The sequence below is a fragment of the Paenibacillus alkaliterrae genome, assembly GCF_021532375.1.
Lineage (GTDB): Bacteria > Bacillota > Bacilli > Paenibacillales > Paenibacillaceae > Pristimantibacillus > Pristimantibacillus alkaliterrae.
Window position 1 is genome coordinate 1 of sequence record NZ_JAKGAP010000047.1, and the last position, 56,137, is coordinate 56,137.

At 48.5% G+C, this 56,137-nt stretch carries 60 protein-coding genes, 7 tRNA genes, 1 other RNA gene and 1 pseudogene; 9 read left to right on the forward strand and 60 right to left on the reverse strand.

The features are described 5' to 3' along the window. The 14 genes and pseudogenes from L1N85_RS18510 to L1N85_RS18570 all read right to left on the reverse strand — a co-directional run. Positions 1-443 (reverse strand): annotated as a pseudogene (locus tag L1N85_RS18510) (IS4 family transposase); the annotation flags it as partial. 251 nt (positions 444-694) lie between these two features. Continuing rightward, positions 695-1,795 (reverse strand): UDP-N-acetylmuramoyl-tripeptide--D-alanyl-D-alanine ligase, encoded by a 1,101-nt coding sequence (locus L1N85_RS18515; RefSeq protein ID WP_235240538.1) that lies wholly within the window; start codon positions 1,793-1,795, stop codon positions 695-697. A gap of 193 nt (positions 1,796-1,988) precedes the next feature. After that, positions 1,989-2,111, reverse strand: coding sequence for a hypothetical protein (locus L1N85_RS27270; RefSeq protein WP_268818356.1), 123 nt, complete (start codon positions 2,109-2,111; stop codon positions 1,989-1,991). 2 nt (positions 2,112-2,113) lie between these two features. Next, positions 2,114-2,308 carry a hypothetical protein gene (locus L1N85_RS18520; protein WP_235240539.1) on the reverse strand — a complete coding sequence of 65 codons (195 nt, stop codon included), beginning with the start codon at positions 2,306-2,308 and terminating at the stop codon, positions 2,114-2,116. 29 nt (positions 2,309-2,337) lie between these two features. After that, positions 2,338-3,138 carry a TOTE conflict system archaeo-eukaryotic primase domain-containing protein gene (locus L1N85_RS18525; protein WP_235240540.1) on the reverse strand — a complete coding sequence of 267 codons (801 nt, stop codon included), beginning with the start codon at positions 3,136-3,138 and terminating at the stop codon, positions 2,338-2,340. A 299-nt stretch (positions 3,139-3,437) separates the two neighbouring features. After that, positions 3,438-3,689, reverse strand: a complete 252-nt coding sequence (locus L1N85_RS18530; protein WP_235240541.1) for a hypothetical protein — start codon at positions 3,687-3,689, stop codon at positions 3,438-3,440. A gap of 41 nt (positions 3,690-3,730) precedes the next feature. Then, positions 3,731-3,967, reverse strand: coding sequence for an AbrB/MazE/SpoVT family DNA-binding domain-containing protein (locus tag L1N85_RS18535; RefSeq protein ID WP_235240542.1), 237 nt, complete (start codon positions 3,965-3,967; stop codon positions 3,731-3,733). A 295-nt stretch (positions 3,968-4,262) separates the two neighbouring features. Next, the gene (locus L1N85_RS18540; protein ID WP_328285243.1) at positions 4,263-4,595 is read right to left on the reverse strand and encodes a type II toxin-antitoxin system HicA family toxin; all 333 of its coding nucleotides are present in this window, start codon (positions 4,593-4,595) and stop codon (positions 4,263-4,265) included. Next, entirely contained in the window at positions 4,477-4,893 is a 417-nt protein-coding gene (locus L1N85_RS18545) for a hypothetical protein (protein ID WP_235240544.1), read from the reverse strand. Before L1N85_RS18545 ends, L1N85_RS18540 begins: the two co-directional genes overlap by 119 nt. 201 nt (positions 4,894-5,094) lie before the next feature. Beyond that, positions 5,095-6,234, reverse strand: a complete 1,140-nt coding sequence (locus tag L1N85_RS18550; protein ID WP_235240545.1) for a toxic anion resistance protein — start codon at positions 6,232-6,234, stop codon at positions 5,095-5,097. Positions 6,235-6,301: 67 nt separating this feature from the next. Continuing rightward, the gene (locus tag L1N85_RS18555) at positions 6,302-7,990 is read right to left on the reverse strand and encodes a vWA domain-containing protein (RefSeq protein ID WP_235240589.1); all 1,689 of its coding nucleotides are present in this window, start codon (positions 7,988-7,990) and stop codon (positions 6,302-6,304) included. A gap of 13 nt (positions 7,991-8,003) precedes the next feature. Continuing rightward, positions 8,004-8,756, reverse strand: coding sequence for a hypothetical protein (locus L1N85_RS18560; RefSeq protein WP_328285245.1), 753 nt, complete (start codon positions 8,754-8,756; stop codon positions 8,004-8,006). A 659-nt stretch (positions 8,757-9,415) separates the two neighbouring features. Then, positions 9,416-9,847, reverse strand: coding sequence for a type II toxin-antitoxin system VapC family toxin (locus tag L1N85_RS18565; protein ID WP_235240547.1), 432 nt, complete (start codon positions 9,845-9,847; stop codon positions 9,416-9,418). Continuing rightward, a complete protein-coding gene (locus L1N85_RS18570; protein ID WP_235240548.1) occupies positions 9,844-10,122 on the reverse strand; it encodes a hypothetical protein in 279 nt (92 codons plus the stop codon). The genes L1N85_RS18565 and L1N85_RS18570 overlap by 4 nt, the downstream gene beginning before the upstream one ends. Positions 10,123-10,368: 246 nt before the next feature. Here L1N85_RS18570 and L1N85_RS18575 point away from each other — a divergent pair, with 246 nt between their 5' ends. Next, positions 10,369-10,848, forward strand: coding sequence for a hypothetical protein (locus L1N85_RS18575; protein WP_235240549.1), 480 nt, complete (start codon positions 10,369-10,371; stop codon positions 10,846-10,848). Between the two features lie 150 nt (positions 10,849-10,998). Next, a complete protein-coding gene (locus tag L1N85_RS18580; RefSeq protein ID WP_235240550.1) occupies positions 10,999-11,460 on the forward strand; it encodes a hypothetical protein in 462 nt (153 codons plus the stop codon). A 529-nt stretch (positions 11,461-11,989) separates the two neighbouring features. On the opposite strand, the gene L1N85_RS18585 is transcribed toward L1N85_RS18580, so the two are convergent. The 6 genes from L1N85_RS18585 to L1N85_RS18610 form a co-directional block, all read right to left on the reverse strand. Continuing rightward, positions 11,990-12,445 carry a plasmid pRiA4b ORF-3 family protein gene (locus L1N85_RS18585; protein ID WP_235240551.1) on the reverse strand — a complete coding sequence of 152 codons (456 nt, stop codon included), beginning with the start codon at positions 12,443-12,445 and terminating at the stop codon, positions 11,990-11,992. Positions 12,446-12,453: 8 nt separating this feature from the next. Continuing rightward, a complete protein-coding gene (locus L1N85_RS18590) occupies positions 12,454-13,386 on the reverse strand; it encodes an SEC-C metal-binding domain-containing protein (RefSeq protein ID WP_235240590.1) in 933 nt (310 codons plus the stop codon). A gap of 258 nt (positions 13,387-13,644) precedes the next feature. Next, complete coding sequence (locus L1N85_RS18595) at positions 13,645-14,028, reverse strand: retropepsin-like aspartic protease (protein ID WP_235240552.1); 384 nt, start codon at positions 14,026-14,028, stop codon at positions 13,645-13,647. Next, the gene (locus L1N85_RS18600) at positions 14,025-14,282 is read right to left on the reverse strand and encodes a hypothetical protein (protein ID WP_235240553.1); all 258 of its coding nucleotides are present in this window, start codon (positions 14,280-14,282) and stop codon (positions 14,025-14,027) included. The genes L1N85_RS18595 and L1N85_RS18600 overlap by 4 nt, the downstream gene beginning before the upstream one ends. Positions 14,283-14,482: 200 nt before the next feature. Next, on the reverse strand, positions 14,483-14,767 hold the full coding sequence (locus tag L1N85_RS18605; protein ID WP_235240554.1) for a hypothetical protein: 285 nt from the start codon (positions 14,765-14,767) through the stop codon (positions 14,483-14,485). After that, the gene (locus tag L1N85_RS18610; RefSeq protein WP_235240555.1) at positions 14,764-15,261 is read right to left on the reverse strand and encodes a transposase; all 498 of its coding nucleotides are present in this window, start codon (positions 15,259-15,261) and stop codon (positions 14,764-14,766) included. The genes L1N85_RS18605 and L1N85_RS18610 overlap by 4 nt, the downstream gene beginning before the upstream one ends. A gap of 241 nt (positions 15,262-15,502) precedes the next feature. On the opposite strand from L1N85_RS18610, the gene L1N85_RS18615 reads away from it, so the two are divergent. The 3 genes from L1N85_RS18615 to L1N85_RS18625 are packed head-to-tail and all read left to right on the forward strand — an operon-like array spanning position 15,503 to position 17,601. Further along, entirely contained in the window at positions 15,503-15,700 is a 198-nt protein-coding gene (locus tag L1N85_RS18615) for a hypothetical protein (RefSeq protein ID WP_235240556.1), read from the forward strand. A gap of 6 nt (positions 15,701-15,706) precedes the next feature. Next, on the forward strand, positions 15,707-16,297 hold the full coding sequence (istA, locus tag L1N85_RS18620) for an IS21 family transposase (protein ID WP_235240557.1): 591 nt from the start codon (positions 15,707-15,709) through the stop codon (positions 16,295-16,297). Continuing rightward, positions 16,252-17,601, forward strand: a complete 1,350-nt coding sequence (locus tag L1N85_RS18625) for an ATP-binding protein (protein ID WP_235240558.1) — start codon at positions 16,252-16,254, stop codon at positions 17,599-17,601. The genes istA and L1N85_RS18625 overlap by 46 nt, the downstream gene beginning before the upstream one ends. Positions 17,602-17,912: 311 nt before the next feature. Here the strand turns inward: L1N85_RS18625 and ssrA are convergent. Further along, positions 17,913-18,277, reverse strand: a transfer-messenger RNA (tmRNA) gene (gene ssrA / locus L1N85_RS18630). Positions 18,278-18,533: 256 nt separating this feature from the next. Continuing rightward, positions 18,534-19,013 carry an SsrA-binding protein SmpB gene (gene smpB, locus L1N85_RS18635; protein ID WP_235240559.1) on the reverse strand — a complete coding sequence of 160 codons (480 nt, stop codon included), beginning with the start codon at positions 19,011-19,013 and terminating at the stop codon, positions 18,534-18,536. Positions 19,014-19,152: 139 nt separating this feature from the next. On the opposite strand from smpB, the gene L1N85_RS18640 reads away from it, so the two are divergent. Then, positions 19,153-19,893 carry a copper homeostasis protein CutC gene (locus L1N85_RS18640; protein WP_235240560.1) on the forward strand — a complete coding sequence of 247 codons (741 nt, stop codon included), beginning with the start codon at positions 19,153-19,155 and terminating at the stop codon, positions 19,891-19,893. A gap of 57 nt (positions 19,894-19,950) precedes the next feature. Here L1N85_RS18640 and L1N85_RS18645 read toward each other — a convergent pair whose 3' ends face one another. The 9 genes from L1N85_RS18645 to L1N85_RS18685 all read right to left on the reverse strand — a co-directional run bounded on the left by L1N85_RS18645 (position 19,951) and on the right by L1N85_RS18685 (position 31,102). After that, on the reverse strand, positions 19,951-20,151 hold the full coding sequence (locus L1N85_RS18645; protein ID WP_028609190.1) for a cold-shock protein: 201 nt from the start codon (positions 20,149-20,151) through the stop codon (positions 19,951-19,953). A gap of 307 nt (positions 20,152-20,458) precedes the next feature. Continuing rightward, positions 20,459-23,344: a ribonuclease R gene (gene rnr / locus L1N85_RS18650; protein WP_235240561.1), complete on the reverse strand. Its 2,886-nt coding sequence runs from the start codon at positions 23,342-23,344 to the stop codon at positions 20,459-20,461. A gap of 170 nt (positions 23,345-23,514) precedes the next feature. After that, positions 23,515-23,751 (reverse strand): preprotein translocase subunit SecG, encoded by a 237-nt coding sequence (gene secG, locus L1N85_RS18655; RefSeq protein WP_235240562.1) that lies wholly within the window; start codon positions 23,749-23,751, stop codon positions 23,515-23,517. A 185-nt stretch (positions 23,752-23,936) separates the two neighbouring features. Next, complete coding sequence (eno, locus tag L1N85_RS18660) at positions 23,937-25,229, reverse strand: phosphopyruvate hydratase (RefSeq protein ID WP_235240563.1); 1,293 nt, start codon at positions 25,227-25,229, stop codon at positions 23,937-23,939. 44 nt (positions 25,230-25,273) lie between these two features. Beyond that, positions 25,274-26,812: a 2,3-bisphosphoglycerate-independent phosphoglycerate mutase gene (gene gpmI / locus L1N85_RS18665; RefSeq protein ID WP_235240564.1), complete on the reverse strand. Its 1,539-nt coding sequence runs from the start codon at positions 26,810-26,812 to the stop codon at positions 25,274-25,276. A 1-nt stretch (position 26,813) separates the two neighbouring features. Next, the gene (tpiA, locus tag L1N85_RS18670; RefSeq protein ID WP_235240565.1) at positions 26,814-27,572 is read right to left on the reverse strand and encodes a triose-phosphate isomerase; all 759 of its coding nucleotides are present in this window, start codon (positions 27,570-27,572) and stop codon (positions 26,814-26,816) included. 15 nt (positions 27,573-27,587) lie between these two features. Beyond that, positions 27,588-28,772 carry a phosphoglycerate kinase gene (locus tag L1N85_RS18675; RefSeq protein ID WP_235240566.1) on the reverse strand — a complete coding sequence of 395 codons (1,185 nt, stop codon included), beginning with the start codon at positions 28,770-28,772 and terminating at the stop codon, positions 27,588-27,590. Positions 28,773-28,942: 170 nt separating this feature from the next. Beyond that, positions 28,943-29,947, reverse strand: coding sequence for a type I glyceraldehyde-3-phosphate dehydrogenase (gene gap / locus L1N85_RS18680; RefSeq protein ID WP_235240567.1), 1,005 nt, complete (start codon positions 29,945-29,947; stop codon positions 28,943-28,945). Positions 29,948-30,064: 117 nt separating this feature from the next. Further along, positions 30,065-31,102 (reverse strand): sugar-binding transcriptional regulator, encoded by a 1,038-nt coding sequence (locus L1N85_RS18685; RefSeq protein WP_235240568.1) that lies wholly within the window; start codon positions 31,100-31,102, stop codon positions 30,065-30,067. 235 nt (positions 31,103-31,337) lie between these two features. Between L1N85_RS18685 and L1N85_RS18690 the strand changes: the two genes are divergently transcribed. After that, positions 31,338-31,412: transfer RNA gene (locus tag L1N85_RS18690), tRNA-Arg, on the forward strand. A gap of 177 nt (positions 31,413-31,589) precedes the next feature. Next, positions 31,590-32,174: an ATP-dependent Clp endopeptidase proteolytic subunit ClpP gene (clpP, locus tag L1N85_RS18695; protein WP_235240591.1), complete on the forward strand. Its 585-nt coding sequence runs from the start codon at positions 31,590-31,592 to the stop codon at positions 32,172-32,174. Positions 32,175-32,274: 100 nt separating this feature from the next. On the opposite strand, the gene L1N85_RS18700 is transcribed toward clpP, so the two are convergent. From L1N85_RS18700 to L1N85_RS18810, 23 genes are all read right to left on the reverse strand, one after another. Further along, positions 32,275-32,544, reverse strand: coding sequence for an HPr family phosphocarrier protein (locus tag L1N85_RS18700; protein WP_028609180.1), 270 nt, complete (start codon positions 32,542-32,544; stop codon positions 32,275-32,277). A 107-nt stretch (positions 32,545-32,651) separates the two neighbouring features. Beyond that, on the reverse strand, positions 32,652-33,581 hold the full coding sequence (whiA, locus tag L1N85_RS18705; protein WP_235240569.1) for a DNA-binding protein WhiA: 930 nt from the start codon (positions 33,579-33,581) through the stop codon (positions 32,652-32,654). Between the two features lie 6 nt (positions 33,582-33,587). Then, a complete protein-coding gene (locus L1N85_RS18710) occupies positions 33,588-34,574 on the reverse strand; it encodes a gluconeogenesis factor YvcK family protein (protein ID WP_268818359.1) in 987 nt (328 codons plus the stop codon). A 12-nt stretch (positions 34,575-34,586) separates the two neighbouring features. Next, positions 34,587-35,474, reverse strand: a complete 888-nt coding sequence (gene rapZ, locus L1N85_RS18715) for an RNase adapter RapZ (protein ID WP_268818360.1) — start codon at positions 35,472-35,474, stop codon at positions 34,587-34,589. 83 nt (positions 35,475-35,557) lie between these two features. After that, positions 35,558-36,508 (reverse strand): ROK family glucokinase, encoded by a 951-nt coding sequence (locus L1N85_RS18720; RefSeq protein WP_235240570.1) that lies wholly within the window; start codon positions 36,506-36,508, stop codon positions 35,558-35,560. A 187-nt stretch (positions 36,509-36,695) separates the two neighbouring features. Next, the gene (gene trxB, locus L1N85_RS18725) at positions 36,696-37,643 is read right to left on the reverse strand and encodes a thioredoxin-disulfide reductase (RefSeq protein ID WP_235240571.1); all 948 of its coding nucleotides are present in this window, start codon (positions 37,641-37,643) and stop codon (positions 36,696-36,698) included. Between the two features lie 21 nt (positions 37,644-37,664). Continuing rightward, on the reverse strand, positions 37,665-39,416 hold the full coding sequence (locus tag L1N85_RS18730; protein ID WP_235240572.1) for a tetratricopeptide repeat protein: 1,752 nt from the start codon (positions 39,414-39,416) through the stop codon (positions 37,665-37,667). Positions 39,417-39,581: 165 nt separating this feature from the next. Further along, the gene (locus L1N85_RS18735) at positions 39,582-40,532 is read right to left on the reverse strand and encodes a ribose-phosphate diphosphokinase (RefSeq protein WP_235240573.1); all 951 of its coding nucleotides are present in this window, start codon (positions 40,530-40,532) and stop codon (positions 39,582-39,584) included. A 116-nt stretch (positions 40,533-40,648) separates the two neighbouring features. Continuing rightward, positions 40,649-41,455, reverse strand: coding sequence for a histidinol-phosphatase HisJ (gene hisJ, locus L1N85_RS18740; protein WP_235240574.1), 807 nt, complete (start codon positions 41,453-41,455; stop codon positions 40,649-40,651). Between the two features lie 70 nt (positions 41,456-41,525). Next, entirely contained in the window at positions 41,526-42,209 is a 684-nt protein-coding gene (hisIE, locus tag L1N85_RS18745) for a bifunctional phosphoribosyl-AMP cyclohydrolase/phosphoribosyl-ATP diphosphatase HisIE (protein ID WP_235240575.1), read from the reverse strand. Next, positions 42,206-42,964, reverse strand: coding sequence for an imidazole glycerol phosphate synthase subunit HisF (gene hisF / locus L1N85_RS18750; protein ID WP_235240576.1), 759 nt, complete (start codon positions 42,962-42,964; stop codon positions 42,206-42,208). Before hisF ends, hisIE begins: the two co-directional genes overlap by 4 nt. A gap of 77 nt (positions 42,965-43,041) precedes the next feature. Next, positions 43,042-43,650, reverse strand: coding sequence for an imidazole glycerol phosphate synthase subunit HisH (hisH, locus tag L1N85_RS18755; RefSeq protein WP_235240577.1), 609 nt, complete (start codon positions 43,648-43,650; stop codon positions 43,042-43,044). A 1-nt stretch (position 43,651) separates the two neighbouring features. Further along, the gene (gene hisB / locus L1N85_RS18760) at positions 43,652-44,251 is read right to left on the reverse strand and encodes an imidazoleglycerol-phosphate dehydratase HisB (RefSeq protein ID WP_328285244.1); all 600 of its coding nucleotides are present in this window, start codon (positions 44,249-44,251) and stop codon (positions 43,652-43,654) included. A gap of 35 nt (positions 44,252-44,286) precedes the next feature. Next, positions 44,287-45,561 carry a histidinol dehydrogenase gene (gene hisD, locus L1N85_RS18765; protein ID WP_268818363.1) on the reverse strand — a complete coding sequence of 425 codons (1,275 nt, stop codon included), beginning with the start codon at positions 45,559-45,561 and terminating at the stop codon, positions 44,287-44,289. A gap of 131 nt (positions 45,562-45,692) precedes the next feature. Further along, positions 45,693-46,337, reverse strand: coding sequence for an ATP phosphoribosyltransferase (hisG, locus tag L1N85_RS18770; RefSeq protein ID WP_235240579.1), 645 nt, complete (start codon positions 46,335-46,337; stop codon positions 45,693-45,695). Beyond that, positions 46,334-47,557, reverse strand: coding sequence for an ATP phosphoribosyltransferase regulatory subunit (locus tag L1N85_RS18775; protein ID WP_235240580.1), 1,224 nt, complete (start codon positions 47,555-47,557; stop codon positions 46,334-46,336). The genes hisG and L1N85_RS18775 overlap by 4 nt, the downstream gene beginning before the upstream one ends. A 191-nt stretch (positions 47,558-47,748) precedes the next feature. Next, entirely contained in the window at positions 47,749-48,282 is a 534-nt protein-coding gene (locus L1N85_RS18780) for an acyltransferase (RefSeq protein ID WP_235240581.1), read from the reverse strand. After that, a complete protein-coding gene (ppaX, locus tag L1N85_RS18785) occupies positions 48,269-48,940 on the reverse strand; it encodes a pyrophosphatase PpaX (RefSeq protein ID WP_235240582.1) in 672 nt (223 codons plus the stop codon). Before ppaX ends, L1N85_RS18780 begins: the two co-directional genes overlap by 14 nt. A 17-nt stretch (positions 48,941-48,957) precedes the next feature. Further along, positions 48,958-49,983 (reverse strand): prolipoprotein diacylglyceryl transferase, encoded by a 1,026-nt coding sequence (gene lgt / locus L1N85_RS18790; RefSeq protein ID WP_235240583.1) that lies wholly within the window; start codon positions 49,981-49,983, stop codon positions 48,958-48,960. Positions 49,984-50,004: 21 nt separating this feature from the next. Next, positions 50,005-50,943: an HPr(Ser) kinase/phosphatase gene (hprK, locus tag L1N85_RS18795; protein WP_235240584.1), complete on the reverse strand. Its 939-nt coding sequence runs from the start codon at positions 50,941-50,943 to the stop codon at positions 50,005-50,007. A 185-nt stretch (positions 50,944-51,128) separates the two neighbouring features. Continuing rightward, the gene (locus tag L1N85_RS18800) at positions 51,129-52,250 is read right to left on the reverse strand and encodes an ABC transporter ATP-binding protein (RefSeq protein ID WP_235240585.1); all 1,122 of its coding nucleotides are present in this window, start codon (positions 52,248-52,250) and stop codon (positions 51,129-51,131) included. Between the two features lie 89 nt (positions 52,251-52,339). After that, positions 52,340-53,482: a PucR family transcriptional regulator gene (locus L1N85_RS18805; protein ID WP_235240586.1), complete on the reverse strand. Its 1,143-nt coding sequence runs from the start codon at positions 53,480-53,482 to the stop codon at positions 52,340-52,342. A gap of 102 nt (positions 53,483-53,584) precedes the next feature. Beyond that, entirely contained in the window at positions 53,585-54,532 is a 948-nt protein-coding gene (locus L1N85_RS18810; RefSeq protein ID WP_235240587.1) for a glycosyltransferase family 4 protein, read from the reverse strand. Positions 54,533-54,641: 109 nt separating this feature from the next. On the opposite strand from L1N85_RS18810, the gene ssuE reads away from it, so the two are divergent. Beyond that, positions 54,642-55,199: an NADPH-dependent FMN reductase gene (gene ssuE, locus L1N85_RS18815; protein WP_235240588.1), complete on the forward strand. Its 558-nt coding sequence runs from the start codon at positions 54,642-54,644 to the stop codon at positions 55,197-55,199. A 132-nt stretch (positions 55,200-55,331) separates the two neighbouring features. On the opposite strand, the gene L1N85_RS18820 is transcribed toward ssuE, so the two are convergent. The 6 genes from L1N85_RS18820 to L1N85_RS18845 form a co-directional block, all read right to left on the reverse strand. Beyond that, a tRNA-Lys gene (locus L1N85_RS18820) sits at positions 55,332-55,407 on the reverse strand. 17 nt (positions 55,408-55,424) lie between these two features. Continuing rightward, positions 55,425-55,509 (reverse strand) — tRNA-Tyr (locus L1N85_RS18825). A 38-nt stretch (positions 55,510-55,547) separates the two neighbouring features. Further along, a tRNA-Phe gene (locus L1N85_RS18830) sits at positions 55,548-55,623 on the reverse strand. A 15-nt stretch (positions 55,624-55,638) separates the two neighbouring features. Beyond that, positions 55,639-55,715: transfer RNA gene (locus tag L1N85_RS18835), tRNA-Asp, on the reverse strand. Positions 55,716-55,736: 21 nt separating this feature from the next. Further along, positions 55,737-55,812, reverse strand: a tRNA-Val gene (locus L1N85_RS18840). A 24-nt stretch (positions 55,813-55,836) separates the two neighbouring features. Beyond that, a tRNA-Met gene (locus tag L1N85_RS18845) sits at positions 55,837-55,913 on the reverse strand. Positions 55,914-56,137 lie beyond the last annotated feature (224 nt).

Consider the following 56,137-nt stretch of genomic DNA (forward strand, 5'->3'; position numbering starts at 1 on the left):
GCGTTCAAATGCAGAAGGTTAAAGCCTTTTGTGTTCGGTTGACTTTGAAAATAGGTGTCCTTGTCCGCAGGGTCTGTTGCGATATTTAAATCCGAACCGTCAACGGCAAGTAATCGATACCCTCGGTATTCCTTGATATCCGTATACGACTCTGTAAATGCGTGAAACAAGAATTCCACAGCAGACGGCAGGATTTTATTCCTTTGCTGAACAAAAGCAGACGTCGTTGCCGTGTTTACGTCATAGCCCTGCGATTCCAAGAGTTCCTTATATAGGCTGTTGCCACCCATTGAGATCAGGAGTTGCATAACCGTTTCAAAAGGCAGCTTTTTCTTTCGGGTAAAATCTTTTTCAGGATTTTTGACATAGGGTGCTGTTGCAGATGACATTTCTCGTATGAGGGATGTCAGCGTTTCTTTTAGCGAATTCGCGTACTCATTCATTGGCGAAACCTCCTCGTTTTTTCAAGGGGCTACGCCACACAGTTTCATCTGCTTGTCAAGTCTTTTTTTCGTTTTTATACAAAAAAAGAGCGGGTTATCTTTTTGATAACCTGCTCTTTTTCTTGATATTTGGCTCTGCGCCTTATCTTAATGACATTGCCGCATGAGGCGCTCTTTCTTATCGTATTGGCGGAGGCGAACTACAGCCAACCGCTAAAGGGGGAGTGTCTTCGGACTAATCATCGCCTGCTCTATCTGTCATTTTGTTTTAAATACGTGACTATCGTGCTCATTCTTAAGCTGTTTGACCCTTTGATCAGAACAGTGGCGCCCGATTCTATCTTTTGAAGCAGCGCCTTTTGAAGTTGATGCTTATTGACGAAGCTCTTGATCCTGCCTGCGGGAAAACCGGATTTTCTAGCGCCGACCGCAATTTGCTTAGCAGCGCTTCCCAACGTATACAATCGGCTTACATCTTTACCGGCGGCATACTTTCCAACTTCCTGGTGGCCCTTGGTTGTAAACTTACCTAATTCCAACATGGAACCGAGTACGGCTATTTTGTTACTTGTACCAATGTTCGATAATACATCGAGAGCAGCCTTTGCCGCATCGGGATTCGAACTATAAGAATCATCGATTAACTTTACATTTCTTCTTAAACGATGAACACGCAATCGGCTCTTTGGTCTCGCATACGAATGGAGCCCGGCTTGCATTTGCTGCGGTGTAAATCCCAAACCATGAGAAACCGCAATGGCAAATAAGGCATTGTAAATATTATGTTCTCCGAACGCAGGAATATAAAAAGAACGCTCCATTTTGTCAAGCTTCACCTTAAAACTCATTCCATTATTTGCATATTTTACATGAAAGGCCCGATAATTCGCCTTATTCCATATGCCTACCCTAATGATTCTACCTGTGAATTCTTTTGTATGGAGTAATTCGGAATGAGGATCGTCTGCGTTCAACAATAAGGTGCCGGTCGGTTTCATGTAACGAATCAACTCTGATTTTGCCCTGGCCACCCCTTTAACGCGACCGCCAAAGTGACCCACATGAGCCCTTCCTACGTTCGTAATAACCCCAATGCTGGGTTGTAAATATAGACAATGCCTTTTTATGTTTCCATAAAACTGCATCCCGTACTCAACAACCACTGCCCGATGGGAAGGACGGAGTTGCCTGGCATGTCTTTTTGTGGCACTAGGTGCATTGTTATTATGAGGAGATTTGAATATTTTCCAACGTCTATTCAGTACTGCTGCAATCATTTCTTTGGAGGTCGTCTTACCTGCACTTCCGGTAACCGCTATGACAGGCCTGTGTTTCTTGGTTGTTTGTTCCAAAACGCTGCCCCCTCGAAAAAAGATAATGTCTTCCTCTGGTAAGATCCGCACGCTATTTTATGCTAGACGAACAAAGAAAGATTGGGGTGATTGCCTATTTCGGTAACAGTTCCATTCACCATGTATATCCTCACACATAATAGCCATTAACAATGTCCCGCCACCTCCGCGTACCAGACCCGTGCATCCCGACTCACCGCTCCACTAATTCCGGATACTGACCAGCCAAATTCGCGCGCTCCCCCGGATCCTTTGACAGATCAGACAGATGAATCCGATCCGGGCCCTCGCGATCGAAATCCAGCTTCCCATTCAATATTAACTTCCAATTCCCTTCCCGAACGGCCAGCTGACCTTGATACTCCCAGAACATTTGCTTATGCGGCGACGGTTCGCCTTCAAGCTGCTCCCATCGATCACCACATCTTGAAGCGCTCCTGCTGACGGGTCAACACCCGCAAAATCCAAGAAGGTTGGCACAATGTCCATCATCGCCGTCACTTCATCACTCACTCGTCCGCCTTCAAGTCCTTCCGGCCAGCTCAGTACTTTCGCGGGCCTCCTTGGAGAGGCAGAGCAATGAGATTTCCAAAGCCTCCTTTAGGCATTGTATCTTGATTAGGAAACAAGCGATCATAAGAATCAAGACCGATCTGATATCTTTGATTCATCGTAAGCGATAAAATAATCGTGCCAAGGCGCCTTGCCTGACTAGCGGCGATCGGTTCAACAAAAAATATCCAGATATGACCGCCATTCCCGGATCGTGATCGTTCCAAAGCAGCCGGAATATGGTTTCCGTCACACACATGCATAACCGCTGCCGCGTCTTCCTGCCAGTTTTTCTTATCGAAATCCATTGCAAGAAACCAACAGGTCTCATCCTGCAGCATTGGGTAAATTCCGATCGTTCTATCCGTACGCGCATCCAGATGTTTGGAAATGACTTCATCCGTTACGGGAAGGAAATTCTGATGTATGCAAGCCGAGCATTTCACTTTGGGTTTCTGACAGACGGCTGTCCACTCGTTGCCGCAAGACGGCGAATAGCCAGATTTGCCTTGTTTATTATTCCAACGGATAGGATATACATCTTCCCTGCCACGAAAGTAACTCCGGTATAGAGCAAGTTTTTCCTCTACGCTTGAAAATTGATGCACCTTTGAGGGCTGCTTATTTCCTTGTAATTTAACTCGCATTTGAATCGTTGAGATCTGTTGGAATGAACATGCTTCGCCTTTCGAATCTCTGTTCCCGATTTGGAGCTTGAGCTGTTTATTTTCTAGTCTCAGTCGGTCTATTTCGCGTAAAGCCGCCTCATACTTTTGATAAATATCGTCCATGTTACCTCACAACCTCGCCCTGAAAGTTATCAAGACTTCACTCTCCAAGCGAACGCCCATCCCGTCCCTCTGGATGATGTCTTCCTCGCTCAATTTCTTAAGCGCAGCATTATTGCAGGATGAGCAATTCGGGGCAACGATCCTCAATATATGCAACAGTGAAAAAACCGGGCATCCCTTTTACATTTTCCCTGATCCGAATGCTTTTTGCCCATTACCTTCCGTAACCAATCAGCGCGATTTACGAATTTTCTTATATTATTCCTATAAACTCATATTATAGGCACTTAAATATAAGTTTATGTATTCTTCAATTTAGGACCTCTTTGAATGCCACCTTCCTCTATTCTTTTCTCCGCATAAGACCAAAATGCACTGTTATTTTCTTTATTAGACTTATTTATATCATATAATACGATTGCCTCATACAAAGCAACTCTTGCATTAAAGCAGGTCTTTAAAGGAATTTCTCCTCCGTAATCTACATTCGCTTCAAAGATTATTTCACCTAAGAATGAAAAGAAAAAATGAGCCCTTGTATTAGGGCTCACAAATTTTGGTCTTATATCATCTTGCTTCTAAACAGGAATAATTAATTATACTCACTTTTTCTTTTAAGTGCTGAGTTCTTCTTTAGACCCTTATAACCCATATCGTAAAAGGCTTCAAGTACTTCAGGACGAACATTTTCGGGTAATTTCGATTTACGTACCTTCCGGAGCATAACGTCGCCTTCTTCATTTACGATGAATTCAATTTCATCTCCTTGAGTTATTTTCAATTGTTCTGCCAAAGCCTTCGGCAAACTTACGCCCAGACTATTACCCATTTTCCCTTTTTTACGTGAATAACGGTTTACTTTAGAATTATATCATCCTGCATCTTTATTTCACCATTCATATCATTGTCTCCTCCCATATTACAGTTATAACTTTATAACATATGTACATCTTAACAGACTTTTAATGGAAGTAAAGCAAAAACCCGACCTAGTACGGTCGGGTTTTTCATGGTATTGATGGAGGTGAGGGGATTTGAACCCCTGTCGGAAGATCACGCCACACAGGCTTCTACGGGTGTAGTCACAGTTTCGATGTCACCCGAGTATCACTCCGTAATAACCATTACTTCTTCGAATTGAAGTATTCCTTATCTACCTTCAGTTGCTGCTTCAATATCCGATTGAATAACCCTTTCCCAATTTCGCCTGTTCCTTTTGATACCGCAGTCCGCAATACCTCTCCGTCAGGCAGGGTCTTTTCATAGATTTTATCTCTGCCATTTTGCCTTACCATAACCCATCCATCACGTCTTAAGAAATTCTCTACATCACTCCAACTAGGCATGGAACATTTGTGAGACCGATTCAACATCGTCTTCCAACAAAACTCGTAAGACATAGGGTGCGTGCTTATGACGGTTAGGCGTACTGTAATAGCGGGAATAGTTATTCTCATAGTCGATTGCATATTCCACTAGGTGTCTTGCTAATTCAATCCTCAGCTCATCTATTGTCTCACCATCTGCAACAATGTCTTCAATTTGTTCGATAGACCCAGCATACCGTCCATCTTCATCTTGCTCATATTCAAATGTCAATTCATATACTGAGAGCAATTCCCTCATTTGTTGCTTAGAGAACGCCATAATGACATCTCTGTTGCGTTTTATAGCTTGCGGTTTTTCTCTCACAATGGTATCAATAAATCCACCAAAATTAGCTCTTACTTCGGTTGCATTAAGAACTGTTTGCATATTCACCCCTCCTCACCTCCATTGTACAGGGTTATGTACATAATGTACACTATGTAGTGTACTCATTCTTTGTGAGTACTATTCCTACAAAGCAAAAAAGACACCTGACACGGTGTCTTCTCTGATGAGATTGGTGGAGGCGAACAATGGCTGTGCAAAACTACAATTCTCTTTAGTGTAATGCTGAGGTTGTTTGGGATACTACAAACCCAACTTTTGACCTTTCTCTAGACGCTGAATCTGCTGTTCTCCGTTATCAGCCAGTTCTCTGAACTGATTAATGGTCTCACGCATTCTAGGGAGTGCCTCCTGCTTGTAAGTACTAATGGAATCTAAAGCCGACAGCACGTCAGTGAAGGCCTGTTTTAAAGTGTCTGCTGAAATACTCGTTTCAAGAGACTGCTTATGGATCGCCGCACCCTGATCTTTCAACATTCTTGAGGTACCGCTTATTAGACTTTCGGTGGTTTGATTTAGAAGTTCAATCTTTTTCAAGACAATCCTTTGATTATAGAGCGCACTTGCCACAGTAACTGAGATTTTCAGGGCTGAAACGGTAACATTCCTAGCTCTGTCTACTCCTCTGATCAGCTCTTTGTTATTCCTTATTACAACCTCGATTGCCATGATTCCCTGTTGATTAACGACCAACATTTGTTGCAAGTCCATCACACGCTGACGCAAAGGAAACAACACTTCTTCTGTAATGAACCGGATTTTATCTTCAGACTCATTACGTAATTTTGCCGCTTCAATCTGAGACTCAATTTCTTCATCCATTAACATACCTAGCTGGATTTCCTTTTGAAGTCTTTTCGTGAGCTCCCTGAGTGCATGCTGTTCAAACTCCAAAGTTGTATTATCATTCCTTAATACAGACTTGCCTTTATCCAAAGAAAGGATAATGTCCGAAATGACAGCGTCAGCTTTTTGGTACTTTGCAAAGTAACTGCGTAATGGATTAAAGAACTTGCCCAGAAAACCACTCTTGGCAAAATCCACTGCACTCGGATCTAAATCCTTCAACTGGAGATGCAGCTCCGTTAAACCTTTGGCTACTTGGCCGCCTTCATCGCCTGTTTTAGATAAATTCCCTACAGATACTTGCAAGAGGGAATTTTTATCCGAGGATGATCGCATAGAGCTCATGCCGAAACTATCAATAGATTGCAATACCTGTTTCCGCTTTTCTAAGGACTCGATATCTAACTCCAAGATCGTTGAGACATTGTTTAATGCCAGCTCTTTGAGTTGCGATACTTCCTCAGGCTCAGGTTTAACCTGCTCTTCTATAGCCGACTTAAGCTTCTCAGGACTTACTACTTCCATTGTAAATGACATGGTAACCACTCCTAAAAAGTTTTGTGAAGCAAAACTTGACTTCGGAAGCATTTGCTTAGAATATCATTTACATTTGAACGTTGAGTAAATTAGCGATCTTATACACAACATCGTCTGTATCTGCATTGATACTAGCTGCCTCATTAATATTTGAAATGCTTTGAAGTGCCTGGATATCGGCATTATAACCAATCGTGTATACTGGAATCTTATAGGTCTCAACTAACCCCCTGATATCCTTGAGCGAATGCCCTTCATTCGTTTCTCCATCACTTAATACAAATATTAAAGGTTTAATGTCAGGGTTATCAGCCAGCTCATCTTGAAGCATTTTCATTGCCACCACAATTCCATCAAATGTAGCTGTACCTCCGCCAGCTTGAAGGCTGTTGATAGCTCCAACAAACATAGACTGCTGATTCGTATCGTACTTCCCAATCGGAAGATTGATTGAAACGTTACTGGAGTAAGAAACAAAACCAATACTATTGTCCCTGCCCAAGTACTTTTGACCTGTTAACAACGACTCTTTCAATCGGTTTAGAGGTTCACCATTCATACTCCCCGATACGTCGGAAACAAATACCGCCGCAATCGGTTTATTCCCGTCTTTCTTTTCCTTCCACAACTTCTGTGCAGAGGACAAGAGACTGCCATCGACTACATCAAGCTCTGAATTGTAATCATTAAGACCATTGAACCCCTTTTCCTCCGCTAAACTCTGATATTTTTCTTGTTCAACAAACACAGCAAACTTCCCGATAATATCCAGCTTTTCTTGAGGTAAATCACCCAAAGCGTAAAGCGGGCTGTCATGCCTTACACCAAAAGGAGTGAACACGTAGCCGCTCTTCAGATCAGCCACATTTACATAGGTTTGGTACTCTAAGATAAAGGCATCAAGCATCCCCGACTTCGCTGCATCACGCATTTGTAAAGTTGTGGACGCAATAAAAGGTACATTGGCTTGGAATCTCTCAAACCCTTGAACCGCTTTTTCCCCAAGCAAATCAGAGCTGTCGAATGTCCTCAGGGCAGCCACTAGAAAGTTTAAACCCGTAGAACTAGCGAAAGGATCCGTGTAACCCATAGCCAACTCATTATTCACTATAGCGTCTGTAACCGTCTTGACGTTTATAGAGCCGTACTTCTCTACCAACTCATCGTATTTTGTCTTTGTTGATACAATACCAGCTACATTACCGACAAGACGCTTAGATACAAGCTGAGTGTCGATACCATGAGCTTTTACCATTTCTCCCCAGAACTCATTAGAAGGAGTGAAAGCATCCGGTACATACTTGCCAGACCTTATATAATCTGTGGCTGTGCCCGAGGCAATATTACGGATCTTGACAGATACAGGCTTCCCATTCACTACCATATTAGCATTATTGAAGTCTGTCGCAACTTCATTCAACCAGCCATCAATACCAGTCCCTGATTTCTCTGTGGAAGAGAAAATTTCTACGAAGCTGTCCGTTGTGTTTGCTACCGATATTGGAAACTTAGAGATATCGGGCAATGAATCCCCGACAGCTACAGGATCAAGGTCTATCTGACCCTTTATTTGCTCGGCAGCAGTGACAGAAATATTTTTGTAGATTTTATCCAATTTTTTGGCCGCATCTTCCGAAGTTACCTCTGTCTGGGTTTTTCCTAAATTAGATGTTAGGCTGATCCCTAAATACACAAGAACAAAAACGGCCACTGCAATAGTTCCCAACACCACAAACGCCTTACCTTTTCTAGCTATAGTCATCGCCCCCTCATTGCTTATAAAATTTTGTCTGTTTGATCAATGCATCTATTTCCTTCATGCAGGGCATCTCTTCGACATCTCTATAATTCGTACTGCCTAATAGAGATATCTCCAATAGCAATTTGTCTAGCTTCAGCAGTATTTCTTCGTTTGCACCAATATACCCTGTCAAGTAGTCTAAGTATTCTTTGTATAAATCTGTTTTTTCTTGTACCAGTTTATTAGAAAACTGCGTTGATCTTTGCTGACTAGCGAACATGGAGAATTCTGAAGCATCAAAAACACTAAGCTTATTAAGGATCCCCCTGATATTGAGGTAAAGAAGTTTTTCGACCTCATAAATGACAGAAGTAAACTTCTTGTAGCTTAACTCCGTTTGATCAAATCTCTGACTAAGAACTTCCAACAAAGTGTCCTTCTTCTTTACTATCCGACCTAATTGATCTAAGGCAAGAGAAATATCCTTCTTAAACGCCTTTACATTTCTGTAATGTTGAAGTGCAGCCATATAATCCTCGTGCGTTTTAATGTCTTTCACAAGCGTTACAACAGGAGGTTTTAAAAGTAATCCATAACTCCCGTAAAGCAGCACAAGGAGACTCATACACAATAGTGTTACGCCAGAAGCTGTCTCTAGAACACTTTCGCCTCCTATTTCCACACCCAATAACCCTGGTGACAGTATTATAATATTCAAGAGCACAACTCCAGAAACAAGTCCCAACAGCTTGATGAATTTCCAGCTATTCAACCTACACACCTCCTTCATTAGTACGATCACATACCACTGCGAAATGGTACATTCCATCTGAGTAAGTGACTTCAAAACAAGCCTACTCGATAGCTCAATTGAAGGTATAGTACTTAATACGCCCGTTATTCCAGATAGATGCATGTTATCTCTGTTATAGGCATGCTGATTTATAATTCGCATATAAGACTCCTCCGTCTCATACGAAACACGGCAGGCATTTCGCTGAACGTTACCGACTTTGACGCATTTGCCGCTACTGTCGCTAAATAGAGCTATTCGAGATGAAGCAGCATGTGGTTTGACCACAAAAAACGAGCCTGCCTCCTGTAAAAGGAGAACTGGCTCGTTTCATCATCAACAAATTCGCAATTAGCATAAATCCACAATCTCAATGCGGTGATAGATTTACATGTTGGAGGCGAGGGGATTTAAACCCCTGTCCCTAACTTCTCTTATCGGTTTATCACTTTTCATTAAATCCCGCGAAGCCTTATCCTATAAGGCTTCGTGGAATCTCATTGATTATCTTGTCCCATTTTATATTACCGCGATTCACCCTGTATTATTGCGTTGGTCTACATTGTGTCTACAAAAATCGGACAGGAGTTTGGAGTAATAACGACTCCTTGTTAGCTTGTATTAACACATGCTACCTATTGAGCAGCTTATAATGACTCTTTAATCGGATTAAAATATGGAATCTGGTACCTCGCTAATACTTCAACAAAATCCTTATCATTATTGCTGATTAGTGTTGCATTTAGGCTTACTGCTGTTGCAGCAATCAATGCATCAGGTAATTTAATCTTTCGGCCAAATGCTTGATGGAAATACGACCTTATCTCTCCGGCATTAGCTCCAATCCGACGAGTCACTTCAACCACATCATCAGAATCATGTATAAAACGACTAATAGCGTTATTTAACTCAGGATTCCCATACACACTTGGAGAAGAAAACAGCTCCGCTTCTGTAATAACCGACAGCACCAGACTATTACGAGGGTCACGTAGTGTTTTCCTCATAAATTCAGTGACCGTTTGGTTACCTTCTAGATAGTATATACAAACGTTCGTATCGAACAGAAACTTACTCAAAGCTGAGTACCCTCCCGATCCTCTTCATCTTCGCGGCTGGCTATAGCGTGCAACTCTTTAGCGGCATCAGGATATTTCTTCAATATACCCGAAGTTTCCTCCAGCGTCTTGAGTAGACGTTCTCTCTTCTGCATTCTTTCCAATTCATCTTGTTTTTGCAAACGAATCACCGCGCCATTCTCATCTTCTTCTATATTCATATTCACAAAATCATGAGAGCTCACTAGCTTTTGAAATTCCGGAACAAACAACGAATAATCTTGAATATCCTTCATAATTATCACCTCGTAGTTCATCTTCTTACTCCCTTCATTATATAACAAACCGTCCATACAATGCATCGTTATTACAGCTACTCTTTTCTCCGTCCCTCTCGTAAGGCTTTACTCATCGCACTAACAGTATCTTTGTGAGTTTTATCAAAAATATGGGTTCGCTGTTTCATTTCTTTCAGTCGCAGATTCTTTCGGTGTCGGCTCATTTGGGTTTGCTCGGGGATTTGGATAGCTTGAGCGCCGCCGGTGATGGCACACCGATCGTCACCGCTGCCTATCCCCGCAGCAAACCATCTTGTAATTGTCGTGCCCTCGGCAATCGCGGATTGCAACCATCCTCGTCTTTACTCCCAGCCCGATTGCAACTCAGGCTGGGACAGCGCCAGAGAGAAGTACTATAACGGCTACCACCTGTACATGATCTCCGCGGCGGACAGCAAACACGATTTGCCCTTGTATCCGAGACTTCAGCCTGCCTCTCGGCATGATGCGGTTAGTCTCGTGATGAGCACGGTCGAATTCAAGCAAAGATTCACTTTGGGCACGGTAGACAAAATGCTCCTCGATGCTGCGCATGATGCGGAAGCGATTTATCTGCTTCTTGATCACCAGAACATCCAGCCATTCATCGATCTCAACAACGGAGCAAGAAGAATACGACGACGGACAGTGACATTCAGATTTCTCCAACCGGCATTCCCATCTGTCCAAAAGGTCGTGAAATGAAACCCAACGGATTCGACAAATCCCAGCATCGTCGCAAGTGTAATGCTCTCCGACCTGCGGTTGCTCCACTGCCAAGTATGGACGAACCTACCATACACACAGCAGGGATAACCCGCGTTTGTTTACAAAGACCGTTCGCGGTTCTGAGCAGTGGAAGTTGATCTACAAACGCCGTTCGTCCATCGAGCGTTCCAACAAACGAGAGAAAGTGGATTAAAAGCTCGAGTCCGGCCGGCACCGTTCGACGATGATGTGGTACATGCGCATCTATGGCATTATGATTTGCCAGCACATGGATGCGTGGTACGTGAGCCAGAAAGAGGATTGGGACAAGCTGAAATCCACCATTTGCCCTTCAGCCGCCTAAATTTTAAAAACCGCAACAAACAAACCTTCGTGCTTACTCTTAAAAACAACATTGAAGTACGGAGACTTCGGAGAGAGTCGACGATTGCTTTGAGCATCGGTCAGGAGAAGTGGCTTGATTTATCTCCCGATCAAAGTGGTTGGCACTGGAATTCGCTTCAATTCGCAAGAAAGTATTTACTAAAGATTTTGGTGATTTTATTGGCAGAAGCAGAATCACTGCAAAGCTTATACCGGAATCTCTAGTCGAAGAAGAATACCTCGAACGTGTTGGCTCAAAGCCTACCGATCCGAAACTACATTATAATTTAAAGCTCTAAAGTTGCTTGAAAGGAGCTCTAAAGTAACTCTAAAGCAACTTTAAAGCAGCTCTAAAACAGTTCTAAAACAGTTCTACGCCAAGGAACATTAACAGGTGTCTTTGGCTTTTTTATGTTGCCATAGGCAGGACTGCCTCTTGAAATCTCGCAAGATCCTATCTATCCATTGCCCCTCCACAACGTATCCCATCAGAGTTTCCTCGGATTCATGCCTACGATCGCCGCAAATCCAATAACGACGCCTTTTTCTAACCGCTACGTAATCCGAGAATGCAAAAAAGACACCTGACACGGTGTCTCCTCTGATAAGGTTTGGTGGAGGCGAACCGTGGATTAGCAAATCCACAATCCGCCGCAGCGTGATGCTTAGGTTGTTTGGGGAGGTGGCATAACAAAGTCCTTTTCCTTTAATTTACCAACCGGATACGCCTAACCTCTCATGAAGGGAAGTCCAGCTAAGGTTCGTATTCGTCATCCTCATCGGAAAAACCACCGTATTGATCAGGCGCCTTCCCTTTCGAATCCAGAATAACAGGGAGTTTCGTCCCTCTAAGATCCCCATCTTCCAAATATTGAACGACGAACCTCCACTCATCACCATAGTCGAATAACAGCAGCATCTTTTGCTTAGGTGTATGGAACACCTTGCTAACTTTAGCCTTCTTCACACCCGGGAAGTTCATCTTGTCGCCGATATCGGCAAACAGCTCGTATCCTTCCTCCGACCGGGCCCAGTTTTTCAGGTTGTCATAGAATCCGAACAAATGATCCATATCAAAATCAAACGCAGACAACGCAGCCTCCGCCAGATCATACAAGCTCGCGTTCTCTTGGACGGCAATTTTGCGGTAGGGCTTTCCACGAACAGCTCCATTCCAATCCGTCAAGGTTATCTTGAAAATTTTTGCCATATATACGTTCAAACACCAACCGATCCGCAGCACTTTTTGTACTTCTTGCTGCTACCGCATGAACATGGATCATTCCGCCCCGGGAGTGATGCTGAGCTTGCCGTAACAGATTGCTGTTTCTCCAGCATCGCTCGTTTACCCTCACGCTTCATGTCATCATAATGATTCGAGATGGTACGCCTTACCGCAGGATAAGCAGTCTCAAACGCCGCAACAAGCTCTTCGAGTTCCTTATTCGTTGTATAATTCTCCACAACAGAATAACTCCGCTTGTGGGTGGAATAGCCAACAACAAATTTGCTGGTTGGTTTACCGGGCTCCAATTGTACAAAGGTCAAGAGACCTTGCCGACAGTCGCAGGATGGCTTCATGCAGTACTGTTCATCCACCAGAATTTTATTCCCCCCGTGAGTGAAGACCAGTTGATCGACCGATTCCCCGAACACTTCGACATAGCCCATTGTTGGGGTCTTTTCCAGATCTATCGAAGGCATGGACATAGGTTCATATGATCGGGAATGTAATGCGGAAGTCGTAAGCAACGACCCCTTAGTCTCCTGTAATGAATCAGCCGGAAGCCTGACACTTTTTAATTCTCTCACATGATTGCTATGCTCCAAGATATAAGGCTTCCACTCTTCCGGTATACCCTGTTTAAACTCCTTATTCAGCTTTGACTGATAGACAGCCTTATGTTTCGCTTTAATCTCCTCAACCTTGAAATCGGGAATACTGAGTGAGATATAGCCAATGTTTTCGGTAGTACCGCTCGGCGTTACTCGATCAATATGGAGTATGACTGATTTGCATTTACACTCAGGATTGGTACAATAATATTCAATTGCTACGTAAGTGTCATGTGACCAAGAAAATCGAAAAGAATGGAAACCTGTATTTTTGTCATATTTCGATTCATTAATAATCGAGTAGTATGGATACATACTCACGGGAAAACAACTCCAGTCGAACGAATAGGGTTTATTCCGTTATTTTCTGTATTATAACGCTATGGATACACGGAGTACAAATCGCATGATCCTGCTGCCAAGTAAATATATGGGTTAGTATGTGATACTGCTAATGGAGGAACAGTTGAATAAGAGCAAAACGACAGTTTTTCAAGCGCAACCATATCGAACCCCTGTCCACAAAATCGCTAAAACCCTAATCAGAACCGTTGCTTGGGGAGGTAGCGTAACTCAATCCCTTGCTGCCACCGTCAATTCTTTGGAATCAATCACTAATCCGGCAGATTGGATGAAGTCAAAACCAAGAATGCCATCAATCTCCATGCCGTAGTCCATTTCTCCAATCTCCACTTCAAAGCTTTTCAGCGAAATCTCTCCCGCATTCACAAAATCAAATTTCTTGGAGTATACGACCTCTACTCCGCCCACACCTCTAATTTTGTTAAGAAAATCGCCCGGCTCAATCTTAACCCCAATGGCATCCACTACATCAGCATTGAAAATCGATCCCGCCGAGCCTGTATCGAGCAGTACATTCCTCAACTGAAGCTCTTCACCGCGGTAACAAATGATAACTTCAATAAAAGGCAATCCGTACCTCACATCAATATTCATCTGGGTCCACGTACCCCCGCCCACTTTTCTCGAAGCTTCAGTGTTTCACGGGATGTGTGAAAAAAGCCATACTCCCGGTAAGGCTGCTCCCGATGCAATTCATAGTAACGTTTCATGGCAACAGCGGAATCGTCAAAACGATCAATGAGAGCCACCTCGTCAATGAACCAGTACCCTTCCTCCGAACGAGACTTTAACGCTTCACAGACGACCCACTCATTAGGAAACTGTTCACGAACCTCTTCCCATCGCATCCTCATCACCTCCAAAAGTCCATTTACAATTACCTTCATTATAACATAAAAGCCTAACCATAGAATGCATTGGCTAAGCTTAGAAACATGATAAACCCCTGTCCACATTAACCATTGTGGTTTTGTATGGACAAGGGTTCGATTTCCCGAGGCGTGGCTGTGCCTATTTAGCCCCCTAGCAGACTTGGACAGTACACCCCTTACTTGGTTACAATAATATTGAGGCGGAGGGGTGGCAAGCTCATGAAATCCGGCTGATGAATGACGTCCAGCATCTGTTGTTCTTCTTCCTCGCTGAGCTTATGTGCGGGCACAGGTCGCTTGGCATGCGGACGCCCATCTTCACGGACGCCATGCTGGCGCCAACGTTGTAGGGTTCGCTGGGTCAGTCCAAGTTCCTTACAGGCAAGCTTCTCTCTTGCACCGGCTTCAACGGCTTCTTGAATCAGTGATACGGCTAGCTGACGATCTGAGGCACTGATCATTCGTCCCCTTGGTCCCCCCAGATCGCTTGGGCCTTTTTTCGTAACACCAGTAGTGCGGCCGTTTCCGCTAATGCTGATTCTTTCCGTTGAAGTTCTCGGCTCAAGGCTTTTACCTCTTGCTCTTTCGTTCGAAGATCCTTTTGCAGTTTGCTCGCTTGCGCGGCTATCCCGCCATTTGCTTGCATGCAAGCATCGCGCCAGGCCTTCACCTGCTCGACGAACAGCCCTCTGGCACGACAGTATTCCGACAACTCAATCTCACTTAACGCAGCTGTTTCCACCACTATGGCAAACTTATCTCGCGTACTCCATCGCTCTGCGGGTTGTGCGCCATCAGGCATGATCATTCCTTGCGCTTTGGCTGCCTTCTTCCACTTGTATAGTGTCGCTTCCGATAGTCCGCTTTCTCTGGCTATCTGACTGACGAGCTCATTATTTGGCGGCATCATTCGTTGCAAGATGCTCTGCTTCAATTCCTTGTTCACTTGGTTCATTGTCCTCCACCTCGGCCTCTTTTTCCTCACTATACTTTCTTTTGAGGGATACGACAACTATTCTGACACAGGGGGCTATCAAAGGGTACGTTTATGCGTATTCCGGAAATCATTGGTCATCCATTCCGAAAAAGATTAGCCACACTTCCCCCCCCTTAAGGCGAATCCATTCATCATGGCTAGGTGTAGCCTCCAGATTGTCGAATGTCTATACGACACCGACAGAAAGGAGTTTACACAAATGTCGAAACGAAGGAGGATTGCCTTGCCTAAAATTCTGGATGTACTGCGTCTTCAGGCAGAAAGCGGTTTAAGCGAACGAGCCAAAGCCGCCAATCTCACATGGCCGTTACCGCCAGAACTGAACGATACCGCTCTGGAGGCAATGCTGTTCCCCAAAACAAGGAGGCGGCCGAAAAAATGGAACGAGCCGGACTAGGAGTATATGTACCGGGAGTCCAAAAAGAAAAGCGTCACCTTGCAACTGCTCTGGTCGGAATACAAATCACAGCATCCGAACGGCTATCAGTACAGCCAATTTTGCGAGCGATACCGTCAATGGAAGAAGACGCTACAACTTTCCATGCATCAGGAACATCGCGCCGGAGAAAAACTGTTCATCGACTACGCAGGCCCAACTTTGCCCGTGGTCGATCCCGAGACCGGAGAAATCCGTGATGCGCAATTGTTTGTCTCCACCATTGGCGCCAGCAATTATACGTACGTCGAAGCCGCTTGGAATCAGAACCTGCAGTCGTTCATCCAAACTCACGTGAGAGCTTTCCAGTTCTTCGGCGGCGTCCCGGAACTGCTTGTGCCAAATAACCTGAAAGCAGGTGTACACAAGGCTGACCGATACGAGTCGGTTCTGAATCGCACGTACTACGAAATGGCGGCTCACTACGGCTGCGCGATCCTAACAGCCAGACCTAGGAAAGAAAAGACAAGCCCAAAGTGGAAAACCCCGTTCTCCTCGTGGAACGCTGGATTATGGCGGCACTGCGAAACCGGACTTTCTTTCATCTCCATGAGCTGAACGAAGCGATCTGGGATCTACCGAAGCGCCTGAACGACAAGCCGTTTCAAAAGATGGAAGGCTCCCGTTCCTCGCTGTTTCAGTCCGTGGACAAACCGGCGCTAAAGCCGCTTCCTACCGTACCGTATACGTTTGCACGCTGGCATATTGCCCGCGTTAACATCGACTACCATATCGCGATCGATCATGTCCTTTACAGCGTTCCATATACGCTCGTCAAGCGAGTTTATTACCGAAAAGGCGATTCCACTATTCAATTTGCCGGCGAAGCTCGCAAGGCTCTTGAATACGATAAAGGCAGCAGACATTACGAGTTGGAATCGGTGCCCGACTGTGGGATCACTGATCTCGACGATACAGTATTTCAGCAATATAAAGAAATTACCGGGTACAGCGGCAATTTACATAATCTTTTAACGAACCGCGGGCTAGCAGTTAATAAGGACGGACAACTGATTATGAGAGCAGCAGGAGTCCTCTTGTTTGCAAAAATGCCCACCATTTGTTTGCCACAAGCCTGCATTCGATTTATTAGATACGAAGGCATAAAAGCAAAAACCGGAACAAGAGCTAATGTAATTAAGGAATATACGATCGAAGGCCCATTAATTAAGCAAATTGAACGTACAAAAGAAATTATCCAAAGCCAGCTAAGAGATTTTACAGCATTAGGGCAAATGGGGATTTTTGATACAGTGCCTGAATATCCCGAATTCGCATGGATAGAGGCTGTGGTCAACGCCGTTACTCATCGTGCCTATAACCTTGGAGGCTTGGAGATTATGATCCGCATGTACGATGACCGGCTTGAATTTGAAAGTCCTGGGCGACTCCCTGGCATGGTTCGTTTGAGTAATATTAAAGACCTGCGATATTCAAGAAATCCAAGAATTGCGGTAATGCTCTCAGAGTTTAAATACGTCCGCCGATGGGGCGAAGGAATTGATCGCATATACGACGAAATGCAATTGTTCCATCTTGATCCCCCGGAGCTTATGGAGACAGAACAAACCTTCGTGCTTACTCTTAAAAACAACATTGAAGTACGGAGACTTCGGAGAGAGTCGACGATTGCTTTGAGCATCGGTCAGGAGAAGTGGCTTGATTTATCTCCCGATCAAAGGTTGGCACTGGAATTCGCTTCAATTCGCAAGAAAGTATTTACTAAAGATTTTGGTGATTTTATTGGCAGAAGCAGAGTCACAGCAAAGCTTATACTGGAATCTCTAGTCGAAGAAGAATACCTCGAACGTGTTGGCTCAAAGCCTACCGATCCGAAACTGCATTATATTTTAAAGCTCTAAAGTTGCTTGAAAGGAGCTCTAAAGTAACTCTAAAGCAACTTTAAAGCAACTTTAAAGCAGCTCTAAAACAGTTCTACGCCAAGGAACATTAATAGGTGTCTTTGGCTTTTTTATGTTCCATAGGCAGGACTGCCTCTTGAAATCTCGCAAGATCCTATCTATCCATTACCCCACCGCAACGTACACCATCCGAGATTCCTCGGATTCATGCCCACGAACGCGGCAAATCCAATAACGACGTCACTTTCTAACCCCCATGTAACCCGAGAACGCAAAAAAGACACCTGACACGGTGTCTCTTCTGATAGTATTGGTGGAGGCGAGGGGATTTGAACCCCTGTCCGAAGATCACGCCACACAGGCTTCTACGGGTGTAGTCACAGTTTTGATGTCACCCGAGTATCGCCCCGTAACCGGCTATACGTTGGGTCAGCCTGATTGTCTTCTTCAGCTCACCGCAGGCGGAGATGAGACAGCGTATTCCACTACTTGTTAGCCCCTATTCCAGTCACATGGACGATGCTGGGTAGAAGCACGCACACAGTTTCTTAGGCTGCGAAAGCGTAGTTTGTTTGTTGTTTGCCGTTTAATAGGCTTTAGCGTTGATGAAGCAGACGACTCCCTGCTACCCGCAACCCGCGCTCGTCCAATCCCCGTCGAATCCATAAACGCCCCCATTCTCGCATAAACAATTAGCTGCTGATCGAGAGATCGGCACTAACGTTTAGCATCAAATGAAGCTTTAGGATTAAGGAGCAGCTTCTAACAGATTCGAAATCTGAAAGGCTGTTCCGATTGTTTGGCACGTTCGCATATTTCAGTGTACTGCTTGTGCTGCCTTCGCTACTGCTTTAGTATACCACGAACGGACAGCCTTTGTGCATATTTGTTATTGGCAGTAATGGATGTTCTCACCCATGGAAAAAATCAGGCTAGCGAGCCACCTTCTGCTTCTCCCTCAGCGCACGCTGGATATCCCGCTGAGCATCGCGTTTAGCAGCCGTATCGCGCTTATCGTACTGCTTCTTGCCTTTACCAAGCCCGATAAGCAGCTTAGCATAACCGTTACGCACATAAATCTTCAGAGGCACAATGGCATATCCTTCTTGCTTGGATAACCCTAGCAGCTTATGAATCTGTTCCTTATGGAGCAGCAGCTTCCGTGCTCTCGTCGGATCGGTCGGATTATGAATATTGCCTTGCTCGAACGGACTGATGTGCATGTTATGGATAAAAATCTCGCCGTTGCGAATAGTCGCGAACGCATCGCTTATATTCGCTTTTCCATTTCTCAGCGATTTGATTTCCGTACCAAGCAGCACCATCCCCGCTTCAAACGTATCCTCGATGAAGTAGTCATGGGAAGCCTTCTTGTTCTGAGCGAGCTGCTTGCCGTCACTTTTCTTACCCATGCTGGTCACCTCGTCTTTATTACGCTAAAATGTTTATTATATGCGGTTCAGAAATTCATTGTAACAACTTTAAGTACAGAAATCAAGGATACCGTTCCGTCGTGCACCCAATCCATTAATATCAAAAAGGAGAATGCCCGTGTTGCTTGAAGTCATTGCTACTACTGAGGATGAAGCGTTTACAGCGGCTGCTCATGGAGCGGATCGTATTGAGCTTATTTCTGCATTCGAACAAGGCGGTTTAACACCAGACCGTATGGTCGCCGTTGCCGTTATAGAACGACTTAAACAGACAGAGCAATCCGATACTCAACCCTTTGCCAAAAAAATTCCCGTACACGCCATGGTACGCCCGCACAGCAGATCCTTCATTTACGACAAAAAGGATATTAGCGAGATGATCGCTCAAATCAGACAGCTTCGCCAGCTCGGTGTGCATGCGCTCGTCATGGGAGCGCTGAAAGCTGATCATAAAATCGATACAGAATCATTGCAGCGACTGCTGGATGCAGCGGGAGAGCTTCCAGTCACGTTTCACCGCGCGTTCGATGAGGTAGATGATCAAGAAGAGGCAGTTATCACCCTGAGTCAATATCCCCAAATCAAATGGATCCTCACCTCTGGAGGGAATACGAACGTTCTTCAAGCGGTTCAACGAATAAAAAGACTCGTTAAATTAAGCGAATCATTCGAACTGACTATTATGCCTGGCAGCGGATTAACGATTGCCTCATTGCCGGAGTTCATTGAGGCAACTAAAGCGCAAGCCGTCCATCTCGGTACCGGAGTAAGAATAGACGGTCGGATTGACGGCCAAATCGACGGGTCTTTGGTAAGACGGGCACGGGACATTTTAGATTGCAGACCTTATGTAAAATAAAAAAAACCGCCCATAACCTAAAAGGTTAAGGGCGGTTTTATCAACGTTCGTAAGCTATTACAGCTTTACAACGTTTTCTGCTTGTGGTCCACGGTTGCCTTGAACAACGTTGAATTCAACGCGTTGGCCTTCTTCAAGAGTTTTGAAACCTTCGCCAGTGATTGCGGAGAAGTGTACGAATACATCGTTGCCGCCTTCAACTTCGATGAAGCCAAAACCTTTTTCTGCGTTAAACCATTTAACTGTACCTTGTTGCATGTGTAAAAACCTCCAAAAAAATAATATTAATATGCGCCTGGTTTGTCTTTAAACAAAAAATTCACACATTGGAAAGGGTTTCATGACTATAATGACACCCTTTTCAATATGTGAATTCAGGTTCATATTATCGATTGCCTTGAGTGTACTATACCCAGAAATAAAAAGCAAGTGACAAGTTTAAATATATTTTCCCAGCTCGTCCAGAACACGGCGGCTCCCGCAATAACGTTCATTTGAAAGCCGCCGTACTGGCTAGTTACTTGCGATTTTTGCGGATGAATGCTGCCGTGGCGTCCTCTCCGCCTCAGCTGCCTTTCCGTTTCCTCTTCTTCTTGCCTTGTCCCTCTCCGCCGTCATCCGGGCTCGGCGCCTTGCTCTTCCGCTCACCCGCGAACACGCCGCCCGGCGACGTATTCTTCCGCTTCGCGCCGCCACTGCCGCCGCTCCGCCGGTTCCCGCCGCCTTCGCCTGCGCGGCTTTCACTGCCAGCCCCGCCGCTCCCGCGGATGGGCAGGCCCCACATATCCGTGCGCGGCCCGCTTCCGCCGCCGCGCATATCGCCTTGGCCCGGCGGCATGTCCGCCTCCTGCCACGGCCCGCGCTCCGCCGGCGCATTTCCGCCGCCGCCGTCGATCGCCCCTGCGCCGGCTCCGGCTCCGCCTGCTCCGCCCAAGCCCCCGCGACCGCGCCGCTTTCCGCCGCGGTCGCTCACAGGCGCATCGACGCGCCACGGGTTCCCCTGCTCGACGACGCCGAAATCGACTCGTCCCGCGCTTCCGCGCTCGCCGCCGGCTCTGCCCCTGCCGCGTCCGCCTGCTCCCGCCGCACTGCCGCGTCCCGCGCTTCCGCGTCCGCCTGCTCCCGCCGCACTGCCGCGTCCCGCGCTTCCGCGCTCGCTGCCGCCAGCTCCGCCTTTGCCGCGTCCGCCTGCACCTGCTCCGCCGCCAGCTCCGCGTTCATCACCGCCGCGCTTCTTGCCGCCGCGCGCGCCGCCGCCGAAACCTTGGTCGACTAAGCCCTTATAGCTGCTTCGAGGCTTCATATCGACCATCTCGAAGTCGATCGTATGCTCCGTCATGCTCACCCGGGATACGCGCACTTTCACCTCGTCGCCAATGCGATAAACCTTCGAGGTGCGTTCTCCAACCAAGATCATGTGCTGCTCGTGGAAATGGTAATAATCATCCGACAAATCGCTCAGACGGATTAAGCCCTCTACCGAATTATCGAGTTCGATAAACATGCCGAAGCTCGTCACACTGCTTATGATCCCTTCGAATTCCTCGCCGACCTTATCCAGCATGAATTCGCATTTCTTCAGCTGTTCCGTATCGCGCTCCGCATCAACCGCAACTCTCTCACGCTCCGAAGAATGCTGCGCAATATCAGACATTCTGGACGTTAAATATTCGTGCCGGGCATCCGTCAGTTGTCCGCCCCCTTCAAGAACCTCGCGAATGACGCGATGAATGACCAAGTCGGGATAACGCCGAATCGGCGACGTGAAATGAGAATAAAATTCGGCTGCAAGGCCGAAATGTCCAAGACTCTCCGCATCGTATTTCGCCTGCTTCATCGAACGAAGCATGACCGTCGAAATGACCGTCGCTTCCTTCGTGCCGCGAATTTCCTCCAGCAGCGTTTGCAGGGCGCGAGGATGCACCGAATTGCCTTTTCCTTTCACGACATAGCCGAAGTTAGCTGCGAACTGTATAAAGTTCATCAGCTTTTCTTGATTGGGATCCTCATGAATCCGGTATAGAAACGGCACGCGCAGCCAGTGGAAATGCTCGGCCACCGTTTCGTTCGCGACAAGCATAAACTCCTCGATGATTTGCTCCGCAACCGAACGTTCGCGCTTGATAATATCGACTGCTTTACCTGCCTCATCGACGATGACCTTCGACTCCTGGAAGTCGAAATCGATCGCGCCGCGCTTCATCCGCTTCGAGCGCAGCCGCATGGCGAGGTCTTCCATCAACTCGAACATACCGAGAAGGTCAGCATAACGCTCCTTCAGCCCGGTTTGCGGCTCCTCTTCGTCAGCGGTCAATATCTTCCGTACGTTCGTATACGTCATACGTTCTTTCGTACGGATTACGCTCGTAAACACATCATGTCGAACGCGCTTTAAAGTTTGTGCATCAAACTCCATTTCACACGAAAGCGTTAAGCGGTCAACCTGCGGATTCAACGAGCAAATCCCGTTCGACAAGCGATGCGGCAGCATCGGAATGACGCGGTCGACCAAATAAACGCTGCAGCCGCGGCGGAATGCTTCCTGATCCAGATCGGACTTTTCCTTCACGTAATAACCGACGTCCGCAATATGGACGCCCAGCAAGTAATTGCCGTTCTCGAGCCGCTTCACGTGGACCGCATCATCTAAGTCCTTCGCATCCTCGCCGTCGATCGTAACGATAACCTCGCCGCGCAGGTCGCGCCGGCCCTGCTGTACGATTTCCTCATCGGTAATCGAATCAGGAGCCGCTTCAGCCTCAGCCATAACCTCGTCCGGAAAGCCCTCTGGAAGCTGATGCTTGCGAATGATCGACAGGATGTCGACGCCCGGATCGTTCTTATGTCCTAAAATTTCGACAATTTCGCCTTCGGCCGCCGAGCGCCCTTCCGGATACGATACGATGCGCACGACAACCTTTTGCCCCGAAACTGCACCTTGATAGCCGCCCTTTGGTATGAAAATATCCCGATTAATCCGTTTGTCGTCCGGCATGACGAAAGCATAAGACTCATGATCCTCGAAGGTTCCGACGATCTGAGTGACGGCGCGCTCGACGATTCGGAATACCTCGCCTTCCATACGGCCGCCATGCTCGCTCTTTGACGTAATGCGGACGAGAATGATGTCGCCATTCATCGCGCTCTTTAGGTCATTCGCATGCAAATAAACGTCCGGGTGATCCTTTTCTTCGGGAATCAGGAACCCAAAGCCCTTCGCATGCGACTGCAATCTGCCGCGCACCAAATTCATTCGCTCCGGAACCCCGTAATGCTCGCTTGCCGTACGGATGATTTTGCCCTCGTCCTCCAGCTTGTTTAGCAATCTAAGAAATTGCTTAAACTCCTCCGCACCCTCAATTCCAAAATGCTTCTCAAGCTCTTGGTAAGTCATCGGCTTATATGCCGTCTCCCGCATAAAATCAAGCAGCTGCTGCTCGTAATTTATCATTATCGCTTTTTCTCCTCATGCACTTGCCACAGCATTCCAGCTTCGCTTGCAGCAGGTTGATAGATTATCATATACCATGTAGTATACACGAAATGAAAGCTGCCCATCCGCAATATTGCCGAAAATACAAAAAAAGCGAGGATTATCCCCGCTTTCCGCATGTTAATTGATTATTGTTTGACGAAGTAAGAAACAACCAACGCCAAAATGAAAAAACCTACTGCCAGAACAACCGTCAGACGCTGTAAGAACAAATCCAAACCGCGCGCTTTCTGTTTGCCGAACAAGTGCTCCGCCCCGCCCGTGATTGCTCCGGACAAGCCAGCGCTCTTACCTTTTTGCAACAATACTACAGCAATAAGGCCGACAGAGAATAGTACAAGCAAGATCTTCAAAAAGATTTCCATTTATTCCACCTCCAGCATAGGAGCTCCGTAAAAACACGTAAACCGATTGTATCATAGCTGGGTACAGATTACAATAGGACAACCTTTGAATTCCCTTCCATTAACAATACCGTCCAAAAAAAGAAGAGCATGCCCCGCTAAAGGACATGCCCTTCCCGATAAGCCGCAAGCAGAAACTATACGTCTTATTTGAAGTTTTTCAAGTTGTAAAATGCTTTTTTGCCGCCGTATTGAGCAGTCGAGCCAAGCTGATCCTCAATGCGGAGCAATTGGTTGTATTTTGCAACGCGGTCCGTACGGGACGGTGCGCCTGTTTTGATTTGGCCGGCGTTCGTAGCTACTGCGATGTCAGCGATCGTGCTGTCTTCGCTTTCACCGGAACGGTGGGAGATAACCGCTGTGTAACCAGCGCGTTTTGCCATTTCGATCGCGTCGAACGTTTCAGTAAGCGTACCGATTTGGTTAACTTTAACAAGAATGGAGTTGCCTACGCCCTTCTCGATGCCGTCGTATAAACGCTCTGTGTTCGTTACGAACAGATCGTCGCCGACAAGCTGTACTTTGCTTCCAAGCTTGTCAGTAAGCAATTTCCAGCCATCCCAGTCATCTTCGGAGCAGCCGTCTTCGATCGATACGATTGGGTATTTATCCACCCACGAAGCGAGAAGATCAACGAACTCAGCCGACGTGAACGATTTGCCTTCGCCTGCAAGCACGTATTTGCCGTCTTTGAAAAACTCAGTCGAAGCAACGTCCATACCGAGGAATACATCAACGCCCGGCTTGTAGCCTGCGCGCTCGATAGCGGAGATGATTGTTGTAATCGCTTCTTCGTTGGAACCAAGGTTAGGAGCGAAGCCGCCTTCGTCGCCTACTGCTGTGTTAAGACCTTTGTCATGCAATACAGCTTTCAGGTTGTGGAAGATTTCAGCGCCGATACGAAGCGCTTCTTTGAAGCTTTCAGCACCAACCGGAAGAACCATGAATTCTTGCACGTCGATGTTGTTGTCAGCGTGCTCGCCGCCGTTGATGATGTTCATCATTGGAACCGGAAGCGTCTTAGCGTTGAATCCGCCAAGGTAAGTGTAAAGCGGAACATCAAGCGCGTCAGCAGCTGCGCGGGCTACAGCCATCGATACAGCCAGGATCGCGTTAGCGCCAAGCTTCGCTTTGTTTGGCGTACCGTCAAGCTCGATCATTTTACGGTCGATAGCTACTTGATCAAGAGCATCCAAGCCGATAATTTCAGGAGCAATTTCCGTGTTTACATTTTCAACGGCTTTCAGAACGCCTTTGCCAAGGTAACGGGATTTGTCGCCGTCACGAAGCTCAACAGCCTCGTATGCGCCGGTGGAAGCGCCGGATGGCACGATTGCGCGGCCTTTGCCGCCGGACTCCAGGGAAACCTCTACTTCTACGGTTGGATTCCCGCGGGAATCCAGCACTTCGCGTGCGTATACATCAACGATAATTGACATGAGAGAAAACACTCCTTTATGGGTTTAGTTGTTTTACGTTCTGCTTACTTGTTGATAAGTGTCGTGCCTGTCATTTCCTTCGGCTTAGCCAGCTCCATCAAATCCAGGAACGTTGGCGCGATATCGGCAAGGATGCCGCCTTCGCGAAGCGTCTCGCCCGCTTTCGTAATGATGAGAGGAACCGGATTTGTCGTATGTGCGGTAAAAGGACGGCCATTCTCGTCGAATACCATATCCGCGTTGCCGTGGTCAGCCGTGATGATGCAAACGCCGCCTTTGGCAAGCACCGCTTCCACGACTTTGCCCAGACAATCATCTGTCGCTTCGACTGCCTTGATCGTTGGCTCCAGCATGCCGGAGTGACCTACCATATCAGGGTTAGCGAAGTTCAGTATGATGGCGTCATGCTTGTCCGATTCAATCTCGCGGACTGTAGATTCCGCAAGCTCGTACGCGCTCATCTCAGGCTGCAGATCGTACGTTGCGACCTTCGGCGAGTTGATCAGCACGCGAGTTTCACCAGGAAGCTCTTCATCGCGTCCGCCGCTGAAGAAAAACGTCACATGCGGATATTTTTCCGTTTCAGCTGTACGTAATTGCGTCTTGTTGTTTTGCGTAAGTACTTCGCCAAGCGTATTATCCAGGTTCTTTGGTGAATACGCGACGAACCCGCCAACCGTTTCACTGAATAACGTCAAGCAGACGAAATGCAGGTTAACCGGATGGTTTCCGCCGCGATCGAAGCCGCGGAAGTCTTCGTTCGTGAACACTTGCGATAATTGAATCGCGCGATCGGGACGGAAGTTGAAGAAAATAACCGCATCCCCGGATTCGACGAGACCTACCGGTTTGTTCTCTCCCTCAACGATAACCGTTGGCATAACGAATTCATCATAAACCGATTTCTCGTAGGATTCAACTACCGCTTGAATCGGATCGAAATATTGCGGGCCTTCGCCGTAAACCATAGCGCGGTAGGATTTCTCCGTACGCTCCCAGCGCTTGTCGCGGTCCATTGCATAGTAACGGCCTTGGACTGTTGCGATGCGGCCTACGCCAACCTCTTCGATTCTCGCTTGCAGCTGCTCCAGGTAGCCCTTAGCGCTGTCCGGGGACACGTCGCGTCCGTCGAGAAAGGCATGAATGTAAACTTCCTCAAGCTCTTCCTTCTTTGCCAGTTCAAGCAAGGCGAACAAATGAGCAATGTGGCTGTGTACGCCGCCGTCGGAGAGCAAGCCGTACAGGTGAAGCTTTTTGCTATTCGCTTTTACATGTTTGATCGCGCCGAGAATCGTCTCGTTATCGAAAAATTCGCCATCGCGAATCGATTTGCTGATCCGCGTCAAATCCTGGTACACGATACGCCCTGCGCCGATGTTCAAATGACCAACCTCGGAGTTGCCCATTTGGCCTTCAGGCAAACCAACCGCTTCGCCCGCTGCCGTCAATGTCGTATGCGGGTAAGTCGACCAGAACCGGTCGTAGTTTGGTTTATTGGCTTGTGCTACGGCATTGCCCGTTACATCATCGCGCAAGCCGAAGCCGTCAAGAATAATAAGTGCTACCGGTTTCGGTGAAGCCATCTTACTTGGCCCCCTCGACCAGTGCGATATACGATGCAGGCTCTAAGCTCGCGCCGCCGACAAGAGCGCCGTCGATGTCCGCTTGACCCATATATTCAGCCACATTGTTTGGCTTAACGCTGCCGCCGTATTGAATGCGAACCGCCTCAGCCGTTGCTTGATCGTAAAGACCGGCAACAACGCCGCGAATAAATCCGATAACGTCTTGTGCATCTTCGGAAGTCGAAGATTTGCCTGTTCCGATCGCCCAGATTGGCTCGTATGCGATAACGACTTCAGCTGCTTGCGCTGCAGAAAGGCCTTGGAAGGCCGCTTCCGTTTGCACTTTGCATACGTCCTTCGTTTGTCCCGCTTCGCGCTCTTCCAGCTTCTCGCCTACACAGACGATTGGCAGCAAGCCGTTTTTGAACGATGCGTGAACCTTCTTGTTTACGATCTCATCGGATTCCGCAAAGTAAGCGCGACGCTCGGAGTGACCGATGATCACGTATTTCACGCCAAGATCCTTCAGCATAACGCCGCTGATTTCGCCCGTAAATGCGCCGTTATCCTCGAAGTGAACGTTTTGAGCGCCGATCGCGATCGAAGTTCCTTTTGCCGCTTCAACCAGTGCAGGAAGCGTCGTGTAAGGCGCGCAGATTACGCTCTCTACGCCGTCCACCTCGGCTTTCCCTTTTATTTCGGAGAAAAAAGTTACCGCTTCGGAAACGGTTTTGAACATTTTCCAGTTGCCAGCAATAATCGGTGTTCTTGTGCTCATGTGTATTCCCTCCTATTATTTTTCGTTAAGTGCTACTACGCCTGGAAGTACTTTGCCTTCCATGAATTCCAGGGAAGCGCCGCCGCCAGTCGAAATGAAATCCATTTTGTCAGCTAAGCCAAATTTCTCGGCTGCTGCAGCCGAATCGCCGCCGCCGATAACGGTGTAACCAGCCGTTTCTGCAGTCGCGCGGGCAACTGCCAGCGTACCGTGGGAGAATGGCTCGATTTCGAATACGCCCATCGGTCCGTTCCAAACGACCAATTTCGAGTTTTTGATAACATCCGCATACAGCTCGCGCGTTTTCGGTCCGATGTCGATGCCTTCCCATTCAGCAGGAATGCCGTCAACGTCAACGATTTGCGTGTTTGCATTTGCGCTGAAATCGTCCGTTACGACGATATCAACCGGGATCAAGAAGTTTTTACCCAATTTTTTTGCTTTCTCGATGAACTCAAGCGCCAGATCAAGCTTGCTGTTATCTACCAGCGATTTGCCGATTTCATGGCCTTGCGCTTTGAAGAACGTATAAGACAAGCCGCCGCCGATAATGATGTTGTCCGCAATTTCAAGCATTTTGTCGATAACCGCAATTTTGTCTTTTACTTTCGATCCGCCGACAATCGCTGTGAAAGGACGCTCAGGGTTGTTAAGCGCTTTGCCTAGTACTTCAAGCTCTCTTTCCATTAGCAGACCCGATACAGCCGGCAGCAGGTGCGCAATGCCTTCAGTCGAAGCGTGAGCGCGGTGCGCTGCGCCGAAAGCGTCGTTGACGAACAAGTCAGCCAGCTTCGCGAATTGTTTCGCCAGCTCCGGGTCGTTTTTCTCTTCGCCTTCGTAGAAGCGTACGTTTTCAAGCAAGAGGACATCGCCGTTGTTCAAAGCCGCTGCCTGCGCTTCTACTGCTGCGCCGATCGCTTCGTTAGCCTTAGTCACTTGTTTGCCCAGAAGCTCGGAGAGACGCACTGCGGATGCCGTGTGGCGAAGCTCTTCTACGACTTGACCGTTCGGACGGCCAAGATGGCTCGCAAGAATGACTTTAGCGCCTTTTTCGATCAAGAAATTAATCGTAGGCAGCGTCTCGCGAATCCGTTTGTCATCCGTAATTTTACCGTCTTCAAGCGGCACGTTGAAATCAACGCGGACAAATACCCGTTTACCAGCTAATTCTGCTACGTCACGCACACTTTTTTTATTCATTGATGAAAACCTCCCGGATAATGGTTGTGGAAAGGTATAGATTAGGACAGCAAAAAAAGAAGGTCGTTCCTTCAAAGAAGGAACGACCTTTGGTCAGCGGCCTCTAAGAGCCGCAAACCAAGAACCTTAGCTCCGCACGCACAGAGCCGCGGTCCGTCCGCCTTCTTTGCTTACAGACCTTTGCTTGCGATGTAAGCAGCAAGATCAACTACGCGGTTCGAGTAGCCCCACTCGTTGTCGTACCAGGAAATCACTTTAACCATATTTCCTTCAACAACCATTGTCGACAGACCGTCGATTGTGGAGGAAGCTGGGTCGCTATTGTAGTCGCTCGATACAAGCGGCAATTCATTGTAGTTCAAGATGCCTTTCAAAGGACCTTCGGAAGCATCTTTGAATGCAGCGTTAACTTCTTCAACGGTTACGTTAACTTTCAGTTCAGCTACAAGGTCAGTTACGGAAACGTTAGGTGTTGGAACACGCATAGCCATACCGTTCAATTTGCCTTTTAGCTCAGGAAGTACAAGTGCAACAGCTTTCGCTGCGCCAGTGGATGAAGGAATGATGTTCTCAGCAGCTGCACGAGCACGACGCAAGTCTTTGTGAGGAACGTCAAGTACGGATTGGTCGTTTGTGTACGAGTGAGTTGTTGTCATCATACCTTTAACGATACCGAATTTGTCGTTCAATACTTTTGCGAAAGGAGCAAGGCAGTTCGTTGTGCAAGAAGCGTTGGAAATAATGGTATGTGCCGCAGGGTCGTACTTGTCTTCGTTAACGCCGATAACAACAGTGATATCTTCGTTCGTTGCAGGTGCGGAGATGATAACTTTTTTAGCGCCGCCCTTCAAGTGAAGCTCAGCTTTTTCTTTCGCTGTGAAAATACCAGTCGATTCAACTACGATTTCTACGCCGACGGATCCCCATGGAAGATCTGCAGGGTTGCGCTCTGCGAATACTTTGATTTCGCGGCCGTTTACGATAAGCGCGCCTTCTTTAGCTTCAACAGTGCCATCAAGCTGACCGTGAGTCGTATCGTATTTCAAAAGATGTGCAAGCGTTGCCGTATCTGTAAGATCATTTACGGCTACGATTTCTACGTTCGGATTACCCAGTGCTGCGCGGAATACATTACGGCCGATGCGACCAAAACCATTAATACCAACTTTAACCATTTGTTGTTTCCTCCTAAGCGTTTTTGAAAGATTGCTATATATATTTCAAGATGTCTTGCAAGTAAGGCCTAAGCCGCTGGCAATTCATCATGATTCCTCATACTCCAAGCTTGCCGCTTACTGCTTTTCTTGCCCGATCAGGGCTAGTATTTCCAGCGCCGCAGCTTCATCCGTTACCAATACATCGTTGTGTCCGAAGCGCATGACGGCCGCTATTGCCTCGCCCTTGCTTTTGCCGCCGGCAACGCCAATGACAACTTCAGTGTTCACAATATCCTCGAGCCGTAACCCCACTGTCTGCATTTTGTGCACGACTGTGCCTTTGCGGTCAAAATAAAAACCGAATGACTCCGCTAATGCGCCTTCCGCTTGCATCGCATCGATAATCTCGCCGTCTAACCGCCTGCGCCTTGCCATGACTATAGCGTCTCCGATTCCGTGTATAACGATGCGGGCACTGCGAATGACAGCCACAATTTCCCGGATGTTCGGCTCCTGCATAATAGAAGCGAAGGCTTCCTCGCCCAAATGGTCAGGCACATGTAACAGCCGATACTGCGCTCCCGTTCGCTTCGCCATCGTGGAAGCAATCGTATTTGCCTGATAATCCAAGCTTTCTCCCAGGCCGCCTCTGGCCGGCACAAACCAGTTCGTCTTGAGCGGCGTATTCGAAACCAATTGACTCGATACTTGAGCGGTTGTCGTACCGCCCGTTACTGCCACGACGTCGTTTGGACGCATGACCTTGTTCAGCACCTGGCAGCCCGCCCGGCCAAGCTCGCGCTTCGTCTGCGCCGACGTCTCGGAATCACCTGCAACGATAACGACCTGCGATAAGCCAAAATGGCTGCGAATCGTTTCCTCCAGCTCAGATAAACCAAACATCGTTTTGTAAAAGGGTTCAAGCTGTTCCAATAAAAGCTTGCCTGAATCGCTAATTCGCATGCCCCCCGAATGAATCTCGAGCAGTCCTTGCGATTTCAGAAAATCGGTTTCCGCCCGAAGCATGCGCTCCGTCATCGATAATGCCGACGCCAACGTTCGGCGCCCGATCAAATCCGAAAGCATTACCTGATGAAGGATCGAATACCGCTTCTTCATGACGTCGAGCAGATCCGGCACAAGCTGCTGCTGCAGTTCAACGATCTGACTCATTTCTTATCCTTCACTCCACCCGGCCTCTTGCGTATTCGATCCATACCTGCTGGACGATTTCTGTCCCGAGGTATCATTTCGAGTCCCACCAATAGTTTATCGGAAATGCCGGATTGTAGCAATAGCCGTTTTTCATTTGAAAACGGTTTCCGTCACATTTTTCACAAATTTTATTTTTCAAGTTTACTTGCATTAAAACCCGTAATGTCATATAATAATTTTTGCTACTGTTTTTGCGCCCGTGGTCCAATGGATATGACGTAGGCCTCCGGAGCCTGAGATCTAGGTTCGATTCCTAGCGGGCGCGCCATTATACTTACCCAACACCTATAATGATACAGACAAACCGTTCCTATACGCTGGAGCGGTTTTTATTTTTGGCATCTACAGACCTGTTTGACTATCTTTGACTTTTGAGTTTTCATCCGTTATTATGGGATTACGATTTAACCATTCATAGTTGTTGAGGAGGGGGCTTGCGTTGGATATGAATTTCGTTCCTATGGTTATTGAGCAAAACAATCGGGGTGAGCGTGCGTATGACATTTACTCTCGCCTATTGAAAGACCGTATTATTTTTCTCGGATCCGGTGTAAATGACGTGGTGGCCAACTCCATCATCGCTCAAATGCTATTCCTGGCTGCCGATGATCCTGAGAAGGACATTTCGCTCTATATCAACAGCCCGGGCGGTTCGATCACAGCAGGTATGGCTATCTACGATACGATGCAATATATTAAACCGGACGTGTCCACCATTTGCGTAGGCATGGCCGCTTCTATGGGTGCCTTCCTGCTTACCGCAGGCGCCAAAGGCAAACGATATGCGCTTCCGAACAGCGAAGTGATGATTCACCAGCCGCTGGGCGGAGCTGAAGGCCAGGCCAGCGACATTGAAATTCGGGCTCGCCGCATCCTCAAGATGCGCGACAAGCTAAACGGCATCCTGGCAGACCGCAGCGGTCAGCCGCTCGATCGTATCGAGAAGGATACCGATCGCGATTACTTCATGAGCGCCGAGGAAGCAAGAGAATATGGACTTGTGGACAAAGTCATCGAGAAGCTTATCTAATCGGCCACATTCAACAAAAAAAAGACTGCCTTCAAAGTCATCGACGATGACCAAGAGGCAGCCTTTTTTTGTTGTTAACTCCCCTTCTCATTTACAGCCTTTATTGATTTTCCAGCTCTTCTTTGCTGACTAAGGCGACTAAAGCGTTTACAGCCTGCTCTGCGTCCGAACCTTCTGCACTAATGGATACTTCAGTGCCGGAGCTGATCGCCAAGCTCATAATTCCCATAATGGATTTGGCATTTACTTTCTTGTCGTCTTTCTCAACAAATACTTCGGAGGAAAATTTGTTCGCTTCTTGTACGAATAATGCTGCAGGTCTTGCATGAAGTCCCGTCTTTAGACGAACGACAACCGGAAGCCTTGTCATGGAAACCATACCCCCTATATTTTACTAAATCATTATCATGCCATGTGAAAAAAAAGCCATTTTAAATTATTATATCATTATACCAGCTGATACACTAGGTTAAAAGGTCAGAGTCCGCGGATTTTTTCCGCGAGTTCGTCAATTTTGCGCAATCGATGATTTACGCCTGACTTACTAACCTTACCGCCAAGCATCTCGCCGACCTCCGTCAAGTTCATATCCGGATGCTGCAGTCTGATTTCCGCAACCTCTTTCAATTTGTCCGGCAAGCTCTCCAGACCCACTTCTCTTTGCAGCAGCTTGATATTCTCAATCTGACGAACAGCTGCACCGATCGTTTTGTTCAAGTTAGCCGTTTCGCAGTTGACGATCCGGTTGACCGAATTGCGCATATCGCGCATAATTCTGACATCCTCAAACTTGAATAACGCCTGATGCGCGCCGATAATATTCAGAAGCTCGATGATTTTCTCGCCCTCTTTGATGTAGAAGATAAAACCCTTTTTCCGTTCAATGCATCTGGCATTTAATTCAAATTTATTCGCAAGATCAACCAGCGCTTCGCAATGCTCCTGATACATCGACGATATTTCCAAGTGGTACGAGGAGCCTTCCGGATTGTTGACAGACCCGCCAGCCAGGAAAGCGCCGCGCAAATACGAGCGTTTGCAGCATGGCTTGCGAATAATTTCCTTATCGATGCCGAGGTTGAACATAAACCCCTCTGATACGATCTTGAGCTCACTTAATATTTCCTGTACGCCTGCCGGTATACGTACGATATACACATTATTTTTTTTGAGTCTCATTTTTTTGCGTACGAGCAGCTCTATATGCACCTTGTAATGCTTTTTGAGCAGGGAATAAATTCTTCTGGCAATGGCCGCATTTTCCGTTGAGATGTCCAAAACGACTTTGCGGCTGGATACGCTAACCGAGCCATTCATTCGTATAAGCGCCGACAGCTCCGCTCTCTCGCAGCAGCTATCCGCTTCAATTAATGTCAGCTCTTTTTTCGTTTGCGCCGCAAAAGACATCGTAAATCACCTCTTTCGTAACATCCAGTTCTCAACCAGTTTATATATATGATGGCTTAAACGTTCGGCATCATGCCGCAAAAAAGTTCGGAACAGCACAAGACGGTCAGCAATTACATTATAGCCCTTTTCGGTTACCGCATCCAAATCAAGATGAACGGCCTTCGCGCCCTTTTCCGCATATTTGCTTTCAATTTGCGGAGGGATTTCTCCATCGTTCACAATGACGTAATCGAATAAATGATGACCGATATGCGCATGAATCGCATCCAAATGATCGCCCACCGAGTAATTATCCGTTTCTCCTGGCTGCGTCATCACATTGCATACGAACAGCTTTACGGCTTCGGACTCCACTATAGCGGTCGCCAGCTTCGGTACGAGCAGATTAGGAATGATACTCGTATATAAGCTTCCCGGACCGATTAATATCGCGTCCGCTTGCTCAATGGCTTCGACCGCTTCCTCCAATGGTTCTACGTCTGTCGGCTCTAAAAACACCCTTTTTATCCTCTGACCAGCCTTCGGTATCATCGATTCTCCCGTTACGACAGAGCCATCCGCCATTTCAGCCTTCAGCACGATGGCCTGGCCTGCCGCAGGAAGCACCCGTCCCCGCACAGCAAGCACGCGGCTTAACTCGCGAATTCCCGTTACGAAATCGCCCGATATATCCGTCATGGCTGCCAGCATGAGATTGCCGAGGCTATGGCCTGCAAGCCCAGGCACACTCTTAAAACGATATTGAAGCACTTCAGTCAGCAGCGGTTCCGCATCTGCCAGCGCCATCAGAACGTTGCGAATATCTCCGGGAGGCGGTATTTGCAGCTCATTGCGGAGAATGCCCGAGCTTCCTCCATCATCGGCTACCGTTACGATAGCGGTAATATCGAGCGGCTTCTCCTTCAGACCCCGCAGCATGACGGATAAACCCGTACCCCCGCCGATCACGACGATTTTCGGCCGCCTCAATATTTTATTTCTATTCTGCATCGCTTCACCCCGTCAATGCTTGTCACGATCGGAATCACGATGGCTGACACGAACACGCTCCGTATCGCTGCTTCCGAGCATGCGTCCCAAATATTCGGCAATGGCTACGGAGCGATGCTTGCCGCCTGTACAGCCAATACCGATAACAACCTGACTTTTCCCTTCCTTACCGTAAAGGGGTATTAGGAAATGCAGCATATCTAACAGCTTGGTTAGAAACTGTTGCGTCTCAGGCCATTTCATGACATAGTCATATACATCAGGGTTTTGCCCGGTGTTAGGACGCAAATGCTCAACATAATGCGGATTAGGCAAGAAGCGAACGTCATAGATAAGGTCGGCATCAATCGGAATGCCGTATTTGAAGCCGAAGGATGTTACGTTAATAGAGAGACTATTCTGCTCTTGATTCGTAAAATGCGTAATAATCCGTTCCTTCAAATGAGCGGGCTTCAAAATGCTTGTATCGATAACCTGCGACGCTGAGCCTTTGAGATCCTCCAACAGGCGTCTTTCATTGCGAATGCCTTCAAGCGGCATGCCATCCGGGGCAAGCGGATGACGACGACGGCTTTCCTTATAACGCTGAACCAGCACCTCGTCGGTGGCATCCAGAAATAAAATTTCACAGCTGATCGTGTAGTGGTCTTTGATGTAGGTTAACGACTCCGATAACGCCGTGAAAAATTCTCTGCCACGTAAATCTATAACGAGCGCGACTTTTCCAATCTTACCTTTCGATTGCTCGATTAGCTCGGCAAATTTCGGTATAAGAACAGGTGGCAAGTTATCCACGCAGAAGAAGCCGAGATCCTCAAGGCTTTGGACAGCAATGGTCTTGCCCGCGCCCGACATCCCGGTAATAATGACAAGCTTCGCTACAGTTGCCGCCGTTTCCAAGAGAAAACCTCCTTCAGGTCTTGCGAATGCAAAACCAGCTTCATAAGCATCATTTTAACGTTTGCGAATGCGAAATTACTTTGTCAGCCTCTCAAAATAAGACCAGCCGCGCCTACTACGCCAGCGTTATTGCCTAGCGTTGCCGCAACGATCTTCACGTTTTCTTTCGCTTGATCCTGTGTATACTTCTCGAATACTTCGCGAATTTGGTCGAACAAGAAATCGCCTGCTTTCGACACGCCGCCGCCGATGATGAAGTATTGCGGATTAAGAATAATCGCGAGCATAGCCATCGACTTGCCTAAATAATAAGCGGCGCGGTTAACGATGCGAGTCGCTACCTCATCGCCAGCCTTAGCGGCATCGAGCACATCCTTCGCCATAATGTTCTCCACCTGCGAAAGCGAGGTTCGGTCGCCGCGTTCTACCGCATCCTTGGCCATGCGAATAATTCCGGTCGCTGAAGATACCGTCTCCAGGCAGCCCATTTTGCCGCAGCCGCATTGAATGGCTTCCAGATCCGGCACAATTGCCATATGGCCAAGCTCCCCTGCCATCCCTGCAAAACCCTCAACAATTTTTTCATCTATAATAATTCCGCCGCCTACGCCTGTTCCAAGCGTGTAGCATACACAGTGGGCGACGCCTTTGCCCGCACCGCCCCAAGCTTCGCCTAACGCTGCAACGTTTGCGTCATTGTTGACCTTGACCGTCTTGTTCAGCGCTTGCTCCAAATACGCTTTCAAATTTACGTTTTCAATTTTCAGGTTAGGAGCAAACTTTACGATACCGTTCGGAATATCCAGGAATCCGGCAATGCCAACGCCGATGCCGTCAACCTTCTCCCAATCGTAATCGGATTCCTCTACGATTTGCTGCGCGTACTTTGCGATATTTTGAAGGATAGTGTCCGTTCCTTTACTCGCTTCCGTCGGTCCTTCATACGTTTTGAGCAATTGCCCGTCCGCATTGCAAATGCCAACCTTAATAGCCGTTCCGCCGACATCGACTCCAACGTAAATCTTTTCAGACATCACTAGTCCACCTCATCAATATGTTAATCTTCTCTGTAACACTATAAGCTTTCCTTTACCCTGCGGTCAAGATAGCGAGATTCGGGCAAATCGGGCATTCCAAGCTATTTAAAAGGCTATACCTTCAAGCCATAAAGCTTTGCCGGTATAGCCCCTTCTGTATCGTTATGATGCGGTCCGCCAATTATTAAAGCGATTTGCTCCAGTCATGCGTAACGGCGCCTTCCAGAAATCTTTCACAATCAAGCGCGGCCATGCAGCCGCTGCCGGCTGCCGTAATGGCTTGGCGATATTTGCTGTCCTGCACGTCGCCGCATGCGAATACGCCCGGTACATTCGTTTCGGAGGTGCCCGGTTTAACGATTATGTAGCCGTGTTCATCCGTATCGATTTGTCCGCCAAGAAATTTCGTATTCGGCGTATGCCCGATGGCTATGAAGATGCCGTCGGTTTCGATGACATCCTCCTCGCCCGTCGCATTATCGCGAACCTTAAGTCCAGTAACGCCCATGCCGCTTGCTACTACCTCAACCGGCGTACGATTCAGGCTCCAGCTAATTTTCTCGTTCTCGCGGGCGCGGTCCTGCATGATTTTTGAAGCGCGAAGCTCGTCGCGACGGTTAACAAGCTCTACTTTGGTCGCAAATCGAGTCAGGAAGCTAGCTTCCTCCATAGCGGAGTCGCCGCCGCCTACCACGATAATTTTTTTGCCGCGGAAGAAGAAGCCGTCACAGGTAGCGCAAGTACTTACGCCGCGCCCTACGTTTTCTTTCTCTCCAGGTATGCCGAGATACTTAGCCGATGCGCCGGTGGAAATAATCAAACTTTCGCCAACCAATTCACCATGGCCCTCCACTTGAAGCTTGAACGGGCGTTCGGACATATTCACGCTATTTACCCAGCCTGTAATAAACTTCGCGCCGAAGCGCTCGGCTTGCTTGCGCATATTTTCCATGAGCTCCGGACCCATGATGCCTTCTGGAAAACCGGGGAAGTTCTCCACCTCGGTCGTTGTCGTCAGCTGTCCGCCCGGCTCGGGACCTTCAATAATAAGCGGGCTCATGTTGGCGCGGGCTAAATAGATAGCCGCAGTAAGACCGGCTGGGCCGGTACCGATAATAATCGATTTGTACATGCAGTTCACCTCGTAAATAGTTTAATCATCTTGAATTTCCTCCGCGGAGAAGACGGAGCTTATGGACTTCATCTTCTCTTTAATGCCGCAAACCTCATCGATTGTCTTTACGTTTTTGCTGACGGTAGAGATCGATGTGCCGTAACGTACCGACACCTCATGATAGGAAATCGCCCGCCGATGCATCTTAGCTGTCAAATATTCAAGCGCGGCTGCCCAGCTCTCCGGCTTCGTAAGCTTCGGAACGTCCGGATACACACGCGACAGAAACTCTACCCAAAGCGTCATTAAATCATGCTGCTGAACAAGATCGTACTGCTTGCTCATGCATCCCAGCGCAGCCTCCACTACTGCCTGCCATTTATCTTCCCATACCGGCAGCCGCGACGGCACGCGATTCGGCTCGATAATCGCAGCCTTTCCTTCCAGTACGGCATGCAGCGGCTCTTGAACTCCAATGGTCCGCAGAACGAAAATCGCTATCCGTTTTAAATAATCATCCTCGTCCTGTTCAAGCAGAAACGTTCGTAATACGTCCTTCACTTCGTTATCGGCGATCATGCCAAGTGCCTGAATAACCTGCAGCTTCGTGTGCTGGTCGCCATGGCGAAGCGCCCAGAAAAAGGACGATCGAACGAGCGGATCGCGCTTCAAATGATCCGGGATGCCGTCCGATGATTTTTCCCACAGCTTGAATTGCTCCTCAAACGGCAAATGGTAGTGATAACTAATCGAAGCCGACTGCTCGCCGTTTCGAACGAGCTCGAGCTGCTCCATATAATAGTGCGGAATGCCGGATACCGGATCGAGCTTGATCGTCTGCTTCCATAATCGCTCCGCTTCCTGCAATCTTCCGATATTGCAAGCCGCGACCGCTGCGTAGTGATATAAGCAAGGATCCTGATGAAGCTCGGTATCCTTCAGCAGACGAATGAAGTGCTTATAAGCAGCTCCATGTTCTCCTAAGATGCCCATTGTTGTCGCTAATTTAAACACATGCTCTTGATGGAACGGCGCCGTCTTGCGCAGCAGTTCGAGCAGCGGCTTTAAGCTTTGCTGGTCGTTCGCATGCTGATAGAAGATCGCAAGGTTGCAAAGCGCATGCAGGTTGCCCGGTTCGAGCTCCAGCACCTCTTGAATCGTCTCCATCGCTTTCTCGAACATGCCCATGTAGTAATAGGCCAGCGCCAAGTTGTTGCGGGCTGCCAGAAATTCAGGCTGACTTTCTATAATTTGCTCCAGAATGCGGACGGCCTCTGTAAACTTGCCTTCCTCGAGCAGCGTCCGGGCCTGATCATGCTCGACCATGCCCTCGCGGGACTTAATATTGGTTAGGCGCGTAGGTCTCTCTAATTCAAAATGCAGCAGATCCATCATTTCTTCGGCTTCATCAAGAAATTGGCCCTCCGCATCCTCCTCCAAATATTGAATAAGCGAGCCCTCGGCCGCTTCGTATTGCTCCATATTGGCAAAATTGTTCGCCATGTAAAAATGACATTCCGTCATCGTCGGATCGAGCTCGCCGACGACCCAGCCCAAAATCCGATTCGATTCCTCGTAATTGCCCATTTCAGAAAGAATGCCGGCCATGTTGCAATGGTTTACCGGATTGTCCGGTTCGTATTCGACGGCGCGACGAAAATATTTAAGTGCCTTGTCATAATGGAATCGATCCAGCGACCGAACCGCACGCTCGAAAAAAAACGTGGCGTCCCATTGAACCGGTATGACTTTCGTCTGTTGATCTACGGCAACACGTTTCTTTCCCTTCATCCGCAAGGCACCTCCCGTTACTTCCGATTTTCTACGATTATACCATAGCAGCGCCCATCCTAACACGAAAGAATATGTGGGAAAATCGCGAACGGCATATGCACCGCCCGCGATTTCCCGCAGCATAACTATTCAATTCCAAGCCATGCGGCAGCCGGCAGACGATTAAACACCGCTGCTTTTGAACAAGGTGCTGATGGAGCCGCCTTCCAAAATGATGCGGGTTGCTTCCGCAAGCAGCGGCGCGACTGAAAGCACTTTAAAGCGTTCCGGCGTTGAGTCCGGCAAGCTGATCGAATCGGTAACGATGACTTCTTTAATATTTGGATGATCCAAACGCTCAATGGCCGAGCCGGAGAACAGCGGGTGCGTCGCGCATACGTAAACATCCTCTGCGCCGCGTTCCTTCAGGCTTTCCACAACATTGACGATCGTCGAGCCCGTGTCAATCAAATCCTCGATAATAATGGGAGTTTGACCTTCAACGTCGCCGATGACATGGGTAATAACCGATTCATTATGCGCAGGACGTTTCTTGATCATGATCGCGAACGAAGTATCCAAGTAGTTCGCAAGCTTCTCTGCAGTAGAAGCGCGGCCTGCATCCGGGGATACGACAACCGGATTTTTAATGTTTTTCGATTTCAGGTAATCGCTGATAAGATCAAGCGCCGTCATATGATCGACCGGAATGTTGAAGAAACCTTGAATAGCCGGAGCATGCAGGTCGATTGTAATGACGCGGTTCGCGCCGACAGTCGTGAGCACATCCGCCAGCATTTTCGCTGAGATCGGCTCACGCGGTGCCGCTTTGCGCTCCTGACGCGCATAACCGTAATAAGGCATGATAATGTTGACCGTTCTAGCGGAAGCACGCTTCGCCGCATCGATCATGATGAGCAATTCGACAAAATGCTCGTTAATCGGATGAGAGAAGGATTGTACGAGAAACACGTCGCAATTCCGAATCGTTTCCTCGTAATGCACGTAAATCTCACCGCTTTTGAAACGGGACATCTTGATCGCACCTAGCGTCAGACCAAGCTCTGCACTAATTTTCTGAGCCAATACCGGATTAGACGAACCCGAAAAAATACGCACCTTGTCGCTTAACATGATACCCTCCTGAGCGTTAAACCAATTAATTTAACTGAACCTGTGTTCTCGTCCTTGTCACATTTTTCGACAAAGCTTGTTTGATCATCTATATTATACATTGATTTTACAATAATTCAAAAATCAATTAGCATTAATTTTCGACAATTAAATGTCGCCAGCTGCGTATATCCGACTTCTCTCAGCAGCGCACGCGCTTGCTCTAAATATTGACCGAGTCTTTCGGGCTGATGCGCGTCCGAACCGACCGTGAGCGGAATGCCCAGCTTATGCGCATATTCCAGCATCCGGCGGCTCGGGAACATCTCCGCGGCAGGCGTCCGGAGGCCTGAAGCATTAAGCTCGATCGCGAGGCCATGCCGCTTAACCGCCTCCAGCGCCGCATTTTCCAAATGCGTCACATTGCCCTCCGGCTGAAAGCCGAACCGCTTAATCACGTCGATATGTCCGATGTAATCGTAGAATCCCGTTGCAGCGGCTTTGCAAACCGCATCGTAATACTGCTCGTATACGGCCATACGGTCACGGCTTTCCCAGCCATGCGTTTGCCTGAAGTCCGTAATGTCCCACTCCCCCAGAAAATGCACCGAGCCAATGACATAATCCCACGGGTATGCTTTCACGATAGCTTCGATCTGCTCCTCGCAGCCTTCGATATAATCGCCCTCAAGCCCGATACGGACATCAATTTGCCCTTTATACTTTTCCTTGAGGTTTAAACACTCCTCCACGTAACGGGGAAGCTCCTCCATCGGCATGGCCATTTCCGGATAATAAACGGCAGGATCGACATGCAGGAGAGGCATATGATCGGAGAGTCCGATCTGCACGAGGCCGATCTCTATGCCCTTTCGTACATATTCCTCCAGCTCGCCGACAGCGTGGCCGCAGCGGGCATGATGGGTATGATAGTCGATAAACATATGCGTACCGGCCTTCCTCGAAAATTTTATAGCGCGGCCCTAGAGCGGCTTTGGCCGCGAACATGCGCCTCTATCTCATTTTGTTCGTCGTCGGTTTGCCGTGGCGGCTTTCGATCTCGCCGATTACATCGTCAAGCGGAAGCCCGCGCTCGCGGAGCAGCACCATCAAATGGAATATCAGATCGCCGGTCTCGCTGCGCAGCTCGTCATTATCTTTATTTTTGGCTGCAATGATGACCTCTGACGCCTCTTCGCCGACCTTTTTCAAAATTTTATCGACGCCTTTATCGAATAAATAGGTCGTATAAGAGCCCTCCGGACGTTCCGCGTAACGCTCTGCAATTACGCTTTCCAGCTGGCCAAGCGTTTCGAAGCGGTCTGCTTTCATTTGATCCTCGTCTGCAGCCCGGTCGATCACCTCGATCGGATTAAAGAAGCAGCTGTACCGCCCCGTATGGCAAGCCGGCCCCTTCTGCTCCACCTTAACGAGCAGCGTGTCGCCGTCGCAGTCATACGCCATCGAAACGATGCGCTGCGTATGGCCGCTGGTAGCCCCTTTGTTCCAAAGTTCGTTGCGCGAACGGCTCCAAAACCAGGTCACACCGTTTTTTACCGATAATTGAAGCGATTCTTTGTTCATATAAGCCATCATAAGCACTTCTTTGCTTTGCGCATCTTGTACGATGGCCGGGACGAGTCCGGCGTCATCCCATTTTATTTTTGACAAAAGCTCGCTTGGATTGGTTTCCGTCAACGCACCTCTACTCCCTTCAGCCGCAAATCATCCTTCACTTCACGGATCGTCATTTCTTTATAATGAAATATAGTAGCCGCCAGCGCCGCATCCGCATGTGCATATTTGAATACATCATTAAAATGCTCGATTCGTCCCGCTCCGCCGGAAGCGATAACCGGGATGCCCAGCGAATCGGATACCGCTTGCGTCAGCTTAATGTCGAAGCCGTCCTTCGTGCCGTCCGCGTCCATGCTTGTCAGCAATATTTCGCCGGCTCCGAGTCGTTCAACCTCGCGCGCCCATTCGAGCGCACGGATACCCGTCGTCTGGCGTCCGCCATGCGTGTATACCTCCCACTCGCCCCACTCCGTATTGAACTTCGCATCGATCGCAACGACAATACACTGCGAGCCGAATTTGCGCGAGCCTTCTTGTACGAGCGACGGATTTTTCACCGCGGCCGTGTTAATGCCGATTTTGTCCGCGCCTGCCCGCAGCAGCCGCTTCATGTCGTCGACATGGGATATGCCGCCGCCAACCGTGAACGGTATCGTAATTTCGCCTGCCGTCCGCTTGACGACCTCAATCATCGTAGCGCGTCCCTCGACCGAGGCGGATATGTCCAAAAATACGAGTTCATCCGCGCCCTCCCGGTCATAGGTGGCCGCAAGCTCGACAGGATCGCCCGCATCGCGCAGGTTAACAAAATTAACGCCCTTCACCACGCGGCCGTCCTTCACGTCGAGACACGGAATGATACGTTTCGCCAGCATGTCGCCCTCTCCTTTTTTGCTCGTTTTACGGAGCTTGATCCATATTTATGAGGCCTCCGGCTCACGTCCGAGGCGTATTATTTTGCGGTTAGCGCAAGAAAATTGCCAAGCAGCTGCATGCCGAGCTCACCGCTTTTTTCCGGATGGAACTGCATGCCGTACAAGTTGCCGCGGCCGACGATCGCCGTCACCTGCTGTTGATAGTCCGTTGTGGCAAGCAGATCGCTTTCAAGCTCAGGCTTAACGTGGAACGAGTGAACGAAATACACATGGCCTTCCGTCAGACCGCTGAATAACGGCGATTTTTCCTGTAGAAACGATAGCTTGTTCCAGCCCATATGCGGCACTTTGTAGTCGCCTTGGAATCGGCTTGCTTTCCCCGGCAATAAATTTAGTCCCTCATTCAGGCCGTACTCCTCGCTTTCACTGAAAAGCAGCTGCATGCCGAGGCAAATGCCAAGCATCGGCTTGCCGGAGGCGGCATAAAACTTAGCCACTTCGTCCAGCTTCGTTTCGCGCAAATTTTGCATCGCATCGCCGAACGCGCCGACTCCCGGTAAAATCGCGCCGTCCGCTTCTACGATCGTTTGCGGATCAGCGGTAATAACCGCTTCATAGCCAAGCCGTTCGACGGCCTTGCTCACGCTGTGCAGATTGCCCATGCCGTAATCGATGATCGCGATCATATTACAGCACTCCTTTCGTTGAAGGCACTCCTTGTACGCGAGGATCAATGCTCGTTGCTTCATCAAGCGCGCGTCCCAGCGCCTTGAACACCGCTTCGATCATGTGATGCGTGTTTTTGCCGTAATGAACGATAACATGAAGCGTAATGCGCGACTCCAGCGCCAGCTTCCATAGAAACTCATGTACAAGCTCCGTGGAGAAGCTGCCAACCTGAGCAGACGGGTACTCTGCACGGTACTCAAAATGCGGACGGTTGCTGACATCAATGATAACCTGCGCAAGCGCCTCATCCATTGGTACGAACACGCTGGCATAACGCTTTATTCCGCGTTTGTCGCCAAGCGCTTCACGAAGCGTTTGCCCGATACAAATCCCGATGTCCTCTACCGTATGATGATCGTCGATATCGATATCGCCGCGCGCTTCTACGTTCAAGTTAAATTGGCCATGCTTCGTAAACAAATCAAGCATATGGTTAAGGAAAGGCACATCCGTATCAATCTTCGCCTCTCCCGTTCCATCAACTGCAAACGTAAGCTTAATATCGGTCTCATTCGTCTTACGCGCCACTGTCGCTTCGCGCACTCTATTCTCCGCCACTTTCATTCCTTCTTTCTTGATAAGTAATATATTGACTAACTTTCTTTCTCCAACCGGATCTCGATTGCGCGAGCGTGGCCTTCCAGTCCCTCATGACGCGCCAGCGTCATGATCTTCTCGCCGTTTGCAAATAACGCTTCTTTGCTGTAATAGATCAAGCTCGATTTCTTCAAGAAATCGTCGACATTCACCGGCGATGAGAAGCGTGCTGTGCCGTTCGTTGGGATAATGTGATTCGGACCGGCAAAATAGTCTCCAACCGGTTCCGAGCTGTAAGGTCCGAGGAATATAGCTCCGGCATTCTGAATGAATCCGAGAAGGCGCATCGGATCGACCGTCAGTATTTCAAGGTGCTCGGGCGCTAACTGATTCACAACGTCGATTCCCTCGTCAAGCGAATCGACGAGCAGCACCGCGCCGTAGCTGTCAATGGATTTGCGAGCAATGTCCTGCCGCGGCAGCGTAGACAACTGCCTCTCCACCTCCGCAGCAACCGCTTCCGCAAGCTGCTTCGACGGCGTGATCAAAATCGCCGAAGCCATCTCGTCGTGCTCGGCTTGCGAAAGCAGATCCGCGGCTGCATACGCCGGATCTGCCGAATCGTCGGCAAGCACGACGATTTCACTCGGGCCGGCGATGCTGTCGATATCGACGGCGCCGAACACGGCGCGCTTCGCCAGCGCCACATAAATATTACCCGGTCCGCAAATTTTGTCGACCGGAGCAATCGAAGCTGTGCCGTACGCAAGCGCGGCTATCGCTTGAGCCCCCCCGACCCGGTACATCTCCTTCACGCCCGCCTCAGCGGCAGCTACGAGAATATACGGGTCGATGCCCTCCTTGCCGCCGGTCGCTGGCGGCGTCACCATTACGATCTCCGGCACGCCGGCCACCTGTGCCGGAATGACGTTCATCAGCACGGACGACGGATAAGCCGCCTTGCCTCCGGGCACATAAACGCCGACCCGCTTCAGCGGTCGCATAATTTGCCCGAGCAGCGTTCCGTCCTGCTGCAGATCCATCCACGAAGTGCGCATCTGCTTCTCGTGGAATACCCGGACATTCACGGCCGCCTCGCGGATTGCCGTGAGAAATGCGGCGTCGACCTGCCCATACGCCGCCTCGATCTCCTGCTGCGTCACGCGGAGCGACGCCGCATCCAGCTTCACCCGGTCATGCTGCTCCGTATACCGCAGCAGCGCCGCATCTCCTTCGGCCTTCACGTCTGCGACGATCCTTAAGGCCGCTTCATTTTGCTCCGGTGTCCCATACTCCACCTCGCGCTTCAAACCAAACTGCTCTGCACGCATTATCCGCACATTGCCCACTCCTTCCGCCTAATCGCTTTGCCTAAAGCATCCGCTCTATTACGCTTCAGCCGATAAATTCACCCTGCCCATTCGTTCTTGTTGCGCTCTCCCATCCGTTATGCAACTTTCGTCTACACCCGCGCCGCTAAAGTCTCCTGCAACCGATCGCACAAGCCTTGAATCGCTTCGTTCTTCATCCGGTAACTTACGCGATTGGCGATCAAACGGCTCGTAATGCCGAAGATCGATTCCATCTCCACCAGTCCGTTCTCACGCAGCGTTTGGCCCGTCTCCACCATATCGACAATACGATCGGCAAGTCCGATCATCGGCGCGAGCTCGATCGAGCCGTTCAGTTTAATAACTTCAACCTGCTGCCCTTGCTCGCGGAAATACGCCGAAGCAACGTTCGGATATTTCGTAGCGACGCGCGGATTAATTGTCGGTTTCCAGTCCGGCATGCCGATGAGCGACATCCGGCATTTGGCGATACCGAGATCCAGCAGCTCATAAACATCCTTATTTTCCTCCATCAAAACGTCCTTGCCGACGATTCCGATATCCGCTACGCCATATTCCACGTAAGTCGGCACATCGACCGGCTTCGCCATAATAAACTCCATGCCTACCTCAGGCAGCTCAATGATCAGCTTGCGCGTATCATCGAAATCGCTCGGAATAGGCAGCCCCGCTTCGCGAAACAACTTCGACGCCTGCTTGTAGATGCGGCCCTTCGGCATCGCCACTTTCAATATGTCTCTTGTCTCTCCGCTCATCTGGCGCTGCCTCCTTTCATTCCTTTTCCGGTAAACGGCAGTAATGCCCCGTAATTCACACCCTTATACGCAAATGGCCTTTGCACGTCAGTATCCACCGACAAGCCATTCCATTCATTCACCCGCTCCGTTACCACGTTTACGCCTTCTGCACGCAGCTCCTGCGCTCTCGCAAGCGCCTCAGTCCGTCCAGCCGCATCATAAACGACAAGTGTCCTCACCGTTTCGTTCTCCGCATTGTCGCCAAGCAGCTCCAGCACGCGGGTCGTCTTCAGCGCGAAGCCTGTAGCCGGCGCCGGTCTTCCGAACTGAGCCAGCAGGTTATCGTATCGTCCTCCGCTTACGACCGGGAAACCAAGATCCGCCGCATAGCCCTCGAACGTCATCCCCGTGTAGTAGGAGAAATCCCCGATCATCGTCAGGTCAATCAACACATACTCGCTTACCCCGTAAGCCTTCAATACATCCCAAATTTCGCACAAATGGCGAATGGACGCCTGAGCCGTAGCATCCGCGCTAAGCTGCAGCGCCTGATCGCAAATCTCCTGTCCGCCGCGCAACCGTAGAATGCCTTCCAGCTCGCGCTGTACCGGCTCTTCCAACGAAAGCTCACGTAATTGCTGACGGTACCCGACATAATCGCGACCAAGCAGGCAGCCCTTCAGCTGCTCCTGCGCCTCTACGCGGCCTGGCAGAGTCTCCTCCAATAAACCGTTCAGGAACCCGACATGCCCGATCGCAATCTTGAATCGGTCCACGCCGGCTGCCTTCAAGGAAGCAATCGCCAGCGCCACAACCTCCGCATCCGCCTCCGCCGACGAATCGCCAACAAGCTCTACGCCCGTTTGAAAAAATTCAGCCTCGCGGCCAGCTTCCTCTTCGATCGCCCGAAACACGTTCGAATGGTAAGAAAGACGCTGCGGGAAATCGGATTGCTTCAATAACGAAGACACGACACGCGCGATCGGGGCCGTCATATCGGAACGCAGCACCAGCGTCGTTCCGCGATTGTTCAGCAGCTTGAACAATTTCTGATCCGACGTAGAGCTCGCTACGCCCACTGTATCGTAGTATTCCATCGTTGGCGTCATAATTTGCTCATAGCCCCAGCCTTGCATGCAGGCAAGCACTTGACGCTCTATGTGACGCAGCTTGGCGACTGCACCCGGCAAATAATCTTTAACGCCTATCGGCTTCTCAAAAACTTTTGGTTTAGACATTCGTTATCACCTTCGATTGCTTTAGTATATTAAAGTGCTACCATGTTACCATGCTAACAAATTAAAGAGTTTAGTCGTAATATTATCATGAAAATCGCGCCTTCGTCAAGCGAACATCCGTCCTTCTCTCCCCAAAAAAGAAAGCCCCATCCCGAGTAAAATCACCTCGTCCGGATGAGACTCTTTCCTGTTTAGTTAATTATGTTTCTCACATGATCGTCGAGCTCTGCAGGCACAACCATTTCGCTCCGCCTAATTTCCCGCATCGGATTTCCGCCTACGAAGGCGTAGGCCGGAACATCCTTATGCACGAGCGAGCCTGCCGCTACCACGGCATGATCGCCTATTGTGATACCTGGCAAAATCGTCGAATTGGCGCCGATCATTACATTCGATCCAATCTTCACATCGCCAAGCCTATATTCCTTAATCAAATATTCATGCGTCAGAATCGTTGTATTATATCCAATGATCGAATTATTGCCGACCGATATACGCTCAGGAAAGAAGACATCGACCATAACCATTAAGGCAAATGCGGTATGCTTGCCCACCTTCATGCCGAGTATACGGCGGTAAATCCAATTTTTGAGCGGAAGAATCGGACAATAGCGCGCCAGCTGTATAAAAATAAAATTGCGAACCGATTTCAATCGGCTCACAGTCGAATACACCTGCCACAGCGCGTTCGGCCCCTCCACTGGATATCGTTCAACTTTTCGCAAGCGTCTCCCGCTCCAATCCTACGAAAGAATAAAGATCGCGCATATCATGAATGACGTGATGGGCTCCCGCGGCCTTCAGTTTCTGCTCGCCCTTTAGCGACCAGGCAACCCCAACCGCAACAGCGCCCGCAGCAACGGCGGATTCAATATCCACCATGCTGTCGCCGACCATGATCGTCGTGGCCGGATCCGCCCCAAGCAGCCCGATGGCTTTACTGACTGGCTCTGGATGCGGCTTCGGATTCACGACATCGTCAATCGTCACGATGGCGTCAACATAGTCGTAAAGTCCGACGAATTTCAGGCCGCGCTCCGTTGTCAACCGCATTTTGGTCGTCACGACGCCGATTTTAATACTTTTCTCATGCAGCGTTGCAATAACCTCATTGACGTAGTCGAATGCTTTGACATACTCATCGTGCAGCCGCAAATTGACCTCGCGATAAGCCGCTACGAGATGCGTTACATCCTCAAGTCCGGAGAACAGCCTCATTTGATCGGTAAGCGGATTTCCCATACTCGGGATAATATGGTCTCTTCCGAAATCTTCCGGCACATAGCCTTGCAGCGATTCTATAAATGACCGAATAATCAGCTCATTGGTGTCTATGATCGTGCCGTCCAAATCGAACAGCATCGTTTTGATATTGCCCGTCATCGTGTTTCCCTCCTATACTACTCTCTTCCTTTGCCGCTTTCATCCTTTTCAATGATTTCGGCTGTTTCATTTAAATCCGCGACCGCACCATTTGCGCCATCGTTTTTCTCCGGCTTGCTTGAAACAATCGGATCATGATAATACGCGAATGCCAGACCAGTTCTGCGTCTTACGACAATCAGCACGATCGCTCCTAAAATGAGCAGCAAGGCCATTACCTGCGAAATGCGTACATTGCCATATGCCGGGTCTAAGTACCCTTGAAGGAACATGACTTCCATTGGTGTCCACAGCGCGTTAACGAAGGATGCCAACCACTGCGGTCCCATAAATGCCAAACTATCCGTACGCAGCGCTTCAATAAAGAAGCGGCCGATCGAATACCAGATGAAGTAAGCAGCCACCAACTCGCCCGCACGCAAAAACTTTTGACGGCGCAGCACGAACAAAATTCCGATACCGACTAAGCTCCAGAGCGATTCATACAAAAATGCCGGGTGTCGGTATGCAGCCTCCTGAGTTACTTGATCGACAATATACATATTGTCGACGATAAACACAGGAAGATTCAGCGTATTACGCAAAAAATCTTCGCTGACCGGTCCGCCGTAAGCCTCCTGGTTCATGAAATTGCCCCAGCGTCCAATCATCTGTCCAGCCAGAAGTGAAGGTGCACATATATCTGCGATGCGCCAGAAATTATAGCCCTTGTAGCGGAAATAGAAAAAACCGCAAATAAATGCCCCGATAAGAGCACCGTATATTGCAATGCCCCCATTCCATATCTTGAACACATCGAGAAGATTCCCTTTGTAATCTTCCCATTTAAACGCCACATAATAAATCCTGGCTCCTATAATAGCGGAAGGAACGCCAAGCAACAGCAAGTCCATGAAGAAGTCCGGCTTAATCCCGAACCTCTTCCCTTCCTGGACGGCAAGCAGCAAACCGACTAAAGCAGCCGTTCCCAAAATAATACCGTACCAATGCACCTCAATCGGTCCGAGCGTGAAGGCAACGGGATTTAACGAAAATGTGTTCACTATTCATGTCCCCTTTTTGGTTCAATCGTAATCGTCCATATCGTCGGCAATCGTTTCCGTCAGCTTATTCGTGAATTGAAGCGCCGCATTGTAGCCCATCCGTTTCAAACGGAAGTTCATTGCGCCCACCTCGATAATGACCGCTAAGTTGCGGCCTGGGCGGACAGGCACGGTAACGAGCGGAATATCGGTATCGATAATGCGCGTCGTTTCCTCATCCAGACCAAGGCGGTCGTATTGCTTGTCCTGCTGCCAGTTTTCAAGCTTAATGACGAGACCGATCCGCTTCTGCGTGCGCACCGCTCCCGCTCCGAACAACGTCATCACATTAATGATGCCTAGTCCGCGAATTTCGAGCAGGTGACGGATAAGCTCGGGCGCGCTGCCGTGCAGTTGACCGTCTGACGTTTGACGAATCTCAACCGCATCGTCGGCTACCAGCCGATGGCCGCGCTTCACAAGCTCCAGCGCCGTCTCGCTTTTACCAATACCGCTGCCGCCTGTAATGAGCATGCCTACACCGTATACGTCGACCAGAACACCGTGAATCGTCGCCGTAGGGGCGAGCTTATGCTCGAGGAAATCGGTAATCCTGCTCGATAGAATCGTCGTGGCTACGTTACTGCGCAGCACGGGAATTTGCGTTTCGTTCGCTTGATCGATAAGCTCCTGCGGCGCTTCCAAGCCCCTGGTCAAAATGATGCACGGCGTATCCTCATTACAAAGCCTTACCATGCGATCCTTCCGTTCTTCGCTATCCAGCATGTTCAGAAACGATATTTCGGTTCTTCCGAGAAGCTGAATCCGCTCGCTCGGGTGGTAATGAAAATAACCAGCCATCTCAAGTCCAGGCCGATACAAATCATCTACAGTAATCGCACGCTTCAGTCCGTCTTCTCCGGCAACAATTTCAAGCTGAAATTGTCGGATAAGCTCAGACACTTTCACTTTCTTCGGCATCGTAGGGCCTCCCTCATATGGCAACTGCACTATATGTATGTTTGTTTTTATCTAATATCTTCATCGTAAAGGAAAAAAGCGCCGAGCGCAACGTTTCCTGCGTCTCACGCACGAACCCCAATACGGTTTTAGCCGCAAAAAAAGGACTGCCGGCATAAACCGACAGTCCTCTTCTATATAATCTCTTAACCTTCGAAAATGTTAAGTTCTGTTTCTTTGTCGAACAAATGTGCTTTGTTCATATCAAGAGCAAGCTTAACAGTTGAGCCGTCACGAACGCCGGAGCGGCCGTCCACACGAGCAATTACAGTGTCATTACCGATACCATTCAGGTAAAGGTACATTTCGTGACCAAGATTCTCAGCAACTTCAACATTCGCGTTCACAATTGTTTGCGGGGATGCTTCAAGGAATACTGGCTCTTCGTGAAGATCCTCTGGACGCATACCAAGAATAACTTCTTTGCCGATATAGCCTTTCGAGCGCAGCACTGCTGCTTTGCCTTCTGGAACAACTACGTCGACACCGCTTGCTTTGAAACGAAGCGCGCCGCCTTGCTCTGTAAGCGAACCGCTAACGAAGTTCATCGATGGAGCGCCGATAAAGCCAGCTACAAAGATGTTTACAGGGTGGTTGTAAAGCTCTTCCGGAGAAGCCGTTTGTTGAATGAAACCGTCTTTCATAACAACGATACGGTCACCCATTGTCATAGCCTCGATTTGGTCATGCGTTACATAGATTGTTGTTGTTTCAAGACGTTTTGTAAGCTTGCTGATTTCCGCACGCATTTGTCCGCGAAGCTTCGCGTCCAAGTTGGAAAGCGGCTCATCCATCAAGAATACTTGCGGCTCACGAACGATTGCACGTCCTAGAGCGACACGTTGACGCTGACCACCGGAAAGTGCTTTTGGCTTACGCTCAAGCAAATGCTCAATATCAAGAATTTTAGCAGCTTCACGAACGCGTTTGTCGATGTCTGCTTTTTTGAATTTACGAAGTTTAAGGCCGAATGCCATGTTTTGATAAACGTTCATGTGCGGGTACAACGCGTAGGATTGGAATACCATCGCGATGTCGCGGTCTTTAGGGGCAACGTCGTTTACTAAACGGTCGCCGATAAACAATTTGCCTTCAGAAATTTCTTCAAGACCTGCAATCATACGAAGAGTTGTCGATTTACCGCAACCGGATGGTCCGACCAATACGAGAAACTCTTTGTCTTTAATATCTAAGTTAACGTCAGTAACCGATGCTTTGTCAGTACCCGGATATTTTTTGTAAATGCCTTCTAAACGTACGCCTGCCATGATAATTTTCCCCCTAAAAAGAAATTTCGATATGCCTATATCTTATCCCACACAGGAGGCTGTGACTATGCACATACTTTACAAAAAAACTAATTTCTTTTCGTAACTTTGTACAATAGTAATATAATTTTCACTAATACTGCATCTTTAAATTGACGAACATCCAGCCCTGTCTCTTGTTTAAGCTTGTCTAACCGATACAATAATGTATTACGATGAATGTATAATTTCTTTGCCGTTTCACTAACATTGCAATCCAGTGTAAAAAAAGTCTCGATCGTGCTTAGCATTTCCGATTCTACGAATAGATCCGCACGCTTCATCGACTGCTCCAAATATTTGGAGCGCTGCGCCTCCGGAATCGCATTCAACAATCGCTCCAGCTGCAGCATCCAAGGCAAATGAATATTTGTTCCTACATGGAATTTACGACCCAGATTAACCGTTTCGCGAAGCAGCACCGTCGTCTCGACCATACCTTTGGCAGGTGTCGTAGGATGAGCGACCGCCAGATGGCATTCGCCAATCCATTCGCTTGCCAGCATTTCGTGCAGCCCTAAACCAATCGACGCCAAGCTGTCCTCGAGCGTCTCTTCTTCCTGTTCATTGAATGAATCAGCATCCTCATCCCGCAGCAGCGAGACGGAACCCCAAATGAGCCACTCCTGGCTTTTAAGCGGAATAAGCACGACATCCTCCGACAAAAACGAGCGAAGAAGCTTCTCCAGATCCGAATAGGTCGCTTGCTTCGTATTCGTCTGTTCGGTTACGAGTAAGAATGGAATCATATCATTATACAGCCGGCTTCCTACGGTCAAATGATCAGGTAATGAATACGCAGGCTCATCGGATTCAAGCTGCTTCTGAATCCACTCGCTCAGCTTTAAAGCGCTTCTTTCCGTTTCGGAGAGCGCAGATGTGTTTTTCGGAGCGGATTGTCCCCGGTCCAGTTGAAGCGTCCAGCTAATCAGCTCTTTCTCAGAGGTTTGCAAGGAAGGATGATCTATTTCAATCAGCTCCACTATGGAATCGGCTCTGCCCGCCACGATCCATGTCTTTCCGCCTTTATCCGCGCGTTGGCCTTCCCTGGGAGTATCCTTCGTTTGTTCCCCAAGCCATGTCGAATCGGCATTCTTGACTAGCTCATCCCATTCGGCTATCGATTTCGAAACTACATGCACCGGACAGTTCAAAATGTGCTGCAGCGTCTTCAACCAGTCTGTCGTGCTCATTTTTCTATCTCCAATCTCCACAAGCGTTTGCGGCTGGCGCCATCCTATTGCGATGCAGAAAAACGCTTTTTTTCGTCATTGTACCATAAGCGCCTCCCTAATTCAGCCTATCACCAGTAAAAGTATGATCGATAGGAGCGCAAACAGAGCGGCAATTAAATACATAAATGAAACCGTTTGTACCTGATTCAGTCCCCATTTCATTAAAATGTGATGCGTATGCAGCTTGTCCGCGCGGTGGAGGCCCTTACCGCTTATAAGTCTGCGCAGCATGACGTATGCTGTATCCAGTATGGGTAATCCAAGCGCTAATAGCGGAACAAGCAAGGTTATGACCGTTGCCTTTTTGAATGCGCCGTCCACCGCAATAACCGCTAAAGTATATCCGAGGAAAGTAGCGCCCGCGTCTCCCATAAATATTTTTGCAGGATAAAAATTATGAAGAAGAAAACCAAAGGAAACTCCCGCTAAAATAACGGCCAAAATCGCTGTATCCGACTGACCCTTAATCAGAGAGATGATAAGCATGGTAAGTGCCGAAAGCGTGCTTACGCCTGAAGCAAGCCCATCGACACCATCTATAAAATTAATCATATTGATTAACGCGAACACCCAAAGCATTGACGCAAGCCATGAGAACCATTCTGGAAATGGAATAAAAAAACCACTTAAAGGATTCGTTATTCCTGCAATCTTAATATGAAATATCGCTGGGATCAAAGCGGCGCCCAAATAGAGAATAACGCGAGGCCATACCGGGAAGTCTTTCCCCTTCGACTTTGCGGCATCGTCAAGCATGCCTATAGTCACAAGTAATAAACCACCCGTTAAGATCGTCCACGTTAACGGTGTAAGCCCGATGAATAAAAGCATCACGATCACACAACCAGCGTAAATAGCCGCTCCACCCATAAGAGGAATCGGCTTATTATGTATTTTCCGGGAAGTCGGACGATCAACAAAACCAAGTCGAAGCGCAAACATCCGAAGTGGGGGTACACTTGCAAATACAATAGTAAAGCTTATCAGAGCCGCTGCAACGTATACCATGTCCGATTCTCCTTTTTTCTGCTCCCGTATGTATACATTGTTCCCATATATCGATAAAATACAAGAAACAAATCATACCTGTAGAATGAGGAGAAAGAGAGTGCAGCACATGTCCAGAATCGTTATTATTTCCGGAAGTCCGAATGCATCATCACGGTTGAACGGAGTTACCCAGTTTGTGCAGCAGCAGCTATCCATACATAAACTGTCAACCGTCCTTATCGAGGTTGTCTCGCTGCCTGCTGAAGATCTTATTCATGCACGCTTTAACAGCCCTGCGATCCTTGAAGCAAATGCATTAGTTGAGAAGGCTGAAGCCGTAATCATTGCAAGTCCCGTTTATAAAGCGTCTTATACCGGCGTGCTCAAAACGTACCTGGATCTGCTCCCGCAAAAAGGCTTAGACGGAAAAATCATTGCCCCTTTATTTATCGGCGGCACGATCGCTCATTTGCTGTCGATCGACTATTCCCTAAAGCCTGTGCTTGCATCCATGGGGGCCAAGCTATACGTAAGCGGCGTATATGCCGTCGATTCGCAAATCAACCGTACACAAGGCCCGAACGAGGAGCCCGTATTCGAGTTGAATGAAGATCTTAAAGCTCGTCTTGCCGAAACCGTAAATGAGCTTGCCCGGGAGCTGTCGCTCCGCAGTCATAAACAATAGCACAAAATAAATGAAGGACTACCCTTGGGAAAGCATCAGCTTTCCTTAGGATGGTCCTTTTATGAGTAATTGTAACATCAAAAAAACCGAAGATTCTAAGATCCTCGGTTACGTATTTGTTTTGAGTAAAAATGGTGAGTCATGTAGGATTCGAACCTACGACACCCTGATTAAAAGTCAGGTGCTCTACCAACTGAGCTAATGACTCTTGATGTGTAGAAAAACTGGTGGAGGATGATGGATTCGAACCACCGAACTCAGAGAGAGCAGATTTACAGTCTGCCGTGTTTAGCCACTTCACTAATCCTCCATACTATTACCTATTTTTCGTAGCGACGAAAAATAAAGTGGTGGCTCGGGACGGAATCGAACCGCCGACACGAGGATTTTCAGTCCTCTGCTCTACCGACTGAGCTACCGAGCCTTACTTAAGAGAAAATGGCGGAGCTGACGGGATTCGAACCCGCGGTCTCCTGCGTGACAGGCAGGCATGTTGGGCCACTACACCACAGCTCCAAATTGTAATAAAAAAGTTCATGGTGGAGGATGACGGGATCGAACCGCCGACCCTCTGCTTGTAAGGCAGATGCTCTCCCAGCTGAGCTAATCCTCCAAAATGGGTTGATAAGAAAGGTAATGGTAGCGGCGAAGGGGATCGAACCCCCGACCTCACGGGTATGAACCGTACGCTCTAGCCAGCTGAGCTACACCGCCACGCTTGTCCCCCGAATAATTGTCACTCGCAGCGTTCGGGGACGCATGCAAGATCAGGTGATGACATCGCCAAATGCCTCTGCAAACAAGCTGTATTAAGTGCACTAGGCAACTTTCCACAACAAGATTTGCGCCCTGAAAACTGGATACGAAAGTCAGGTTTGCTGAAACCTTATTAGCTGTTGTCTGCCGGATGTATGGGTCCAGGCAAACTTATTTAGGAT

Coding starts and splice junctions, on each gene's coding strand:
- L1N85_RS18525 (WP_235240540.1), bottom strand. CDS start 3,138: ATGGACGATATTTATCAAAAGTATGAGGCGGCTTTACGCGAAATAGAC.
- L1N85_RS18535 (WP_235240542.1), bottom strand. CDS start 3,967: ATGGGTAATAGTCTGGGCGTAAGTTTGCCGAAGGCTTTGGCAGAACAA.
- L1N85_RS18540 (WP_328285243.1), bottom strand. CDS start 4,595: ATGAGAATAACTATTCCCGCTATTACAGTACGCCTAACCGTCATAAGC.
- L1N85_RS18545 (WP_235240544.1), bottom strand. CDS start 4,893: ATGCAAACAGTTCTTAATGCAACCGAAGTAAGAGCTAATTTTGGTGGA.
- L1N85_RS18550 (WP_235240545.1), bottom strand. CDS start 6,234: ATGTCATTTACAATGGAAGTAGTAAGTCCTGAGAAGCTTAAGTCGGCT.
- L1N85_RS18570 (WP_235240548.1), bottom strand. CDS start 10,122: ATGAAGGATATTCAAGATTATTCGTTGTTTGTTCCGGAATTTCAAAAG.
- L1N85_RS18585 (WP_235240551.1), bottom strand. CDS start 12,445: ATGGCAAAAATTTTCAAGATAACCTTGACGGATTGGAATGGAGCTGTT.
- L1N85_RS18590 (WP_235240590.1), bottom strand. CDS start 13,386: ATGTATCCATACTACTCGATTATTAATGAATCGAAATATGACAAAAAT.
- L1N85_RS18595 (WP_235240552.1), bottom strand. CDS start 14,028: ATGAATATTGATGTGAGGTACGGATTGCCTTTTATTGAAGTTATCATT.
- L1N85_RS18600 (WP_235240553.1), bottom strand. CDS start 14,282: ATGCGATGGGAAGAGGTTCGTGAACAGTTTCCTAATGAGTGGGTCGTC.
- L1N85_RS18605 (WP_235240554.1), bottom strand. CDS start 14,767: ATGATCAGTGCCTCAGATCGTCAGCTAGCCGTATCACTGATTCAAGAA.
- L1N85_RS18610 (WP_235240555.1), bottom strand. CDS start 15,261: ATGAACCAAGTGAACAAGGAATTGAAGCAGAGCATCTTGCAACGAATG.
- L1N85_RS18615 (WP_235240556.1), top strand. CDS start 15,503: ATGTCGAAACGAAGGAGGATTGCCTTGCCTAAAATTCTGGATGTACTG.
- istA (WP_235240557.1), top strand. CDS start 15,707: ATGTACCGGGAGTCCAAAAAGAAAAGCGTCACCTTGCAACTGCTCTGG.
- L1N85_RS18625 (WP_235240558.1), top strand. CDS start 16,252: ATGGCGGCACTGCGAAACCGGACTTTCTTTCATCTCCATGAGCTGAAC.
- smpB (WP_235240559.1), bottom strand. CDS start 19,013: ATGGGTAAGAAAAGTGACGGCAAGCAGCTCGCTCAGAACAAGAAGGCT.
- L1N85_RS18645 (WP_028609190.1), bottom strand. CDS start 20,151: ATGCAACAAGGTACAGTTAAATGGTTTAACGCAGAAAAAGGTTTTGGC.
- rnr (WP_235240561.1), bottom strand. CDS start 23,344: ATGATAAATTACGAGCAGCAGCTGCTTGATTTTATGCGGGAGACGGCA.
- secG (WP_235240562.1), bottom strand. CDS start 23,751: ATGGAAATCTTTTTGAAGATCTTGCTTGTACTATTCTCTGTCGGCCTT.
- eno (WP_235240563.1), bottom strand. CDS start 25,229: ATGTCAATTATCGTTGATGTATACGCACGCGAAGTGCTGGATTCCCGC.
- gpmI (WP_235240564.1), bottom strand. CDS start 26,812: ATGGCTTCACCGAAACCGGTAGCACTTATTATTCTTGACGGCTTCGGC.
- tpiA (WP_235240565.1), bottom strand. CDS start 27,572: ATGAGCACAAGAACACCGATTATTGCTGGCAACTGGAAAATGTTCAAA.
- L1N85_RS18675 (WP_235240566.1), bottom strand. CDS start 28,772: ATGAATAAAAAAAGTGTGCGTGACGTAGCAGAATTAGCTGGTAAACGG.
- gap (WP_235240567.1), bottom strand. CDS start 29,947: ATGGTTAAAGTTGGTATTAATGGTTTTGGTCGCATCGGCCGTAATGTA.
- L1N85_RS18685 (WP_235240568.1), bottom strand. CDS start 31,102: ATGAGTCAGATCGTTGAACTGCAGCAGCAGCTTGTGCCGGATCTGCTC.
- clpP (WP_235240591.1), top strand. CDS start 31,590: ATGAATTTCGTTCCTATGGTTATTGAGCAAAACAATCGGGGTGAGCGT.
- L1N85_RS18700 (WP_028609180.1), bottom strand. CDS start 32,544: ATGACAAGGCTTCCGGTTGTCGTTCGTCTAAAGACGGGACTTCATGCA.
- whiA (WP_235240569.1), bottom strand. CDS start 33,581: ATGTCTTTTGCGGCGCAAACGAAAAAAGAGCTGACATTAATTGAAGCG.
- L1N85_RS18710 (WP_268818359.1), bottom strand. CDS start 34,574: ATGCAGAATAGAAATAAAATATTGAGGCGGCCGAAAATCGTCGTGATC.
- L1N85_RS18720 (WP_235240570.1), bottom strand. CDS start 36,508: ATGTCTGAAAAGATTTACGTTGGAGTCGATGTCGGCGGAACGGCTATT.
- trxB (WP_235240571.1), bottom strand. CDS start 37,643: ATGTACAAATCGATTATTATCGGTACCGGCCCAGCCGGTCTTACTGCG.
- L1N85_RS18730 (WP_235240572.1), bottom strand. CDS start 39,416: ATGAAGGGAAAGAAACGTGTTGCCGTAGATCAACAGACGAAAGTCATA.
- L1N85_RS18735 (WP_235240573.1), bottom strand. CDS start 40,532: ATGTTAAGCGACAAGGTGCGTATTTTTTCGGGTTCGTCTAATCCGGTA.
- hisJ (WP_235240574.1), bottom strand. CDS start 41,455: ATGTTTATCGACTATCATACCCATCATGCCCGCTGCGGCCACGCTGTC.
- hisF (WP_235240576.1), bottom strand. CDS start 42,964: ATGCTGGCGAAACGTATCATTCCGTGTCTCGACGTGAAGGACGGCCGC.
- hisH (WP_235240577.1), bottom strand. CDS start 43,650: ATGATCGCGATCATCGATTACGGCATGGGCAATCTGCACAGCGTGAGC.
- hisD (WP_268818363.1), bottom strand. CDS start 45,561: ATGCGTGCAGAGCAGTTTGGTTTGAAGCGCGAGGTGGAGTATGGGACA.
- hisG (WP_235240579.1), bottom strand. CDS start 46,337: ATGAGCGGAGAGACAAGAGACATATTGAAAGTGGCGATGCCGAAGGGC.
- L1N85_RS18775 (WP_235240580.1), bottom strand. CDS start 47,557: ATGTCTAAACCAAAAGTTTTTGAGAAGCCGATAGGCGTTAAAGATTAT.
- ppaX (WP_235240582.1), bottom strand. CDS start 48,940: ATGACGGGCAATATCAAAACGATGCTGTTCGATTTGGACGGCACGATC.
- hprK (WP_235240584.1), bottom strand. CDS start 50,943: ATGCCGAAGAAAGTGAAAGTGTCTGAGCTTATCCGACAATTTCAGCTT.
- L1N85_RS18800 (WP_235240585.1), bottom strand. CDS start 52,250: ATGGCAGGCGTACGTTTAGAAGGCATTTACAAAAAATATCCGGGTACT.
- L1N85_RS18805 (WP_235240586.1), bottom strand. CDS start 53,482: ATGAGCACGACAGACTGGTTGAAGACGCTGCAGCACATTTTGAACTGT.
- L1N85_RS18810 (WP_235240587.1), bottom strand. CDS start 54,532: ATGGTATACGTTGCAGCGGCTCTGATAAGCTTTACTATTGTATTTGCA.
- ssuE (WP_235240588.1), top strand. CDS start 54,642: ATGTCCAGAATCGTTATTATTTCCGGAAGTCCGAATGCATCATCACGG.